A 52,800-nucleotide genomic window follows, 5' to 3' on the forward strand; every position below is an offset into this window, starting at 1 on the left:
CGATTTTATTATAGGGCATCAGATGCTTTTTGTGTATAAAAAAATAAATGATGCCATTGAAGAATTTCTTCAACAACATCATTTATTGTAGAACCGCTTTTGTTAGTCCTAACCCTTCTATTGCTTGATGATAATCATCCAAGCATTGGCCAAAACATAGATACTGAACCAGCAAATACTGAATTCCCCTACCATCTTCATGCTCTATCCATTCTATTTCAAAAGGTTTTTGGCATCTATCTGCCAATTTGCTAATAATCTGAAAAAGTTTGGATACTGTTCTTTTATACTTTGACAATAATTCTGACATGGATTACAGTCACATGGCAGCGACTGTTGGCTTTGGTAATATTCTTTATTAGCTGATTGATCGACGTTCATCATCTGCCATCCTTTTATAGGACAACTTCTCTTCATGGGTGAATTGCTTACTTTCACAGATTTTTCGTAAAGTTGCTTGATAGAGTCTATTACCCATTTTATTTAGCGTGAACTGACTTTGAAAAGCACTAGGATTTTTACGAGCCGCTATTGATAGATACCATGCAGCCATCATATAGACATAATACTCATCTGTTTGACCGACTGTAATAACGTCACAAATGTCTTTTTGCAAAAATTCTTGGCGAGCCAATTTCAGACGCATGGCATAACGCTTGGTGAATTCTTCCGTTGACTGCAACCACTCCTTAATTTTTAGCGGTAGTTGGCTTTGATTATTTTTAAATAATGGTGGTAAAAATGAGTCACATGTTTGCCAATTATCAAGATAAGGTAAAAAATTATCAGTTCGTTCTAGTAACCGCTCTAAGTCTTTTTCTTCTTGTAATAAAAATACATGCAAATGATTTTCTTCTAAATACTGATGTGGCAATTCTTGTAAAAATTGATTCACAACATCAGGCTCTTCTCTGACTAAGCGTTTTGCTAATGAACGAATAATTGGAATGCGAACACCGATTAACTGCTGATTGGGAACTAACTTTTGATTGAATGCTAAATATCCTAAATCTTGTTCTTTTAACAACATTTCTTGAATTATTTCCATCTAAAAACCTCCTTTATAAGGTACGATTATATTCGTACTATACAGATTATCATTGCTGCTACGCTGTTTTGATCATTAACTTCATCAAAATGTACTTGATAATCACCATAAAAATTAGTCAACACAATTCTTAAGTAATCCTTTTCCTGTGCATATAGATAGACTGTTTTCTTAGGAGATGTTTGGTGCAAATGAGCAAGTGAATTATGATCACAATCGAATAATGCCATCTGGCAATCGCCTTTTTCGGTTGTTGTAACTAGAGTGATTTGATGGTCGCCTTCTACTTTAAAATGTTTAACTTTCTTTATAGTAAAGTTAGCTTTCTTACAACTAGCCGCTTCACCATTTGGGATACGGTGGCGCTATATTAAGAGTACCGAGCCCATTCTAAGCCATATCAATCCCTTTGTATATAATATATAGATTAGTATCACAATAATAATTGGTAAAATAAAAAAACATCTTTACACTTTCCTCTTTCTACTTAATCCTTGCTGGTTCAAACAGGCCAAAAATGCATGATTTAGTGCTTGCCACGATGGAGTCTGACTTTTTAATTGGTCTGCTTCAGCTTTAACGCGTACTAATTCTACAGCGATAAAGTCGTCGATTACTTGGTTTCTTGGGACTAGATAATCATTCGTGGTCTGATGTTGATTCTTGATTAACATTCCCAGAAACTCTAGAAATACCTCATGCGGCATAAATTTAAGTAAGTCATCAAATGGGACTGCTACTGGACATTCAATTTCTAAGATGTATCGGCAGCTTAATAAGGACTTTAAGATATGGAAATACTTTTTTATTGAGATTTCTGACGATTCTAAGCTTGATTGATAATTAGTTTGTGCGATATTCCAATAGTGATAGACGGATTTTTTACCATCAAAATAAGCGTTAGTGACCTTTTGCAGGATTCCGACTTCCGCTGGTCTAGCCTGATAGACAATTGGTGAATTAATCCATTCAAAGCAAGTCGCATTTGATTTATAGGCTAATTGTAGAAATTTTTTAAGATCCCAACCATTAATATCGAGCGTCTCGTCTAATTGCCATTCAATTACGTCACGCATCTTATCAAGTCTTAGATAATCACTTGGGCGACGCAAATAGATAAACCTAACGTCATAATCGCTATTATCTGCGGCAAATCCCCAAGTCCGACTGCCGGCTTCCACGGCTAAAAGAATAGTCACCTGTTCTTTTATTTCAATTTCTTTTAGTTGTTGTTTAATAATTTCTTGCATATTCCCACCTACCTGATGATTATTTTCGTCCTTATTATAGCAAATTTTCACCAACATTAAAAAGCCTCCGAACACACTTACTGATGAGTGTTCTTTGGCTCATACTATAAAGCCAAGGCAAGTTACGTTACTTATGTGGATTCCTTAGCTTAGACTTATTGAACTTCTTTATAACGTCCTTGATATTTGGCACGAAATTCTTTTGGCGATAGTCCATTTAATTTTTTGAACATTTTAATGAAATAATGATTCGTATTATACCCTGTTGCGAAAGCAATTTCATTAATATTTTTTTCAGTATCTAATAACATTTTTTGTGCTTTTTTAATTCTGACTTGATTAAGGTATTGTGAAAAGCTTTGTTCAGTATCCTTTTTGAATACTTGTCCTAAATATACCGAGTTAACGTGTAAATCATCGGCAATATTTTTTAGTGCTAAATCTTCATTAAAGCGTTCATTTAATACCGCAATTACTTGCATCGTTAATGCTGAATAGCGAATCGGTTGTTTATCACTTACAACTGAAATTAATAAATAACTTAACCAATCATAAATCTGATCAATTGTTTTACTTTGTCGAATAACATCCATTGATTTTTGATAGATGCCCTCACTTAAATAAGAATAATGACGATACATGTCTGAAAATAATAAAAAAGCAATATGACGGGCATCTTCTGGTGAAACTTGTTCAATTTGTAGTGCAGTAAAGATATTTTGAAGAGTAGCTAAAATAGTTTCCTTATCACCTATCATTAGCGCCTTATTAAAGCCCAAAAATTGAGTTGCTGATTTAGGAACTTCAATAATCGCTTTTTCTTTATTACCTAAATTCTGCGGCGATTCATTATAAAAAATAACTTTTTTAACTTGATGGTAACTCTCATATAAGTTCTCCCAATCTCCAACCACCTCACCAGCGAATATCCTGATTTTATCACTACCAAAAAATTCGCGACAACCATCAATGAATCGCAATTCTTCTAATGGCTCAAAATAACTAACAATGGTAATTTCAAAACTATTTTCTACTCTTGAATCAATCACAAAAAATACTTTACGCCACTCTTTTAGCATCAAACGAATACTATCAATTGTAATCTCTTTATCAGCTTTATATACTTTTAAAATCATGGCTCGATAGCCATTTTGAGGTTGGTAATGATTAACTACTTGACAAAAGCGCATAAATTCATGTTCATTTAATTCATCATTTAACCATGTTTTAATAATGCTTTCATAATATAAGGTATCACGAACTTCATCTATTTCTTCTTGATCTAATAAGTCTTTAATTTCAGCTAATTTTTGCTTTAATTCTTCTTTATCAATTGGTTTTACTAAATAGGACTGAATTCCTAGTTCCATTCCTTGGTGAATATAATCAAATTCTTGGTATCCGGAAATAATTAAGCTTTTTATTTTAGGAAATAGTTGATTGACTTCTTTTAATAAATCTAAGCCACTCTTCCCTGGCATGGTCACATCCGTTATCACAACATCAATAGGGATGCTTTTTAGAATTTCCAAGGCTTTTTCTGCACTATTAGCGGTAGCTGCAACTTCAAATCCTAGCTCCTGCCAATTAACAATTCGTTTCAAGCCTTGTAATATCATATATTCGTCATCTACTAATAATACCTGGTACATCATCTCTTTATCACCTCTTTTGGAATTTTTATTTCAATCCCTGTGCCGCATTTTTCTTTTGAAGTAATGTCAAAGCTAACTTGATTATTGAAATAATTTTGTAGTCGTAAGTAAATATTTTTTAAACCAATTGATTCTTGACGCATTTCTTGATCACATTGTAAATTTTGCTGGATTTCTGTTAATTTTTCAGGTGGAATACCACTACCATTATCCCTAATTAGGATAATTACTTGATTGTCTTTAGAAAAAGATTTAATACTAATTACATTATTAATTCTTGTATAGTCAATTCCATGAACAAAATAATTCTCCACTAATGGTTGAATAATAAACTTTGGAATCACAATATCTTGGCAATCTTTTTCAATCGTTACATGATAGGCAATTCGGTCTGGATATCGAATTTGATATAAAAAGGCATATTTCTCACAAAAATCCAATTCTTTTTTTAAAGTAGTTGTCTTTTCTTGGTTGATATTATTGCGCAATAATGCAGCAAAAGCATAGACAACATCTGCCAGTTCATCTTGTTCACAACTAACAGCATACATTCTAATATATTCTAATGTATTGTATAAAAAATGCGGATTAATTTGTGATTGTAAGGCTCTCATATGAGCATCTCTTTGCTTAATTTCAAGTGTATAGATTTCATCGAAGGATTGATTAATATATTCAAGCATTTGATTAATCGCTTCTGAAATCTCTAATAATTCCAATTCCATTCCCTTTGTATCAATTCTAGCTTGCCAATCACCAGCAATTACAGCATGGATCTCTTGGTTAATATTATTGACATTTTTACTATAACGAATAAACACTTTCTTCAATAATATCAATAGTGCCAGACTAATACTAAGATTCATTAAGATAAAGCTTCCAATCTTTTTAGCCATGCTTAGATAGAAATTATGTTTGGCTAATAAAACAACTGAATACATATTACTATCTTCAATATAACGATAAAAATAGCGTTCTTTAATCACTTGTTCAGCCAAGCCGTTCGCATCATCTTGTTTGACAATATTAGACAATAAAGGATTCCCTTTGGCGATATTTTGCGATAATATGCGACCTGACTTTTCTGCCACTATTGTTGAATAGACTTCATCATGCTCCAAATTGTTCTCTTTACGGTTCGGCTTAAAGTTAACATATAATGTCCCGATAACCTGTCCTGAATCAGGATTTTTAATGGAACGTACCAGATAAGCTTTATTACGAAAGACGGGATTCCCCTCAATTCTTTGACCATATGGCTGCCTTTCATCTGCTCGCAAAAAATAATTCAAATCATTTACCACAATATCAATGGAAGATACATCCGGATAAGTATAAAGCATACTTTTTAATTGTTCTGAAGCAAAATCAATTCGCTGGCCTTGATGCCAAGTATCTAATATATCAGAAAAATATTCCGTCTTAGTTTGCGTCATATAATTCATCATATTTTGATAATTTTCACCTTCAAAAAATAACATTTCCATTATGCGACTCGTTTCAATATTTTTATTAGTAACATCTTCTGCCATTTCACTAACTCGAATATCTAATTCGTTCATCGCAATTTGTGTATCATTAATATAAATAAAAATCGCTAAAATAACCGATAACATACCAAAAAACAAAATAATGAGTAAGCTATAAATCTTCATTAAGCGATTAATTAATAAGCCCTTCTTAAACTTTTCAATATAATGGCTAATCTTCTTCATCATAAGCAAACTTTCTTTCTATATTTTCGCGTGAGAATTTGGTAATATAATCAATCAGTAAAATAAAAATTCCCATTGTAAAGAATAAATAAGTTGCCTTATATTGCCAAGTAACAACCGCCAATATCATTGTTGCAGCTAATAAGAATAAAAAGCTTTTACCTGATAAAAACATACTAAAAAATGCTAGCTTTAAATTATCTTTTACACCAATCTCATAATAACTATGAAAGACTAATACATATTCAAAAAAGATTACACTTGCGACTAAACAAACAATTAGTAAAGCTGTTATCACAAACCATAATAATCCCACCATCTGTAAACTCAAATATAAATTATAGCCAAAAATTACCACTAATGCGATAAAGATATAAAAATATTGATTACCACGAATAAATTCTTCCTTCCACCACTGCATCATTTGTTTGAATTGTGGTTCTTGATGCTCATTTCTTGTTGATAAAACAATTTTATAGAGTACCATAATAGCTGGACCAATTCCTAAGACAAATCCACCACATAATGATAAAAAATGAAATACAACCGTTAAGCGGATAACATTCCAACTCAAATTAAAAAACTTATCAATTCCGTTCATAATATACCCCCATCTAATAATAACGCTTTCTTTACTATCATACACCAATTTTAGGCTAATTACCACGCCATCAAGTTAGCTTCACAGTGAATTTTCTACTAAATCACTAGACTCAAAAAATAGCTAAGCAAACAAATGCCTAGCTATTTTAAAAGATCAAATTTTATTTCTTATTGTTTTAAGAATTCATCGTATTGTTTTTGAATTTCATCACGTACTTTATCCCATCCTGCTGCTTTTAAGTCTTCAGTCATTTTTGGAATAGTAACTTCAGGGTCAACTGTACCAGTATTCACACTAGCTTTGTAACGGTTCATAACATTGGCGATATTTGTTAATTCTGTTTTCACATTGCTTGTATCGAAGTTGAATCCTAAGATTGGAGATTCTTTTGCTTCGGCAATTGATTTATCACGTTTTTCAATCATTTCATCAGTAATAGTATCTTGTGTATATAAGATATAGTTATTACCAGTATTCCAAGCTGACATGTGATAGTTTGGTTTATAGCCGTCTAATAATTTAATGCGATCTTCACCATCTTTTTCCCATGCTTCGCCTTCAACACCCCATACTAAACCATTTAATAATTCTTTGTCAGTATTTAATAATGCTAAGAATTCGGCAGCTTTTTCTTTATTTTTAGAAACATTTGCTACGACAAAGTTTGCCATTTGTGCTTGTGCAGTTGTTTTTAAAGCTGGTGTAATAGCACGAGAGACAATTTCTTTACCTGCTGCATTTGTTAAGATTGTGTCGCCGTAATCCATTGGTCCTTGTGTTTCTTCACGCATGAACCATGTATTACTATCTAATGAATAGCTATCAGAATCAGTTGCTGCGCCTGCTGGAATTAAACCATCAGTATACCATTGGTGCATTAATTTTAAGTCTGCCATCATTGCATCATCAGTATATTGGTTAATAATTTCTGAGCTATCACCATCAACACGAACTGCAAATGGCATATCTTTTGTAATTGGATAGTCATATTTTCCTGATAAATTAAATGTTTGTCCAATACCAAACGCTGCTGTATCTGGATCTTTTTCATGGAATTCTCTTAATACTTTATCTGCATCTGCATATGAGTTAATTCCTGAAATATCTAAATCATATTTATCAACTAATTCTTTGTTGAATGATAACATTTGTTGTGCAAAGACATTACCATTTACTGGATATGCATATAATTTACCATCGACTAAGTTTCCTTTAATGTAAGCTGGATCTAAATCATCATAAGCTTCTTTAGCGTATTTTGGAATTAATTCAGTCAAATCTGCAAATGCGCCTTTTTGTGAGTTTTGAACATATTTATTTGCAAATGCGATATCATAATTTTCCCCTGTTGCAATGATTGTGTTCATTTTATCGTCCCAATCACCCCAGCCAATATATTGCAAGTCAATCTTAGCATTGATTTTTTCTTCAATACGTTTATTGGCAATTTCCATTAATTGATCAAAATTTTCTGGCTTTGTACCGATTTGATACATTAATAATGTAGTTGGTTCATTACTCTCTGGTGCTTCTGTGCCACTTTCTGTATTTTGATTTGAACAAGCTGCTAAACTCGCCACTAGCATAGCTGAACCTGTTAACTTACAAATTGTTTTCCATTTTACCATAATATCTCCTCCTAAATTATATATGATTTATTTATTATTCCTTTACTCCACCAATTGTTAATCCTCCAACAAAGTATTTTTGGAAGAATGGATAGGTTAACGCTATTGGTAAAGTTGAAATAACCACGATTGCCATACGGACAGATTCACTTGGTAAGGATGCCATACCGCCCGCATATTGTGCACTCATTCCCGCATTTTGGGTTAAGTACTGTAGATTTTTTTGAATTTGCATTAATAAATACTGCAAAGGTACTAAATTATCATTTTGAATATAAAGTAAAGCGTTAAACCAGTCATTCCAATATCCAAGAGCTGCAAATAGACTAATTGTTGCAATCCCTGGAACAGCTAATGGTAGAACAATCTTTAAGAAAATCGTTAATTCTCCAGCACCATCAATTCGAGCTGATTCAATAATACTATCGGGAACGGTCTTTCTAAAGAAGGTACGCATTACTAAAATATTGAAAGGTCCTAAGGCTAATGGTAAGATCAATGCCCATAATGTATCTTTTAAATGAAGCATATTCGTAACCACTAAATAGTTAGCTACCATCCCTGGTGAAAATAGCATTGTAATTAATGCAAAAATTGTAAAGAACTTTCTAAAAGGAAAATACTTTCTTGAAATAACATAAGCATATAGAGAAGTCATCGAAGCATTCACGATTGTCCCTACTACCGTTACTAATACTGAAATGCCAAATGCATGAATAATCTTTTCTGACATCGTGCCACTAAAGATATACTTATAAGCTTCCGTTGAGAAGACTTCTGGGAAGAAAGTATAACCATGATTAGTTAAATAATCTTCTTGTGTCAATGAAATAATAATGACAAATATAAATGGCAAAATACAAGATATGGCAAATAGTGCAATGATAATATTAAAAATCAAGTTTGCTTTTGGACTAAATGACCGTACTTGAACTTTTTTTATTTTTTTCTTTTTCATCTATTTACCTCCTCGTTAGAATAATGCTGAATCAGGTTCAAGTCGTCTAACAATAGCATTTGTTCCAAGAAGTAAGATTGTACCTACTAATGATTGATACAAGCTTGCTGCTGACGCCATACCGATATCTCCAGTTGCTGTTAAGCCATTATAAATATAAGTATCTAATACACTAGTTACTTCATATAGTGCACCAGAATTTTTTGGAATTTGATAGAACAGACCAAAGTCCGCTCTAAAAATTCCACCAATATTTAAGATAATTAAGACTGTCATCATTGGAATAATTTGCGGAATCGTCACATGGATAATTTGTTGCCATTTATTCGCACCATCTACCATTGCCGCTTCATAATAGGTTTCGCTAATTCCCATTACACTAGCATAATAGATGATACTATTATAACCTAAGCCCTTCCAAACATTTAAGATTAAAAAGATTAATGGCCACCATGTTGGATCTGAATACCACATGATTGCTTCACCACCATGCGCAGTAATTAAATTATTTAACATACCATGTGTTGGACTTAAGAATGCATAGACGAAATATTCAATTACAACCCAAGATAAGAAGTATGGCAATAATGACATTGTGTGATAGACTTTAACGGCTTTTTTGCTACGTAATTCACTCATCACAATCGCAAAAGCTATCGCAAAGAATAAGTTAAAAGCTAAAAATACCAAATTATATGCTAAAGTATTTTTAGTAATTAACCAAGCGTCATTCGAAGCAAATAAATATTTAAAATTCTCAAAACCAACCCATTCACTATTCCTTAAACTATCAAGGAACCCTCCAGCTGAATAATGAAAATCTTTAAATGCAACCACATTGGCTAATACAGGAATATAAAAGAAATAAATAAACCAAATAAATCCTGGTAAAACCATCAATAATAAGACTTTATATTTCTTGACATCTTCCCAAAAAGACCGTTTTTTCTTCTTCATACGCTTCACCTACTCTCTTAATATTTTATCTACATTTATTATAGCAAGCGTTTCCACCGATTTTAACCAACAAACTTTAGATATAATAAAACAAATTTTAGGTATTATACTAAAAATCTTTCACTCTGCACCAGTTTAGCGCATACTATACTTATAAAAATGGAGGTGTATATAATGAAGTTATTAACTTTTGACGTAGGTGGTACGTCTGTTAAGTATGGTATTTGCGATAATGGACAAATTGATCATCATGGTATTTTCCCTACTCCAATAACTATTGAAGAATTTTATGAACAATTAGTTGCGGTTTTTGAATCAATTATTTGTCAACATATCATTAAAGGAGTCGCATTTAGTTGCCCGGGTGCAGTGAACCAGAAGACTGGCATAATTGAAGGTTGTTCTGCTGTTCCTTATATCCATGATTTTCCTATTAAAGACAAATTTGAAGAATTATTCCAGTTACCAGTTACAATTGAAAACGATGCGAATTGTGCAGCCTTAGCAGAAGTAAATTTTGGCAATGCTAAAGGCTGTGAGAATGCTATTTTATTAGTTCTTGGAACAGGGGTTGGTGGTAGTATCATCATTAATGGCAAGGTTTATCATGGCTCTCATTTATTTGGCGGAGAATTTGGTTTTATGGCTATGAATGATGAGCTTGATACATTTAGCGCTTTAGGTACAGTGGTTAATATGGCTAAACGTTATAATGACCGCATTCCTGGTGTAGCCGAACTTTCAGGTAAGGATATTTTAGCATTAGCAGATCAAGGAGCAGAAATGGCTTTAGAAGAACGCAAAATCTTCATTAAATCTGTTGCACGTAGTATTTTTAATTTGCAACACGCAATTGATCCTGAAGTCATCTTAATTGGTGGTGGCGTCTCAAATTACCCACTACTATTACCACTTATTCAAGAAGAATTGGATACCATCTACCAAAAATTAACGCACACTACCCTATACCCTACTGTTAAATTATGTCAATTTAAAAATGATGCAAATTTAATTGGGGCTTATGTTAACTTTTTACAGCAAAAATAATAGATATACATTAATGGAGGTTTTAATATGATTGATTTAATTGATACGCGCTTTGGCACCAATAATAGCTATACTTTTTCACACGGGAACTGTCTGCCATATACTGGTGTGCCATTTGGGATGAATTATTTTGCGCCACAAACAACGAATTCGAATGGTAGTTGGTGGTTTCACCCAGATGATAGAACGTTTCAAGGGATTCGTCTAACCCATCAACCTAGTCCTTGGATTGGTGACTTTTCTCAATTATTATTTACACCAATTAGTGGTGAGATTCGTTATGCAGATTTATTCCATAATCAATCAAGTTACCGTCCAGAAGATGCGATTTTTTCTCCGCATTATTTAAAAATTAATTCATTACGCTATGGAATTGAAAGTAAATTCACCCCAACAGAATATGGTGGCCATTTTAAATTTGATTTTTCGAATGGATATGGCGGCTTATTATTAACCAATCCCGGGAAAGCTAGCTGGAGTTATGATGCAGAAAGTGGCTTAGTAACAGGTTATGTTGAGACTTATAGCGATTGCCAAGATAAAGAGATGAAGATGTATCTAGCACTAAAAGCTGATGTTTCAGAACTTAATGTATTACAAAAAGACGAGCTAATTTGCGACCCTAACTTTACGGACCAATTTTATTATGTAGGCTTTCCTAATGATATTAAAGAAGTCAATCTACAAATCGCCAGTTCGTTCATCTCGCCAGAACAAGCCCGTTTGAACTTAAGTCGCATTCAAGATACTAGCTTTGACGACAAAAAAGAAGCTGCTAAAAAATTATGGGAACACTACTTAAAACGTATTGAAATAGAAGATAACCGCAAAGATGAAATTCAAAAATTCTACACTATCTTCTACCGTGTCTTCCTATTCCCACAAAAGTTTTATGAACTAGATGAAGACTTAGAACCAATTCATTACAATACTTCTTCTAAAAATATTGAAAAAGGGAAATACTATACTAATAACGGCTTCTGGGACACCTATAAAACGGTCTACCCACTCTTTTCACTCATTGCGCCAGAAGTATACGTTGCAACCATTGAAGGCTGGCTCAATCACTATAAAGAGACTGGCTTTTTACCAAAATGGTTGTCCCCTGATGAGCGTGGTATGATGCCAGGAACAATGATTGATGCCGTATTAGCAGATGCCATTACTAAAGGGATTGCTCTTGATAAAGCTGATGAAATCTTAGACGCTATGATTGATAGCGCTAAAAAAGAAGATCCATCTGGTCGTTATGGACGCACTGCAACAAATGAATACCAACAATTAGGCTATGTACCAAATCATTATTCAGAATCAGTTAACCAGACGCAAGACTATGCTTATAGTGATTTTTGTATTAGTCGAGTCGCTGAAGTCATTGGACAAAAAGACATTGCCAAAACTTTCAGTGAACGTTCATTATCTTACCGCAACTTAATTCATCCAGACCACAAATTATTAGTCTCAAAATCAACTAATAACCTATGGAAAGAAGAATTCTCACCCTATCATTGGGGCGGTGACTATACTGAAGGTTGCGCTTATCAAAATAGCTTTGCAATGTATCATGACTTCCTTGGATTTATCAATCAAATTGGTGGCCCACAAGAGATGCATCAATTATTAAATACTCTTTGTAATAATGGCACAACATTTGACGTTAACCACTACCAATTTGAAATCCATGAAATGAGTGAACTAGCTGCGCTTGATTTTGGCCAAATCGCCATCTCAAATCAGCCTAGCTTCCACTTACCATATCTTTACCACTATATTAAACAACCAAATACGGCACGTTTATTACTAAAAGAATTACAACAACATGCCTTCAATAATGGATATCCAGGTGATGAGGATAATGGTAGTATGAGTGCTTGGTATGTCTTTAATACATTAGGATTTTATCCAGTTACGCCTGGTAGTGGCGAATATCTAATTGGAATTCCCTACTTTGATGAAGTGACTCTCCACTTAGCAAATGGTAAGTCATTACGAATCACAGCAAAAAATAATAGTAGCCATTACTACTTTGTTAACAGAATCGAGCGCGATGATATAGCTCATGATTCACTTGTATTTACGCATTCAGATCTCATTAAAGGTGGTACGATTAATTTCGAACTTTGCTTAGTACCACCGATTCTAACGATTTCTGATGAAGATTTACCATTTTCATTAACAAGATAAATTAAAAAAGGTAGGCCGCTAAAATAAATGAGCAGCCTACCTTTTATTACTTATACGATTATTTCAAAATGAATTTAGAGCTAGTTGTAAAGCTATTTTCTAAATGCGTTTATACTATTTTTATACTGTGTATGTTTATTTTGCTTTTTCAAAAGCTTTTTGTGCCAATACAAAACAGCCAATTGTTGCGGCATTATTTCCTAGTTTTGGTGTCTTAATATACTCATCAACTGTTGGGTGAGTCACATAACCATTTAAGACTTTTTCGAAAGCTTTTTTAACTTTTGGCAATAAATGTTCTTGTTGCATTACACCGCCACCTAGCACAATTACTTCCGGTGCTAGCATTAAGGTTGTATTATGGACACATTGGGCAATATATTCTGCTTCAATATCCCATAAATAATCATCTTCTTCTAATAATTGAGCAGCTTTACCAGCACGAATACCAATTGCTGGACCACTTGCGACTCCTTCTAAACAATTATGATGGAATGGGCATGAACTAGCGGCAGTATCTTCAGGATGGCGGGTCACTAACATATGTCCCATTTCGGTAAAATTAACTCCACCAATAAATTGATCATCTTGAATCGCACCCGCCCCAATACCAGTTCCGATTGTATAATAGACCAAACTATTAGAATCCTTACCATGGCCATAATGATATTCACCAAAAGCTGCAGCATTAACATCGGTTGTCCATTCAATTGGGCAATTAAAGAATTCTACTAAAGCCCCAATCAAATCAAAGCCTTGCCATTTAACTTTTGGTGAAGCTAAGATATGACCATATGTTTTTGAAGATTTTTGTCCATCAATTGGACCAAATGAGCCCACACCAACTCCATCAAGCTGATGATTATATGGAGCAAAAAACTCACAAACATCTTTAATAGTTGCTTCTGGTTCACGTGTTTCAATTGAGACACGTTCTAAAATTTCCATCTTTTCATTACCAATTGCACAAACAAATTTTGTTCCACCTGCTTCAATACTTCCAAATAACATTCAAACCACTCCTTAAATTAAATTATTGTTGACTACTTTTGCGTAATTTTAACTCCACTGGAATTGCAATATGTTGCTCTTTTAAGTCTTCTTGTTTCATTTCCTTTAAGATTAATTCTCCCGCAACTTTTCCCATTTGATAGAAATTTTGAGCTGCTGTTGTTAAATGAGGTTCAATCAAACGAGATGCTTCGATATCATCAAAACCAACAACGGCAAAATCATCCGGAACGCTTAGCTGTAGTGCTTGTAATTGCTGAACAATTTGAATCGCAAGCCAATCACTTTCAACAACTAAACCACAATATATACTAACATCATCTGTTACTTCTACCATTATCTCTTCAATTAATTGATCTAATGAGCGTTCATGTGATGATTCTAAATGATAGCTTTTTAAGTTAAGTTCACTACAAGCTTTTAAATAACCAAAATATCGATCCCTTACAGAAGATACTTCAGCTAAAGATTCCATACCTACAAATAAAATCTTCTGACATCCCCTATTCGCTAAATGTTTAGTTAATTGATAAGCTCCTCCTTGATTATCAGACGTGACTGCTGGATATGAAAACATTTCTAAATCTTTATCTAATAATACAACAGGTAATTGATTTAGTTGGGCTTGATATACCAACTCTAAGCTATTTTTCACATTTTCAGGATAATAAATTAAGCCTTGATACTGCTCTAATTGCTCAATTGTAAATTTATCTGATATACGAATAGCTAATTCATAGGGTGAATAATCTAAGACATCACTAATTCCTCTTGCGTATTGACCAAATTCATGATCAGCATTAAAAGGCATCACTAACACAATTTCTTGACGTTTAACAAAGGGATTAGTTGTTCGTTCTTTAACAAAGCTACCTTTTCCTCGGATACGTGTAATATAGCCATCTTGTTCTAATTCTTGTAATGCTCTTTTTGATGTAATGCGACTAACACCAAATTCACGTGATAATTCTAATTCTGTTGGTACCATATCACCAATCGTTAATTCATTCCGATTAATTTTATCTTTTACTATTTGATATATCTTTTCATATAAATATTCAGTCATGACTCTCACCTCTACTATACTTTAACACAGTATTTTGTAAACGGCTACATTTTTTATAGACTTTTTTATTTTTCTAAACTATAATATAGTCAACGAAATGATATATCATTAAGGAGGAACTATAATGTTAAAAGATATACCTGCTTCAGTAAGAAGATTTATGGATGAGATTGAAGAATTATGTGGTGAAAACCATGCGGATTGGGCAATTAACTTCAAGAAGAGTTTTGCGAACACATTAGAAACAACTTTAAAAGTCAAAGAAGATGGTACGACTTTCTTATTAACGGGTGATATTCCTGCAATGTGGCTAAGAGATTCAACTGCTCAAATGAAGCCCTATTTATTAATTGCTAAAGAGGATCCGATTATTCGTGATTTGATTACCGGATTAGTAAAAAGACAATTTGACTATATTACGATTGATCCTTATGCAAATGCTTTTAATGAAGAAGCTAATAATCACGGACATCAAACTGATCACACGGCAATGAATCCTTGGATCTGGGAACGCAAATACGAAATCGATTCCCTATGCTACCCAATTCAATTGGCCTATCTTTTATACAAAGAGACTGGTGAGACAAAACAATTCAACAGCAACTTCCATCAAGGTGTCAAAGAAATCTTACATCTTTGGACAGTCGAACAAAATCATGAAAACTCACCATATACTTTTGTGCGTGATACTACTCGTAAAGAAGATACTTTAGTGAGGGATGGTTTGGGTTCTCCTGTTGCAATGACTGGTATGACTTGGTCTGGTTTCCGCCCGAGTGATGATTCATGTATTTATCACTATTTAATCCCTTCTAATATGTTTGCTGTTGTTGTACTGGATTATTTGAAGGAATTGTATAGTACTTTATTTACAGATGAAGCAATCTTAAGTTGTGTGACTCGTTTACGTGATGACATCGAAAAAGGCATTAAAGAACACGCCTTAGTCCAAAATCAAGCCGGTAAAACAATTTACGCTTATGAAGTTGATGGGTTGGGACATTATTCAATAATGGATGACTCAAATATTCCTAGCTTACTAGCAGCACCGTATTTAGGTTATTGCGATAGTCAAGACCCTACTTACCTTGCGACTCGCAAAACTTTATTAAGTAAAGAAAATCCATATTACTATGAAGGGAAATTTGCTCGTGGTATTGGTAGTTCACATACTTATCCGAACTATATTTGGCCAATCTCACTAGCAATCGAAGGCTTAACGACTCAAGATAAAAAAGAAAAAGAACGCATTTTAGATTTATTGGTTGCAACTGATGCTGGTACCCACCTAATGCATGAAGGTTTTGATGTTGATAATCCAGAAAACTTTACCCGTGAATGGTTCTCTTGGGCTAATATGATGTTTTGTGAATTAGTAATGGATTATTTTGGTTATAAAATTAAAGGCAGAAAATAAATAAATGATAATAAACCCTACGAAAGGAAGTTAAAAATGAAGAAAAAAATTGTACATATCATTTCACATAGTCACTGGGATCGTGAATGGTACTTACCTTATGAACAACACCATATGCGCCTTGTTCAATTAATTGATGATTTATTAGAATTATTTGAGACTGATCCTGATTTTGATAGTTTCCACTTAGATGGCCAAACAATTACCATTGAGGATTACTTACAAGTTCGACCAGAAAATGAAGGCAAAATTCGTCAAGCTATTGCAGATGGCAAGCTAAAAATCGGACCATTTTATATTTTGCAGGATGATTTCTTAATTTCAAGTGAAGCAAATGTCCGTAATATGATTATTGGTGAGGAAGATTGCCAAAAATGGGGTAAAAAAGTTGCATTAGGTTACTTCCCTGATACATTTGGTAATATGGGTCAAACAGCACAAATTCTTAAAAAAGCCAATCTTGAAACAGCAGCATTCGGTCGTGGTATTCGCCCTACTGGATTCAATAATATGGTAGCTGAAGATGAAGAGTTTTCTTCACAGTTCTCTGAATTACTTTGGGAAAGTCCTGATAAGAGTCAAGTTTTAGGTATTTTATTCGCTAATTGGTATAGTAATGGTAATGAAATCCCAAGCGTTCGTGACGAAGCTTTGACTTATTGGACAAAAAAACTTGCTGATGTTGAAAAATTCGCTTCAACTAAACATTTATTAATGATGAATGGTGTTGACCACCAACCTGTTCAAAAAGACTTATCAAAAGCCATTAAACTAGCAAATGAATTATTCCCAAATTATCACTTTATTCATAGTTCATTTGACCGTTATATTGAAGCAGTTCACCAAGAAGTACCTGATACATTAGCGACTATCGAAGGTGAATTAACCAGTCAAGAAACAGATGGCTGGTACACATTAGCTAATACCGCTTCAAGTCGCATTTACTTAAAACAAATGCATACAAAAGTCAGCCGCCAACTAGAAAATATCGCAGAACCTCTTGCAACAATGGCTTCTGAATTAACTGATTACGAGTATCCACACGATCAATTGCGTTATGCTTGGAAGTTATTACTTCAAAATGCGCCACATGACAGTATTTGTGGCTGTAGCGTTGATGAAGTTCATGCTGAGATGATAACACGTTACCAAAAAGCTTTAGAAGTCGCTAAATTCATTAGTGAAAAAGCCCAAACTGCTCTAGTCAATGCAATTGATAGCAGTTATTTTGAAGATGGTGCTGTACCATTTACCGTCTTCAATACTAGTGGTTTAGAACGAAAAAACGTTTTAGAAGCAAAAGTTGAGTTGAAACGTTTTGAATTTAATGGCAATATTCCAAAAACAGTCTATCAAAAAGCCAAAGACTATATTGCTGGGCTAAAAGACTTGGTTGTCGTTGATAAGGATGGTAAGGTTTATGATGCAATGATTAGTAAACCTAGCATTAAATTTAATTACGAATTGCCAGAACGCGCTTTTAGAATCCCTTACTTCGGTGTATATGTAACGGTTGAATTACCAATCAAACAAGCAGCTATGTCATGGGATACTTTCGCCGTAACTACTCGTGAGGATGCCGAAAAATCAGCTAAACCAGCCTTATTTAACGAAGCTACAACCACTTTAGAAAATGACTTCCTAACAGTTGTTATAGAAGCTAATGGTTTATTGAACGTCACTGACAAATTAAGCGGCCGCAAATACCATAATCTATTACAATTTGAAGATACTGGTGATATCGGTAATGAATATATCTACCGCCAAGCACATAACGACACTGCTCGATTTGCACATGATGGCAAGACAACATTAACCGTCTTAGAAAATAATCACCTACAAGCTAAAATCGAATTACAACAAACCTTTGAAGTGCCGGTAAGTGCTGATAGCTTACTAACAACTGAACAAAATATGGTGATAGATATTACAGAGCGTCTTGCAGAACGTTCAACAACCACTACACCATGGACACTAACAACTGTCATTACAATGGCTCATAATAGCCCACAATTACACTTTACAACAAGCTTTGACAATCAAATGACTGATCATCGCTTACGTGTCTTATTCCCAACTAAGATCGAAACAGACGTCAATTACGCTGATAGTATCTATGAAGTTGTCGAAAGACCAAACAAACCAAATATGAAATTCTGGAAAAACCCAACAAACCCACAACACCAACGCGCCTTCGTTAGCTTACTAAAAGACGATTATGGCGTAACAATTGGAAATTACGGCTTAAACGAATACGAAATCGTTGAACAAGATAAGACAATTGCCGTAACCCTACTTCGCTGTGTGGGAGAATTAGGTGACTGGGGCTACTTTGAAACAAAAGAAGCACAATGTATTGGTAAGCATACCGTGGAATTTACCTTTGAAAGCTTTACACCAGAGACTAAATTTGCTAGTTATATACGTGCAAAACAACAACAAGTACCACTACAATACCAAACTAACCCACGCCATCAAGCAAAACTAGCTTCACAACACGCCTTCTGCACTATTAACTCAGATGGTTGCTACTTAACTGCTTTAAAACGCAACACCAAAACAAACCAAATCGTCACACGTGGCTTTAATCTATCAAACACTCTAGCTCATTACTTATCTATCGACATGCCAAATTACGAAGGATTCGTTTGTAATTTACTAGAAGAAGACTTAAACCGTAAAGCCACTGAAACCTTTAACCCAGGAGAAATCAAGAGTCATATTTGGCGTAAAAAATAAGGGACCAATAAACAGCCAACTAGTACTCTTACTGGTACTGGCTAAAAATACATAAAAATGGTGGCCTCCCATCAATTTGGAGAAGCCACCATTTTTTTATTTAATTTGCTTACTATAGACAAATAAACCTAACATCGCCCAAACAATTAAAAAGATTATTGATGGACATGATAAAAAAGCAGGTGATATAGGAACTAATAATAACAAAATAAAACTCAAGGATACCCCTACCGAAATAATCGACAAAATCTTACCAACTGTATTTTTAGCAAAGCGAATACTTACATAACTCACATAGAGATACGCAATCGCAGCCAATACACTCGCCATATCAACAATATAAATAATCACCTCACGCCCCACTAAAGTTGCTAACAAACTAATTGCCGTTACAAACATAATAGCATAAGGATTTGCATTATTTTTATTTTTGTAAGCATAGCGCTTAGACATCATATCACGATCTCCTAAAGCAGCAATTAACTTACTACTAGCAATCATAAAGCCATTAATCCCACCTGTAATCGCTGCTAATAAAGCCACTAACATAAAGCCAAAGCCAATATAACCTAATTGACTAATAATCGAACTAGCCACCGCCCACTCTAATTCCATAGCTTCTTTTGGTCCATAGCTAAGACCTGCAATAAAGTTCAAAGTCGCATAGATTAAGACACCTATCATCAGAGAAACAATCGATAATTTAGCCGTCTTACTAGGTTTAAAATTCAAATCTGTTGCCACCTGGGGAATCACATCAAAGCCCACAAATAGAAACGGTACAATCGCAATTACGGTCGCAATTTCACTAAAGGAAAATTGATACCCAGTCACATAATATCCCTCTAAAGTCGACAAACCACTCTTATGAACCATTAAAGCTGCCATTGTAAAGACAATCACCACCAATAATGTAATCAAAGTATTTTGAATTTTAGAACTAATCCGTAACCCCTTAATATTAATCCAAGCAAATAATAAAATCACACTACTCATAATAATAATATCTGATAAATATACCTGATAGCCTGCAAAACTATATAATAAAAAGAAACTATACTGATCGCCTAATAATAATTTGTATAGTAACACATATGCACTAGCATTCAATGGAATCATACTTAAATAACACAAACTCAATGACCAAGCCACAATAAAACCATGAGCTCGCCCTAAATTATCCAATGCATAAGTAAATTCACCACCATCTTTTTCATGAACACTCAGCATTGTATGATAGGAATACTGAATAAACATAATCAACAAGCCACCCACTACTAAACCAATTGTCGTATTCACAACACCTGATTGCTGTAAAAACTGCTTACCCGGCAGTGTAAATGAGCCTAATCCAATAATCGAACCTATCACCAAACCTAACACATCAAACTTACCCAATTCATTCTTCTTCATTCAATTCTCCCATCTTTAAATATCATCTTCCACATTCCAAATAAAAACACCTAGGAAGATTACTCCCCCTAGGCATTCCCATTTTATAGTAAATCAAATCTGTAGTTAGTTACAATTGGCTCGCGACCAGTTGTAATATCTGTAAAGTATTCATAACAAGAAATTGCTAGGAATGAACCTTGAATATTGTAAACTTGTGAGTAGCCACGATTTGTTAGTTCTCTTACCATATAATAGCTGCGTTGAGAAGATAAGCAGTGAACATAGACTGGTTTATCTGTTGGAATTTCATCCAAACGTTGACGGAATTCACTTAATGGAATATTAATGGCACCTTTAATGTGACCTTCTTCATATTCACGAGCTTCACGTGCATCAATAATCATTGCGCCGCTTTCTACTAATGAGCGAACCTCACTTAAACGAACTTGTTTGTATTCTCCATTTAAAAGGTTTGTTGCAACTAATGCAGCCATATTCACTGGGTCTTTTGCAGTGCCAAACCATGGTGAGTAACATAATTCTAATTCTTTTAAGTCTTCGATATTTGCACGATTCATAATCATTGCTGCAATCACATCAACACGTTTATCAACATTACCTTTACCAACTGATTGACCACCTAAAATTTGACCTGTTGGAACTTGGTAGATTAATTTGAAATGAATTGGATTTGCTTCTGGCATTAATCCAACACGATCTTTTGGAATAACATAAGCTACATCATACTCAATTCCAGCTTCTTGACAAGCTTTTTCATTTAAACCTGTACATGCTGCATTGTAATCGAAAATCTTAATAACTGAAGAACCAATAACACCTGTATTACGGTAAGTTCTACCAAACATATGGTCAGCCGCAGCTCTTGCTTGACGTTGTGCAGGTCCAGCTAATGTTAGACGAGTCTTTTTATTTGTAATAAAATCAGTTACTTCAATTGCATCTCCCACTGCATAAATACTTGGGTCAGTTGTTTGATAGTGGTGATTTACTAAGATACCACCTGTTGAACCGATTTCTAAGCCTGCTTCAACTGCTAATGATGTCTCAGGTGTAACACCAACGGCTAATACAACGGCACCAGCTTTGACTTCTTTACCTGAAGCTAAAGTAATTTCATTATCAGTAATTTCTGTTACAGTATCATTTAAGATTAACTCAACACCTTTATCATGAATTTCTTTATGTAGAATTTGAACAATATCGTGATCCATTGGTGTTAAGATTTGGTCTAAGCCTTCTACCAATGTGACATTTTTACCTGCTTCACGTAATGATACCATACATTCTAGTCCGATAAAGCCACCACCGATAACCGCAACATCATCAATCTTATTATCATCAATGTAACGTTTTAGCGAGTCAACATCGCCAACATTTTTAACGACAAAGACATTTTTATTATCCACACCTTTAATAGATTTTGGACGAATAGCTTTTGCACCTGGAGATAAGACTAATACATCATAGCTTTCATCGTAGGTTTCACCAGTTTTTACATTTTTAATCGTAACAGATTTTTCATCACGATTAATTTTTACCACTTCACTTAAAACTTTAACATCTAAATTATATTGTTTTTTTAATTTTTCTGGAGTCATTAATACTAAATCACATGATGACACAATCAATTCATTCAAATGGAACGGCAAACAACAATTTGAGAATGAAACATTTTCATCACGTTCAAATACCAACACCTCTGCATATGGATCGATACGTTTAATTCTAGCAGCAGTTGACATTCCACCTGCTACACCACCAACTACAACATATTTTTTAGACATAATTTTTTCCTCCTACCTTTTTTAATAATTATTTAAAATCACGTTTATCTCGATGTCGAGGTGGAACTAGACAAGACTTGCCACCTGCAAAAATCTTCAATCCAGCCACTGCCCCTAACGAAATAAAGAACATGAAAATCCAACCTGATAATGAAAAGTTTGGTATTGATGAATATAAAGCACCAATATTACAACCCTTCGCAAAACGAGAACCAAATCCCATGAATAGACCACCTAATGAGAATAGGAAAGCATTTTTACTATCGAACTTATAATTAGCTTTAAAGCGACTTGCTAACAAGAATGCAATAAATGAACCACATACAATCCCAATATCCAAGATAACGCCACCATCAGATAAAAGGCCTGCTTCAACTGTTTTGTTAATTGAATTAAATGCTGGATCTGTAAAATGAATACCAAATAACCCAACAAACCATACTGCAATTTTGGTAAAAGCTGAAGTAACACCCCAAGCTTTTCCTTTAAAGATAATAATAGCACCAGATACTGCACTTAATAATATAGCACCAGTATTAAAGCTCCATCGCTCAACAAACATCTTATGATACAAACTTATACCAAATGGATTACCTGACAATGGATCTTCTAATGGCTTTTCAAAATCTTCATAATCACCTAACGGATCCATATAGGTACCTTCTTCTTTACGCATCTTTTCATAACGTTGAGTAAACCCATACAAAATCATCAAAGCCACAATTGTCACAATAATCGCACCAAAATACCCAAAATAATCTGGCAAGTAAGCTCGAACACCGATATTGCCTATTGGATTACGATCAACAACTTCTCGTAAATAATGTCCTGGAATGGTAGCTAATACAAAGAATGGAAATGCAAACGCCGCATGACCTTCCCCTTCACCAAAGTCAGCTAAAGTACCCGAAGCGCAACCTCCAGCAATAATCATCCCAATACCGAAGATGAACGCCCCAACAACCGTCCCAATATTTGTCATATAAACATTTTGTGTACCATGAATAATCTTATCTCCTTCCTGAGCTAGATAAGCTGGTACACCACCATGGACTGCATCATGCCATTGTACAGCTCCATATAAAATGGCTGCTACCCCAAAAGCCAATAACAAAGCTTTAGTCAAACTACCTTCACCGCGAACATAAATTCGTTTAATTCCTCCAGCAAAACCAAACCTTGTACGTGTTAAAATATACCCAATTGCCACTCCTGCTGCTAATGAAAATGCTAATTTAGCAGAAGTTTGATTTAACTGCATTCCCCAAAAAAATAACGCCAAAATAATAGCAAAGCCAATAATTGGTTGAGTTTTAGAAAATTTTTTTGAAAACTCCTCCACCTTCATCCGTATATTCCTCCTTAAATAAATTCAATAAACACTCAAAATTAGGGTTACCTAAAGAATAGTCGAAAAATAAAATCTTCGCAAAAACCAGCGACCCTCCCTTCACTACTAAAAAACCTTATTATTCTTTACGTATTCACCTCATAATTTCGCCATTATGATAACTTTTTTTATAAACAAATACAAGAGACCAAAAATCTGTTGGCAAAAGCGATAAAAATTAAATGAGGACAAAATAACGACTAATAAAAGAAGTATTTTAGACATAAATAAATCCCCAAAGTTAAAAAGTTCGCTCCTCACAAGGAAATCAAACGCAATAAACAGTCCATAAAATCTTTTTTGCTCAGTCTTCACAATGTATACACCAGACAAAACGGTAATTATATCCAAAATAAATATTTAATATGTCATATTTATTGATATTCATTTTTAAACCAAGCCCTGCCATTTGTTTTTTTATCACATTCAACCTGATAAATGGCATTATTCTCTATTTTTCTATCTAAAAATGATAAAAACAGACCTTTATAAAGATAAAAGTAAAAAAAATAGTAAAAATAAAAAAAAGATTAAGCAACTTTTACCACTTAATCTCCTTGTTTGTTTCTTCATTTACTTTTGTATTAGTTGATGATTTAGTTCCCTTTTGATTGGATGATGATTCAATTACATTTTTTGTTGGTGATGTATGCATTAATTTTAGTAATAAGAAGAATGCTGATACAATTCCTAGAATACTAATGATTAATATCCCCAATCCTGCTTTTGACTCAATTCGTACAAATGATATAGCCATTAAATCCCAAACCCAATGAAGCATCATAATAGGTACGATATTTTTAATTTGTATGGCAAAACACGCTAGCAATATTCCTAAAACAAATGCTTCTAAAAATTGCATAATCATCTCTTTAAACGATACACCACCTAATATATTCACAATATCTGTACACGCATATACTAAAGATGATAAAAACACAGCAGATAGAATAGAATATTTTTTCAGAAAAACTTCTAATATAATTCCCCTAAAAATCAACTCTTCTGTCATACTAATAAATAAGGCGAATAAAACCATACTAATGAATAATTCATAATTCCCTGCAAAATCTCCCGTACTTAAAAATACAATAAAAGTTGCCACTATACCTAAAGAAAAGATAATAAAAGTAGGTGTTAATCTAGGAATTTCCAATTTAAGAACGCCATGATTTTTAAAATACATACGATAAGCTAAGATCGCATATACAAACATCAACACCTCAAAACTTATGATGGCCTTCAGCATTCGATAATCTCCATAAGGATACCCAAAACAAAAATTTAAAACAAACATTACTAATCCCGAAATAGCAATATAAAAAAATGCAATTCTTAATGCTAACCTGTCTTCTTTCACCAACATGCCTCCCAAAATGATGCCATTATTTGTACGTCTCTTCTTAATGTGTCTTAATGTTGTATATTTGTGACACGATTAAGTCCCCTGTATGTATTTTCTCACAACAATTAATAAATAGCAAGCTAAGTATTTTATTTTTTCATAAAAAAATCCAATTTTATACTATTACAGTAAGAATCTAACAAATTTATCCCGATAAACCTTTTATTTCAAAAAAAGACAACCAACATGACTGCTGATTGTCTCTTTAATTGCATAATATTACACGATATGTCCTAATTCGTCTATTTTGTAGCCATTAACAACTTCATTACGAGCCATTTTACCATTTTCTTTTAAGTAATACCAATGATGGTTAGTGTAAATCCATTCATTTTTAGCCATTTCTCCATTTGTTTTTAGGTAGTAATCTCCTACCCAAGTATCGTGTAAATAATATCCATTTTCATCGGCTTTAAACCAATTTGCATAGTTCTTATCATAAATCCATTCGTTTTTAGCCATGTAACCCCAATCTTTTAAGTAGTACGCGCCTACCCATTGATTTTGAGCGTAAGTACCGTCTGAATTAATAAAGTGCCAGCCTGTTGTTGGATGATAGATCCATTCGTTTTTAGCCATTTGTCCATATTGTTTTAAGTAGAAGGATCCGACCCACTCGTCATGGGCATAGGTTCCATCTGAATGGATATAAAACCAATCTTCACCAACTGGCATCCATTCGCCTTGAGCCATACCGCCCCAGTCTTTGAATAGATAGTATGTGCCATTGATTACTTCCCAACCCCGTGCCATTTGACCATTTTCTTTTAGATAGTACCAATTGCTACCATCTTTTAGCCAACCAGTTTGCATTTCGGCTTTTTCATTAAAGAAATACCAATTCTTGCCTTCTGGTAGCCAGCCAATTGCTTTTTTGCCATCTTCTTGGTAGTAAGTCCAAATATCATTTTCTTTGACCCAACCTCTTTGTTTGCTTGGTTTTTCGGGTTTTGGATTTACTGGTTTGTTATCTATATCTGGTGTTGTTGGTTTTTCTGGTTGAACCACTTCGCTATCTGTATCTGGTGTTACTGCATCATCTCTGCTATCAGGTTCTGGTATTACGTCAACATCACCTGTTTGTTTGCTATTAGCTAAGTCTTTTGCTTTTTGTACAATCGCTGTTAAGTCATCTCCGTTTTGAGTTTTTTCTAGTTCGTCGATGAATGATTGTTGTTCATCGGCTGTTAGAGTTGTTATAGCTTTAACTTCTTTAACGGCTTCAGCCACTTTTTTGTCGTGTTCAGCTAGTGTTTGTTCGGCTATATGCTTATTTGATAATTCTTGTGCTTCGTAAATAAACTGATTAGTGTCACAGCCGATTGCGCAATTAACTAATTGATTAATATAGTTTGTGCGCTCTTCATCAGTTAAGCCAGGCATTTTTTCAATTTGTGCTTGGGCTTGTTTGATATTTGCTTCATGAGCGGCTTGTTCATGAATATGTTGTGCTGAGACTGTTTGAGCTTCTTCTATAATTGAAGTTACATCTGTTCCAACTATTGTACCGCTCAAGCGTTGGTTGAAGTTAGCTTTTTCTGCGTCTGTTAAACCTGCCATAGCGTCGATTTGTTTCTTAGCATCAGTCACTTTTTTATTATGTTCAGCTTTTGCAGTTTCTTTTTCTATTGCTTCTGTGTCGGGATTTGTGGTGTTTGTTTCTTTATCTGCCACTTTGGTACCGACATGAATGACTTTATTAATAGCTGGTGTTGTCGTTGTTACTGGTTCGTTAGCTCTAATTGTTCCTGTAGCTTGATCTAAGGTATAGCTAATAGTGGTTGTAGTTGTACCATTTTGACCTTCACGAATAACATTTTCAACGCCTTTTACTAGTGTTTCATCATTAATGCGTTCCACTACAAATGGGATTTTGGTTGTTGTGATAGTTGGTTTTGTACCGACTTTAACAATTCTATTAATTGGTGCTGTTGTAACTTTACCATCTGTTTTTTTGCCAGTAACTCCTTCTTGAATCACTTGTTGTTTGCCATGAGTTAGGCTACTGTCTGCTTGGTATTCTGTTTTAAAAGCAATTGTTTCAATGACTGGTTCAAGTGTTTTGGCTTTAGATACTTGTACACTAACTGGAATTTCATCAAAAGAGCCATCATCATAAGTGACTTTAACTTTTACATCATGATTGCCTGTCAATTTTGGCACTGTGCCAATTATTTCTTTTGTGGTTGTTCCAGCAGCTTCTGTGATAGTAACTTTTTCCAGAATTTTTTCTTTTGCTGCTTCTACAGTTGTGTCTTCAGTGTATTCAGCCATGCCACCTGTTAAGTTTGGTTGATAGATAGCTGATTTTTGACTTGGGTCTTTTGCGATTGTTAAGTGATAGTAATCAGATGCAAATGTATTCGCTCTTCCCTTAACTCTAAATTCATATTCGCCTTTTGGTAAGTTGGTTAATACATCATTTTCAGCATCTTTCCAAGAATCTTCTCCCACTTTATGATATTGTGTATTAGAAACAAAATTCACTTGATTACCACCGGCTGCTGTTTCGCTTAATGTAACCCATTGTGGCGTTCTAATTGGTTTATTAATTCTAATTTCTTGTGAGGTAGAATACGTATTAATAGGAGATTTCTTTCTAACTAAAATAATCGCATGTGTCTTATCATGTACACTATCGACTGTTCTTTCAGGTGTGACAAGCACTTCATTAGTTGTAGCCCTTCTCCATACACCATCTCCTAAATTATATTCCATAGTCTCATCCAAATTCGCTAAAATCCCACTATCATTCGCTACACCTACAAAGGTTGCTTTAGGTTCTTCTAAATCATTCATCCGATCAATCGTTAAATCCTTCTTACCCTCAATAAAATTATAATCAGATTTCGCTGTTTCGATGGTAATAGTATCAGAAGTCATTGATTTAATCGGAAATTCGTATGTTTTCTCATCTATTTTAGTAAGCGTGTCACTTGCTTTATTAGCATTTTTTAACTTAATATTGAATAATGCTAAATCAACTGGCTTATCTAAAGTGAGGCGAATTTTCACCATATGTTCTTCATTAACAACTTGATACTGAACGCTAATATCTTTACTTCTTTTTTGAATAAGGTCAATCTTATTATCTAATGTATATTTGAATAATACTCCCTTACCTTTTAAAACGCCTAATTGCTCATGCTTTTGATATTCAACTCGTGTACCTGGAACGATAAATGAGCGTTGCACTTCATATTGCTTATAGCTTGGATGAGCAGTATACGGAATATAAATCAACACCTCATTAATCCCTGGCTTCATGGTTTGATTAGCTCTTTTTACTTGCTCTTCAACTGATAGATCCATTAATGCATCAATATCTGATCTTGTACCACGATAACCGACTAATTCTTTTCCTAAGTCCTGACCATTATCATGAACAAATCTTGTCTTTTCAAAAAATTCCTTCGTAGCAAATAAATAATCATAATCAGTATAACCTCTTTGATCGCCCCATGTAGCATCAACATAATACCATTTGCCATCAATTTTAACGCGATTCCATGCATGAAGAGAATTTGTCGCTTCATTTTGACCACCAGGTTGTTTAATTAAGCCTGTTTGATATTCAGCAACGATTCCTGATTTATCCATTAAGTATTTAAATGCTCTAGCATACCCTTCACAAACCGCTCTACCTTCTACTAATGAATTATATTTACTTGGACGTCCTAAATAACGAGAATCATAAGTAATATTATCTACCAAATAATCAAACGCAAAAGCTACCTTATCACGATCAGATAAATTCTTCATTTGATTTAGAATTTCTTCAACCTTATAATCAACTGCTTTTGTATTCGCAACAGCATTTTCACGAACAACTTTAATCGGTAAAACATGTGCATATTCATTTTTATAAACAGCAACTACCCAACCATATAAATATTCATCTTTTTGGGCAATTGGTCGTGCTGTAATGCTTTTTCCATCTTCATTTATTTTAACTAAGCTGGCCGTTTGATACTTATCTCCATGCCAGTCTATTGGAGCAGTCTCTTCACGGGATTCATTAGCATCAAAAAATTTATCATAAGGAACAGTCGTTAAAATATAATAATCTACTCCTTCAGTTACTTCCTTACCAGTTGAATCTAGCAAGCGTAAATCAGCTGACTCATTTTCACCTAAAACAATCTCATCTTCTTCAAAATAAAATCCTCTATAAGGTTTAATGGCGCTATGATCATCATGTAAATATTTCACTAAATTTTGGCGGAATTGTTCTTTATCAAACTGTACCGTCTCTTGATGTGTATCCCCTGCCTCATCTTGTACTTGTGCATTCACAGTAGATGGATTCTCTTCAGCCAATATGACTTGAGAATTCATAGTGATGGTTAACATACCCGCACCCATTACTGTTAAAGTCTTTTTTTTCATCGTCTTCCCTCCATTTACCAATACCTAAAAATTCATCCCCCTGCAATACAATTTTCTTTCGTCATCATCTGCTAACTAATTAGTAAGAGATTACCTTATCATTGGCCCAATCATCAAAAAACTTAAGCCTCCCAGTAAAATCTTCTCCCAAATCGCTAGTATATCTTGCATTTATTTTGACATATTTATGGCCAAAACACCAGTAAAAACCTCTAGATAAGTGAATATTTTAACTGATAGGAAACTTGGAAATTACTTGACACTAACTTTAAAAATCATTCAAACTTTCACTGAATGTTGGATGTGTGTAAATAAAGTTTTTAATAGTATCAAATTTAATACCTTCTTTAATCGCAATGGCTAAAGTATTAATCATTTCATGTGCTTCTTGGTGATATAAAGTTGCTCCAATAATATATCCTTCATCATCAACTAAAATTTTTGAAAATCCGGCTGGTTCACCAATGACATGTGCTTTTGGAATTGCCATTGTTTCTACTTGGTGTTTTGTATAGTGGATTCCTTTTGCTTGAGCTTGTTTTTCATTTAACCCAACACGTGCATAAGCTGGATCAATAAACGTTGCTGTCGCAAAGCCTTCACGATAAGCTGTTGTACGAGTATTTTTCTCACCCATAATTTGTGGTAAGACAATCCGGCTGTCATCTAATGAAATATAGGTAAAGAATGCCCCACCTTTAACATCTCCTACTGCATAAATATGATCAACGCTTGTATGTAAGTTTTCATCAACGACAATCTCACCACGTTCGCCTAATACAATATCTGTATTTTCTAAGCCTAAATTTTTTGTATTCGGTACACGACCGATTGATACTAAGACTTCATCAAAACCTTCATCATTAATTTCTGTTTGATTAAATTTAAAGGTAATGCCACGATTTTGTAAGACTTCTAAGACACGTTTACTATCTTCTTCATCTTCCATTGGCAAAAATTGATCATCAATTTGTGACACGGTTACCGCTGTTCCAAAATTGTTAAAAATGCTAGCAAATTCTAAACCAATAAATCCTGCGCCAACGATTAATAGTTTTTCTGGACGTTTTGTTAAGTTTAAAATTTCTTCACTAGTTTTATAATTTCCAATGCGACGTGGTGTTGAGCCTGTATTAATAATCATATTTTTTGCTGTTAATACTTCACCATTGACCCAAACTTCTTGATTATTTAAAAATTTAGCTTCACCAATATAGATATCAGCTGTTTCTTCAACATCTAGTAATGAATAGCTTTTTTGATTTAATTTATGAACCATTGCATCTTTTTTAGCCATAGCTTCTAAAAACGCTTGATCTTCATCAACTGTAATTCCCATTTTTTTAGCTTGTGCCACAATTTTAGCACTTTTTTCTAAAGATTTAGTTGGAAGACACGCACGATTGATACAAGTTCCCCCAAACATACTTGGATCTTTTTCAATAATCGCAACCTTTTTATGTTGTTTAGCTGCTTTTAGTGCAATGGTTTTCCCTGCTTTACCCCAACCAATAACTAATACATCATACATATTAACTCCCTCTTTCTGTCTAAAATTATTAATTTGAGGCTATTATATTCTTAAAAAATATCAACAATCAATTGATTTGCTTGCAATAATCATAACTTTACAAACTTTTTACATTCCTTTTACAAATCTTAAAAAGCCCCTACTAACGCAAAAACGACCACACAAATCAGTATGATCGTTCCTTGCACGTTAGTTAAAAAATTTAATCTGTCTACTATTTATGATTTTTTCAATTTACCGGTTGCATCTATGCGATAGCCATTGATTACTTCATTTTGAGCCATTTGACCATTCGCTTTGAGGTAATACCATTCGCCTTTATAAGATTGCCATTCATTTCGACTTATTTCACCAGTATTTTTAAAGAAATACCAATGATTATTAGTGTAAATCCATTCCTGTTTAGCCATGTAGCCCCATTGTTTAAGGTAGTATGCCCCAATCCATTGATTTTGAGCGTAGGTACCATCTGGATTACTATAGAACCAACTTTGGTAATGATTGTCATAGATCCATTCATTATATGCCATTTGTCCATATTGTTTTAAGTAGAAGGATCCGACCCACTCGTCATGGGCATAGGTTCCATCTGAATGGATATAAAACCAATCTTCACCAACTGGCATCCATTCGCCTTGAGCCATACCGCCCCAGTCTTTGAATAGATAGTATGTGCCATTGATTACTTCCCAACCCCGTGCCATTTGACCATTTTCTTTTAGATAGTACCAATTGCTACCATCTTTTAGCCAACCTATTTGCATCATACCATTTGAATTCATGTAATACCACTTACCCTCAATCTCTTGCCAACCAACTTGCATTATACCGTCATGACTAAAGTAGTACCAGTAATGAGCTATTTTCTGCCATCCTGTTACTTTTTCACCCGATGCATCATAATACATCCATTTATCAGCAACTTGTTGCCAGCCTTCTTTATGAGGGAGAGTTGGTCTTGCTTCATCTTTGAATGAGGTTAATTGACAAGTGTGCCCTTTAATCAGTTCGCCTTGTACATTACGAGTAATAACACCTGACTGACCGGTGAATTCTTTTGTGTCAAAGACTCCTGCTGCTAAATCTTTTTGGAATTGACTAGGATCCGCCATAAAGCGTGTACGGATTACTTCAACTGGTGCAATCTTTTGCCCTTGCGTTGTATGACTACTATTCGCAACGGTTAATAAAGTTCCTCCTAGTAATTTGGCTGCTACAACACCATTCGCATATGGTGTAGCTGGGTCATAACTTGATGAAATAACTAAGACATTTGGTAGATTATTCAGATAGTTGCCAGTTGGTAGCGTACTTTTTGATTCTGGTAAGTATGGTTCAATTGTTTCAGCTAACCAGATATAACGTTGATTGCCTTGTTCATCTTTACCAGGATTATTAAATGGCGCTGCTTGATAATAGGCATCGTAAAACTTAAGTCGTTCTTGTTCATTCATTGCTTGTCTTTTTTGAAGTGGCTTATCCATAGCAGAAATCACTTGGAATGCATGCTCCATATAGCTATCGTGTCGACCTTTTTTCTTATCAAAATATTTCATCGCTGATTGATAGACACCTGTTGCATCTTTATTCTTTTGTAAATTGATTAAATTCGTGTTTAAAGTCGGCCATTTGTCCATTGAATATAATGGATCAACTGCTAAGCCATATACCATGTGCTTGAAGCTAATTGGGACTTCGACATTTCCTTCGCCTAAGTTAGCTTTTGCTTGATAGTAGCCTGTTTCCCATGCTTTGCGCATTAAACGCATAAATTCTACATAAGCTTTGTTGATTTGTTCTTCGGTTGGTTCGCCATCTACCTTTCCAACAACCTCATCCGCAAAACTGGTTGGCATGTAGTAATCGTGTTTGATGGATGTTTTAAGGAATTCTTTTAAGGTATCATTAAACCCACGAATTTGTGAGATAACAGGATCTTCTAAAGAATTTTGACATGGATAGTATTCTTTAAAGTCACTATTAAATAATGTTTCGTTATTGTCTAAGGGATTCATTAAACCATCAAGGGTCATGGCACCGATATTTTGGCCGAATTCTTGTGCATAGGCATAACCAATACGAGTCCCATAACTAAATCCTAGATAATTAAGCTTTTCATTCCCCAATACAGCACGCATTAAATCTAAGTCACGAGCAGTATTAACGGTACCAACATACGGGATGAATTCTTCTCCCTTAACGCCAAATAATTTACCTGTATTTAGTAAACATTGCTCAGCATTATATTTCATAATGTCGCTATTTTCTTGGTAGCTTAAACCATCTGAACCAGCTAGTTGTTGTAAGAAGGCATCACTTGATTCGCAGCGGATTTGTGGAAGAGATGAACCTACTCCACGTGCGTCAAACCCAATAATGTCGTATTCTTTATTCAATTCGGCTAATTCACGATCTTCTACCGCACGCAAGCCATCATAACCTGGTCCACCATAGTTCACAAATAGACTTCCTTTTGAATGGCCACTAGTTGCAGGCTTTTTCGCTATTGCAATGGCTGCTGTTTTGCCGGATGGGTTTTCGTAGTCAATCGGTACAATAATATAAGCCGTTTGTACACCGCCAGTATTATGAACTGGGAACTTTTCAGGCGATTGCCAGTTAACTTTTTGGGTATAAAATTCACTTAAGTTGGCTGGTACTTCCCCTTTTGCTTCCCCTCCTCTTTGTGGACGACCAATCTTGTATGAGCCGTCTGCTAATTTGAATTGATCGGCTGCTTCTGGTAATAAGAAGTCATCTGGATCTTGTTTGTAATTTTTGAAGGCTTCTTTTGTTGCTTTAGGTGCTTTTATAGCATGTTTAGCAGGTGTTGTATCCGTATCTTTGGCAATGGCTGCTTCAACTAGCGCTGCAATATCAGTTGCGTCTTGAGCGATGTCACATGTTTCTTCTGGTATCGCAACTGCTGAAGCATCTTGGTCATGGTCTTCGCCTTCATGATGGTCTTGATCTTCATCGTCGTGACCGTCATGGTGATGTTCATCTAGGAAGACACCTACTGGATATGTGCTATCAGCTGCTTGTTCTTGTATAATGAGGTATTCCCCTGCTTCTAAGACTGGATCTTCTGGTGTATCTTGGTCAGTAGCAGGTGTATAAAGAGTTGTTTCACCCGTTGTGAGGTTTTTTACAGTATAGCTCCGTCCGCCTAGATTTAATTGGAAATCTTTTATATTATTAATCTGCATTTCACGTAGATTAGGATTCTTATGTAATATAAATAATGTATTCACCTTTTCTGGTAGTGTCGGTAGCGTAATAGTTTCAATAGCGGCAAATTTGAACATCCCTTGCATATCATTCACGCTAGTTAACGTCCATTGGCTAATATCAATTTGTTTAATATTTGTTTGGTTAAACATAAATGACGTATTCTCCACTTTTTCAGTATTCCATTGACTAACATCAATCTCTGTAATCGCTGCATGGTCAAACATATTACTCATATCCGTTACTTGTGAGGTATCCCATTTACTAATGTCTAATCTTGTAGCTTGACTATTAGCAAACATTGAAGACATACTTGTCACGTTTTCGGTATTCCATTTTGAAACATCAGGATTAGCTTTTGCAGCACTACCAAACATTCCCTGCATATCCGTTACATTTTCAGTCTGCCAGTTTGAAACGTCGGGATTGGCACTTTTTGTATCAGCAAACATCGTAGACATTGTTGTTACTTGTGAGACATCCCAACGTGATACATCAGGATCAGCACTAATAGCTCCCGCAAACATCGCACCCATAGTTGTCACTTTTCCTGTATTCCAATTCGTTACATCCGGATTGGCTCTTTCTGAAGCAGCAAACATCGCGCGCATTGAACTTACATTTGAGACATCCCAATTACTTGTATCAGGATTCGCAACAGTTGTACCTTGGAACATCCCTGTCATATCGGTTACTTTAGCAGTGTCCCAATTTGATACATCGGGATTGGCATATTTCGTAAAGCCAAAGACATAGGACATATCGGTGACTTTTTCAGTATTCCATAAAGAAACATCCGGATTAGCGGCTTTTGCTTGTGAGAAGATGGAATTCATTGTCGTTACGTGTGAGGTATCCCAATCTAAGACATTCGGATTAGCCATAACTGATTCTTGGAACATTGAACTTAAATCAGTTGCTTTACTTATATCCCAATTTGTTACATCAGGATTGGCTAATTGCGCTTTATGAAACATTTGCTTAAAGCTTGTGACATTAGCAGTTTGCCATTTTGTTGTATTAGGTTGGGCTTTTTGTGATGAATCAAACATCCCCTCCATTGTCGTTACCTGTGAAGTGTCCCAATTTGTTACATCGGGGTCTGCCGTATTCGTATCTGAAAACATATAAGACATATCCGTTACCTTTGAGGTATCCCAATTTGCTACTTTGGGATCGGCATTCACCATACTACTAAACATATAAGACATATTGGTAACTTGGCTAACGTCCACTTTATCTAGTCCAGTAATAACCCCACCAAATGCTTTAAACCACTGACTGGCATCTTGCGGGAATTGAATCACTTTATCTGTTGTTGGATTAAAGATAATTTTTTCGGTGCGTGAATATAATTTTTCAATAGCGGCATTATATTTAATGGTATTTTCCCAAATCTCTTTATCGAGTTGGCCATCTCCTGTAATCGTAATGGTATAGAGTGGTGTTTTTACAGTTTCATAAGTAAACCAGTCAAACGTTTCTTCTTCGCCAGTAATGCTAATTGTTGCTTTTAGTGTTTTTTCTTTATTCAAATCAACGATAACGGGTTCTTTTTCGCTAAGCTCTTCCGCATGTACTACTGGTATCGTTACTGGTGCAACGACTGGTGTAGCGACCGATGATAATAAGACAGCTACTGACATTGCTTGATATAATGTATTTTTCTTCATATATAAACCTCCCAAATTCTTCTATATTTATGGTTAGTGCTGTTGATTATGATGCACCACCTCATTCTTCCTAACTTTTTTATGAAGACCCCAATCCTCATAAACCCTATATTCTTTTCTACTAATGCTAAACTCCTCCCCAAATCCCGCATTAAACTCTATCACCCCCATTAGAACTATATTTCTTTGCTCGTCTTTCCACATCTTATACGATAGACGATTCGATAGCCACATTATACAAATATCTAAGTCTTATATCAATCGTAATCGTTCCGAATTATGAAAAAATATTCAAAATGCCTTCATAAATAAATTAAAAAATAAAAAATCCAAACCAATTTTTTCGTATCATTAAATGAGCAGGTAATTTTTCTACCTCATCACTATTTTACAAAAGAAAGGATGTACAAGAAATTATGAAAACAAATAAAAATGAACAAGCACTTGATACGAACTATTCAGAAAATGGCGAAGTAACTATCATTATCAATGGTCATAGCTATAGCTTATTAGATTTATTGCAAATGGAATCTGTACCAGTAAATGATCCTATCTATGGCGATGTTGAGGAAATTATTTTGCCAACTGAAAGTGAATAAGTTTTGTTATACTCACAATACAAAGCCCCGCAAAGCAGTCCCTAACTACTAGGAATTTTTCTTTGCGGGGTATTCTTATCTATAAAAACACCTTTAAAAAGCGAATAATCACTTTTTAAAGGTGTCAAACTCATGTTATTGGTGAAGAGATTCTTTTCTATATAATATGTGCGCAGTCATTATTAACAACACACCCATTACAAAATAGATAAATTGCCCAATCCCACCTGTTGCAGGATATTCAGGCTCTTCGCCAATATTTTGAATAATGTTAGAATTTTGGTTATCTGCATCTTGCGTTGTATTTTTCGTAATGGTAATTGTCCGCAAGTCATCTGGATTCACTTGAAATTCAATAATTGGCAACGGATTACCATCATGATCTTCTTGATTTGGCAGATGATATCCTGGATTTGTTTTTGTTTCAAAAATACGATACCGCACTATTTCTGTTGTATCAATATTTAAGTTTTCAAATTCAAAACCGCCATCAACTGTCACAATTTTTCCATTTTCATCACATGGAGAACCTGTAAATGGTTGCCAAGTCTCGCCATTTTGCACTTCCACTCTGAATTCAACATCATCTAAATCCTCGAAAAATGCACCTCTTTGACCTACTTTTAAGAATTGTACATTGTTTTTTGGTGTAGGCGGATTTAGTTCTTTATGATTGACTACCGTGATTTCTAAATCACCAGCTGCTTCACTCGTTACTTGGAAAGTCTTCAAATAGTTACTATATGATAACCAGCCACCGTACTTTTTATACCAATAACCATTAGCGTTTTGTGCATAGGTTGCAAACTTACCTTTATGTATGGTTTCTACCCCAGCATCAAAATTTTCTACTGGTGAACCGTAATGATATGTAGCTTTAATGACATAGCCACAGCTTTCTGTCATTTTACCCACCATATCAAAAGTAATTTGCCCTTGACTGGTATTATCAGCACGTGACTTATCAATCGCAAACGAACTCGTAACATCTTGGTAAATAGCTGTATTAGTAGTATCCACCCCAAAACTATCCGGGAAGCTATCTTTATTTGGTGTTTGGACTTTATAAATCTTGAATTCTGCATCTTTGTTAATTAATCCTTCACCTGTTTGGCTAATACTTAATTCATATAAGCCATGAATATTTTCATTATTAGCACCTTGCGGATTAATATAGATTGTTTCTTGTACATTTTTATTGATTTCATCTAATACCATAATCTTACTACCAATTGTAACACCATCTTGACTAACCGTTCCTGACGAATAATTGACCTGAATCTTGTCTTTACCATTAGGATTAATTGGTTTTTCATTAATTCTCACTTGTTGATTGAAGTTATTTTGCTTAATGTTTGCATCGAATTCTTTCGTTATTTCTAATTCTTTAACAACCAAAGGATTAGTCGACTCTTCTGGTTGACGCTTATCGGTATCTTCTGCTATAGTAGTTCGTTCTTCTAAGTTATCAACTTCTGGTGCGAGCTCTTCGTTATTAGCATGATCACTTAGTTCAGCCTCTTCTTCTACTACTTCTTCCTCTGTTACTACTTCTGCTACTGCTTCTTCTTCTAAATGACTACCCTTTGTACCAGCGACAGCTTTTGTTAGATTAACTTTAGTATTTTGTAATAAACGTTGAGTGACTACTTTTTCTTTGAATTGTCGCATCTCTTCTGATTCATTCACCCCACGAACCAAATGTTGAGTATTACGTATATGCAAATCTTTATTAGACTCACCTAATCTTGCTGAAATATCAATTTTTCCTGGTTTAGTTTGTTGATATAAATCAATATACAATTGTGAATCAATATCTAATGTCTTTCTTAAGGTAAAATATTTGGCATATTCTGTAAAAGTAATTTTGTAGCCTTTTCCTTTTTCATCTTTAAAATACTGCCCCTTTGCAACACAACCAGCGGCATCCATAATATTAAAGAACTGATACTTGGAACCTTCAGGAATAATCCCACCTAAAGATATTGGACCATCATAATACAATTTGAAGTAATCTCCAGGTCTAATCTTACTGTCACCCATACGCCCATCACGCTGAATGGCAATCGTTATGGTTGAATCAATAATCTCTGCTTTAATCGGATCAACCACCGTATCTTCTGTATCAAATGTTTCTATAGACATAAAATTTGACACATCACGTGGATTAGTAGGATTATCTGGAATCTTATAATCAGCCCCGACTGGAATATGATACATATTTTCTTCTTTCACATAACCTTCTGGAGCCTTAGTTTCTTGAATTTGTAGGTTACCTTTTGGAATATTTTCAAAAGTGTATTCCCCTTTATCATTGGTAATCCCTGTAAAAATAGATGGATCATCTTCATCCCCAACTTCTAGCTTAAATTCAGCACCTTTTAACGGTTGACCTTTTTCATCAATTTTTTTAATTTTGAATTTTGTTGTTGGTAATCGTTTATAGTAAATATTTAATAGAGATTCCTCATTTGGAGTTGGTGTTGGTCCAATATTTGGCCAATTATTTTCTCCTTTTAATATTTCATAAGAACCATCATCTCTTAGGAAAACCCATCTTAAATAATCATCTCCCATTTTATCTTCTTCACTGTCATGCAGTTGCAAGCCATATGGTGCTTCATTTTCTCTAATCTTATAGCCTCCAGGTTCTAAATCTTCTAAGGTAACATAGCCATTAGAGTCAGTCGACACAGTATCAAATAAAACAAACTTCCCTTGTTGACTATCCCACTTCATTATATCTAAATCTACTTTTGGTAAAATAGTTGCATGATTATCCTGTTCCCAAATTAACGTTCTAAAAGTAATTGAATTATGTTTTTTATAATAGATACCAATATCCCCATTGGTTAATTGAACCAAATGATTATCTTTTGATTCAATAATACGATAATCTCCAGTTGTAGTAATCTCAATGCGACCTAACGGATCACCTGGACTTTTATAATTATTCGGAACATTACTATCATAAATGGTGTAGTTACCTGGTGGTAGGCTTTCAAACTTCACCTTACCATTAATTGTCTGAGAGTAATCTTGCCATGTTGATTCTTTATCATTCCATATATTTATTTGAATATTTTTATCCAGTAATAAACCATCACTTGTCAATGTTTCAAACCAAACCCGACTATATTCATGTTCGATGGTTGTATCTCCTATTGAAATCTGTCCCCACTGATTAACATTAAAGCTTAGTAAAGAAGTATCTAGATTAAATTTTGGATGTAAAAATGGTTTAGGCGTACTTGTTTCATATAATTGATAGTCTCCTGGAGCTAGTCTATTAAAATTAACTAAACCATCACCATTAGACCAAGCATCTTGATTAGAACGATACTGCGCTCCATCCCATTTTCTTAATTCAAGATGAACATTTTTAATATAAGTATTATATCCGCGCTCTTTCATATAAAAATTAATACTATTTGGCTCATTATATACATTCACTTTAATCCAATGATTGTTATTGATATCAGTAGTTTCATTGTAATTATCTGGAGCAATTTGAGCAGTTACTGTTGATTCAGTATCTGGATTAGGATTCCATGTATCCCTATGATAATTTTGGATTTTTGAATTTAATATTAAAGGGGATGAACTGTTTTGATTATAACGTCCCTTAATCCTGATAATATAACCATATGCTTCATTATATGCTTTATTAGAAAAAGCACCATAACGCCCGTTCAAGAAATGGCATCTAAAATAAATATCATTGATGTATCGAGGCCAATTATCATTAGTAAGTTTAGGGTTAGTTTGTCTACCATAACAAACGGCAGGATTTTTCCCCCAATTTCCTGCAGGTGTTTTATAAGGGTTGGTATTTTTATAGTTTAGATTATCATAATGAATACCATAACTAGGTGGCATTGAAATTTGGCTTGGGAATGCGTTAATATCAGATAAGTTATTATGCGCACCATTATTCATATACGCAAAATCAATTTGAAATCCTTGATACCCACTTCCGGCTACTTCAAATCTAAATCCTGGATTACCATAATAACTTTGACCTGTTCTAGCCAATGGATTCAAATAAATTAACGCTTCATACTCGCCATTTTGGTATTTTGTAATATGAATACCTTGGTTCGTATAGTTATTTTCACTAGCATAATGATTATAATTAACATAAACATTATTAGATGTATAAATATTCCCACCAAAATAATCTTGAATTTGCACTCGTTGAGAGTTCTTAACCTCAAAGCGATCAATATAGCGACGGGTTTTAATTTTTATATTAGAAATATCACTTAATTTTACAAAATCATTAAAAGTAAAGCGAATCCAATTATTATTTAACTCACGCCCCTCAGCTACTACGGCTCCATTCGCAAATGCTCGATATGCACGTTCTTGATTACGTGAAATCTCTGAGCCGCTATTAGTTCGATAGTCCATTCTTATTTCAAAATAATCACCCGGTTTAATATCTACATTTTGATAATCATCAATCTTTGCTTCTGTTATCACTTCGATAGATTGATACTGCAATGGATAGACTTCATTTTGAGAAATCCAGCTACTTTTATTGTAAAAATAATTAGATAAATCTCGATTAGAAATTGGATTTGTAGGAAAAGCTCCATCAAAATATACTTCACCAATATATTCTCCATAATTTCGTTGCGGATTTATTTTATATCCTGCTGCAGGACGTGTTTGCCATAAGTACTGTCTATTAGAATAGTTCTGCCAATACGCTTCCCCTTTATTATTTGTAGTTCGATAATCACCATTAATTTCAAATTGTGCACCACCTTGCGTGATTTTGTTTCTTGTTTGGCTATCATAATTATAGACTTCTAGATTCTTATTATATGGCGCTGCAAAGACCATTATCCTATCTAAGCCACTTGTTTTTAATTGGCCATCTGCTACTTCAATGTCTTTTAATGGAATTTCCTCTGCATCTTTGAATCTTTTCTTACTATATAATATGTACTTGCCATTAGGGATATTTTTGAATATTACTTTCCCGGATTTAGTCGTTGCGTTAATAGCAACTGTCTTTTCCGTATTCTGTACTTCTTTTTTTAATAATAGATTGGTATCTGGTAAAGGTATCACCTCTTCCTCGATTGTTACCCCTTGAACAGTGACAGGAATGTCTACTTTAGTTGTATCGGTATCCTTCGCTTCTTCATCAACATATAAAGTGTAGTTATCTTCTTCAACATATTCCTTAACAACTTCAGACACTGGTTCCTCTTGAAGAGAATTAGATTGATTGCCTTCAGAAGTTGTGTCATCTAAATTAGAAGGAGTAGCCGTATCTTCTACTTCACTATCCTCTGTTAATACTTCTTCTCCTACCATTATCTCTTCTACTTGTTCAGTCTTGCCATCCACTTCAAAAACTGTTGCTTCTTGTCCTAATACTATTCTTCCAAATATTGTACTAAATATCATTATCATTACAAATATAATCAAAATTTTATTTTTGTACGAAACTTTCATTTTTAGCCTCCTAACTAATTTATTGACTGTTACATCATGTATATACATCTATACTTTTACCATAACATATATTAGACACAATTTCAAAAGTTGATATAAACTTAGTAATATTTGTAATTTAACGGAAAAAGGATATCTTAATTCCTCCAAAAACACATTAATATTTACACCCTATCCATCATGGGTAGTTCCACACAAAAAAACAGCTAAGACTATTCCTAGCTGCTAATACATACTCTATTATAATAATCCTAACGCTTATTTAATCGGCGAATAATTTCTGAAGCAAATAATACCGCAAATAACTTATCGGCATAATCCGTCAAAAATTGAACAATAAATACAGCACTAATATCAGACATCCCTGCCACTCTTAATAATTGTACAATATAAGATGAGCCTGAAGACGTAATTGTACCAAAGACTTTTGCAGCAATTATCGCACTAACAATCGATACCGGAATGGACACTGCAAAAGTTGATACACCTTTCTTCCAAACTCTACCAGATTGGACTCCTTTCACACTACCAGCTAATATCCCTAACAGGACTTGTGCTGGTAAGAAGAAAAAGGAAAAATAATCAAACAAAATACCGTTCACAATTGACGACATGGCACCAACTCCAGCCGCCCAAAACGGTCCAAACACAAACGCCACTAATATAGTCCCTAAACTATCCATATAGATTGGTAATCTTAAAGCAAAAGCAATTAATCCCCCAATTAAATTAATAGCAACAGCCATTGCTGCAATACTGATTTTTTTATTCTTAGTCATTTTTTGAAACCCCATTATAGATCTCCTCTTTGAAAGATTTCCTCACGATACCCCTTAAATAATCCCGCTAAGAATTCTTTCATTGCTAACTTTTCATCAATATCGACATATAAAACAGCATTTGCTTCTTTCTTATAAAAATCATACTCATCAACAATTAATTGCCCCATCGCATAACCATCTAACTGCACTTCACAGAAATATTCTTCCATTGTAAACAGACTTGGATTCATATCTGCTAAAAATGTCAATGGATCATTAATTACGCTTCCAATAAGATTTTCATATTCAAAATGGAAATCCATATAAAAATTAGTAATACTACGGATAAATTCAGCACGCTCACGATCTAAATGCGTTACATACGAAATTGTGTTCGGCGTTAAGACAAATTTTCTCGTCGCATCAAGTGGCATGATTTTCAATTTTGTTGGTAAATTCTTCAACACATAATCAGCGGCATGCGGATCAACCCAATAGTTAAATTCAGCAACCGGTGAACAATTGCCATGCGAACGAAAAGCACCACCCATTGAAATAACTTCCACACCCTCAAAAGCTTCACGGTCTTTTTTAAGTGCCTTAGCAATATTTGTCAATGGTCCTAAAGCAAAAATCTTAATCTCTTTATCTTCTTTTATACTGTCTAAAATAAAATCTACTGCATCTTTGGCTTCAGGATCACGATAAGTAAATGGTAAATCTGACTCACCTAAACCATCCATACCATGCGTCTCTTTAGCTGTCACTAATTCACGCTCTAAAGGCACTTCTGCCCCCATATAGACTGGAATACGAACTTTCTCAAAATCAAGTACCTTCAACACATTATTATATGCCAAAGATGCCTCAACATTCCCTGAAACAGTTGTAATTCCTAAAATATCATAATATCCACTATTAATTGCAAAAGAAATCGCTAAAACATCATCAATTCCTGGATCGCAATCAATTATAATTTTCTTTTTATTCATTTTATTACCCCCTTTAATTTTTAAGGAGAACTGTTTGTATCATCAACCATAGTTTTTTATACTTGGAGTTTACGAACAAGTCCTAAATTATAGTATTAAGATTAATGCTTCTATAGTTTACCATTCTAGCGAGTTGACTGTCAATTTGACTTTTAGCTTTATTTCCTGAAAACTTCGCTGAATAATGATAAAAATAGTCCCTCTGACAAAGATATCAAAAGGACTAATTCTTTTTCGTATTATTGTGATAGCTAGACTTTATTCTAATAATATTTTTTGCTTCCAAAACATGGGATTCTAATCAGGCTATCCCCTCGCAAATACTTATGTAATGCTACCACAACTTCAAATCGAGTTGGATTTCCTTAGCTTTTTTATTATATTCTTGAATTGATTTTAGGCTGATGCCATCTTTACGTCGCCAACCTAATCGACCATTTGTGACACTTGCCGTAATGAATGAACTCGCTGCTGATGGACTCTGAAACAATAAATCTTCTTTCAAAACAAAATCATCACCAATAATATGCTGATACTGCTGACGCAACTGCTCATTAGCAACACTACATGATGCTTTAATAATCGGCGAAATCTTACTTCCTGCATAAACAATAAAACTTTCATCCTCACGTTCACGCCCCGTCGCCTCAGTACCCGACACATTAAAATACAATTCATCACTAGCTAATTCATTATCACTACGCCACTCCCTTAGAATCTCATTCAAGACCAGACCAGTACGCAATTTATGCTTATAATCACTATTACGCACCGCATTCCCTGTAGCTAAATAACTAAATTCACTATTTTCACGAATCATCGTATAGATACTCTGACCCACAAAGGCAATATATTCTTCAAATGCCTGCTTTTCTTCTAAAGATTGATAGACTAAAATAACTTTTCTCAGCTCATTAAAAGCGTGAACTTGCGCTTTATCCTCCTTATCAAACATGAATTCTAATAATTGGTAACGTGGCGAATCCTTTAGGTAATACTGATAGGCCAACTTCTTAGACGAACGAACCACATCCACAAATCCCCACTCAGGAAGCGGCACCGATAAATGCCCACCCGCTAAATGAACTAATGGATAGCTTTTTAAGACGGTATTTTCATCAGTTATATCCATCGTAGAATAATAAGTCGCCTGATTACTTTGCGCATAACAATAATACTCCCGATTAGAACTATCAAAAATCATCTCACTCTCACACAAACGATATTCCGGATGATAGACATGATAATAGCTTGTCCCACTAACTCGCCAATCATCCTTATCCGCCAAACACTCTATAATACACTCTAAAGCCGGCTTCGTTAAGCCAAAATGTTTTTTCCATAACTCCTCAATCTCTTGATAACTCGCATTCAGACTAGCACTACTTGAACTAGGCGTATAAATCACCCCCGCCAACAATCCCATAACATCTTCTGCTAAAAAGATTGGCGTATGATACGTATTATGCACCGTTAGAATGGCTAATTCACACTCCTGAAAGACCACCTTCTCCAAACTAATTTGCGGCACAAAACCTCCCGCAAAAGGCATCTCCTTCAATAAAGACTGAATCATCACTCCCGTCACATTAAAACTTTTAAGACCAACAACCTCACCATCCTTTGATACCCCAAAAATCATATAACAATCCTCATCATGAGAAGTATTCGCAAAAGCAATTATCTCTCTTATAAGATGCGTATTAACCTCTTTCAACTCTTGATAGAATGCCCAATACCAATGATGTTCCCCCTCAGAAAGCACCATCTCAAGAAATTCTTTACTTGTATATTCACTTAGTCTCATCATACCCCTCCACTCATTTACGTTCTCATTTTTAGATTACACTAAAAACACAAGAAATAATAGGGAAAATACAGGAAATTAAACATAAACTTTTCAAAAAATCTTTATAAAAAAATCCTCAAAAAGTTCGGCAACCACCCAAACTCATGAGGAAATACATCTCTATATAAATCTTACTATTAACGCTCAACATTTTTTGCTTGCTTAACTTGATACATCCTCTTATCGGCTTCTTCCAAATAATAAAGCATTGGCTCCTCCATTGGTTTATGAATCATCACTGAACCAACCGATACTTCAATCCGATACGGTAACTCTTCCTTATTCACCTCATTATCAATCGATTGTTGAATCTCTAAGGCAAAGTTATTCGCAAAAGACTCTCCCCACTGCTCAAACACCAATAAAATAAATTCATCTCCACCCATCCGAATTGCAAATAATTTTCTTTTATGAGTTAATTGGAGTAATGCTTGCCCTACAATCGCTAGAGCACGATCCCCCTCTTTATGTCCGTACTGATCATTTAATAACTTAAACTTATCAATATCTAAACAGTAAATCCCTAATGAACCACCACGACTTAAATGCTTCTCAATCTTCTTTTCAAGCTGAATCAAACTCCGACGATTATATAATTTCGTTAAAATATCTATATCATAAGTCAAATTCACAAAAGTCAATAAATACATAATCAAAGAAAAATTCAAAGCAATTGGAAAATAAATTGAAATATGATTTTGATAAAAAGCCAATAAAGCAATCAAAATCGGCATAACAAATATAATTACCATCGATGCCAAGCGCTTACCAATCACGGTAGTCGACCTCACTAACTTAAAGCCACCCTCAATCAAAGTGATTAGCCAAAAAAAAGCCGACATGCCCATCACTAAATGATTCCCCATATCCTTTAAAGTATAACCCAAATTCTCATTCAAGGTAAAAATCAATCCCGTATCCCAATTCGTCAAAATCAATATAATCATAATAAATAATAGCACTTTACAAAAAAATTTAAACCAATGACTTGAAAATGGTCGCACATCCAGTAACTCACTCACAAATGATAACCAAAAATACGGCATAACTACTATACAAATAAATAAAGCAGCTAATAATACTTGCATCAAAATCCAAGAATCAAAAAAATCAACGTAGGTTAACGCCAACCAACCAATATCCAATAAAATATAGACTGCAGCTGACACAATAAAAGTCTCTAAAATATTCAAATGATCCGTGAATTCTGGTAATACTACTGCTTTATTTAACAGACGATTCGAAAAACATAGCATAATGAATTCTAATACTAAAAACAAAATAATATATATTCGCCAGTCATACAAATGAATTCCCTCCAATAAACGAAAAATATTTTTTATCCTCAATTTAATTATAGCTAATCAAACTAATGAACTCAAATAATTCATAAAAATTCCAAAATCCAAACCATCTCCATTAAAATAAAAAATAGCTAAGACACCAAGTTGATGTTCTTAACTATTTATTTTCATTAACCTGCTAAATATTTACTATCCTTTTTGATCATGGACTTGTCATTATACATCGCATTATCAGCATTTGCCAAACAAATTTCAAATGAGTTTTCGGCATCACCATATAAAATAGCTGAACCAATCGACGTTGCAATATAATAATCACAACCATCTTCCTTAGCAGTTTCTTGAATCTCACGACGAATAAGCTCCTTAAAATCAACCCCCAGTAAATTATCTGCACAAGCTAAAATCACAAACTCATCGCCCCCAACACGAATTGAGACTGTATGATATACTTCATCAATCTTCTTGAAAGCTTTAGCCATAATTCTTAATACCTTATCACCTTCCAAATGACCGTATGTATCATTAATCTCCTTAAAATCATTAGCATCGATATAATATACCGTATTCAAACGATCCTTTCTATATGAAATCTTTCTTTCATTATATAAAGTAACCATCTTCTTACGATTATATAGACCTGTTAACTCATCCACAAAGCTCATTGGATCTTCTAATGTTAAAAAACTAAAAAAAATCGCAATAAAAATTGATAATGGAATACAATCAGGAATATCATATTTTAAATAAATATACCAAGTAAATACAATTGGAATTACAAAACCAATTACTCGTACCGATTTCTTCATTAATTCTTGACTTTTTGATGTAGCTAAATTAATAATCCCAAAAATAGTAGTAGTACCTAAAAATAAAGCCATTAAACATCGAATAATCATAACTGAATAGTGTCCAAAAATAATATTTTTATCCACATCCAAACTATAAATACTTCCCGTTATAAAACTTGTTACTACTAAACCGCAATATACAAGCAATAGTGCTGTATATAGTTTTGGAATAAGACCATTTTTAAACTTCCTAGTATCAAGAATTTCCTCAGCATATAAAAACCATAAATACGGTATCAAACCATATGAGATAAATTCACCAATTAAAATAATATGTAAACTAACCACACTCGTCTCAATAAACTCAAATAACATACAGCCTAAACAAATATCAAATACTAAATACATCGCAAACGCCCTAATAAGATTAATAAAGCGAATCGTTGCCATTTGATAAGAAAAAGAATATCGTAATTTCCCTAGTATTCCAAGCGTTCCACTTAAAATAAACATTTCCATTAGAATAAATGACCTAACAAACTGTTCCATACTAATCACCCTACAACTACATTATCAATACGAATAGACCTATAGCTAAGTACTCAATTGCCAACCAACTATTCATAAAGCTAATCTAGTGTATCTTCCTTTCCTATAATTTATCTAAAATTATAAAATACTGAATTATCTTGAAAAGTATTTTTTCCTAATTTATAAAGACATAATTCCATTCTAACACAATTTACTTACTGTTATAATGCTATTTCTGTTGATTTTTATGACTTTTATTAGTTAAAAAGTTGCGATTTACTACACATAACTACATAATTTACTAACAAAAAAACAGTCCCCTCTTCCTGACACATGAAAAGTAAGACTGTAAACTAACTATCTTTTTCGATTTTTCTTCTTGGGCTTATCTTTGTACATCGCCATATCCGCTTCTTTTAAACAATCATCCAATGAATCAAATGTATTACCATGAATCTTAGCCGAACCAATAGATGTCTTAATCGTATGAGGGAACGCTTCTTTTTCCGCAATATAAGAAATCTCATCACGAATCGTCTGCTTAAAATCAATATCATTTATTCCTTTATCACTAATCGCCACAATAAATTCATCTCCACCTAAACGAATTGAAACTGACTTAAAAAATTCATCCAAACGTATTAAAGCTTGACCAATAATCTGCAATACCTTATCACCTTCCAAATGGCCGTATGTATCATTAATCGACTTAAAATCATTCACATCTACATAAAAAATCTCATTCAAATCCCTATTAGAATCTGAAATCTTCCCTTCTAAAGCTAAAGCATTTAACTTCTTACGATTAAATAAACCCGTTAATTCATCAATATAACTCATCTGATCTTCTAGAGAGAAAAAATACAAAATAATCGCTGTAAACATCGCTTGTGGAACACAAATCGCTAATTGATATCTCGAATATAAAAATAATATCAATACAATCGGTACCACAAAACCAATCACCATTAAAGACTTCTTAACGACAATCTTATTTCTAGACATTATCAGATTAATAATCCCATAAACGGTTGCCGTACCAAAGAATAAAAACAATAAGAAGACAATAATTCCATTCGTATACTCACCCCAAATCATCATACTATCACTAGTAATCGCATAAATAAATCCCGTCTTAAAGCTCGTTACCACCAGCGCACAATAACAAATCATAACCATCTTATACGCATAAGTAATCACATCATACTTCAAAAAGTGCACATCCAAAATTTCCTTCACATATAAGAACCAATAATAAGGAATTAACCCCATTAAAATAAATTCACCCATTGATAAAAAATGCAATAAAATCGTCGAACTATAAAAATCTCCATAAACTAATAAAGCCCAACTAATATCAATTATTAAATATATACAAAATGATTTCACTAAACTTTTAAATCTTATCGTAGCAGTTTGACCAACAAAATAAGAGCGTAACTTATATAATAAAGCTGATGAAGCCACTAAAATAAAAATCTCTGTCATAATAAACGACATAATAAATGTATCCATAAAAACTAAATCATCCTTCCTTGTAATCTTCCTATATTATCCAAAAAGCCTTGCCAGAAAAGAAGATATCTCCCCATACCCCAGCAAAGCAAATTAGATAACTATTTTTTCTCTCTGAATAAAACACTTATAACTAATATTTAGAATGTTCAGATGTATTTCATCAATAAATTTTGTTTTAACACAAATAATTATTCATTTTTTTCATTACAGAAAGTCTAAAAATAGTTCATTTACCCATCATCCCGTTTCTAATTGTGATTATATTGATTTACTAAACGATCGAAGTCTTCAGCTGGAATTGGTTTTGAAAAGTAGAATCCTTGCAAATACTCACAACCAAATTCACTTAAATCCTTCACCATCGATTGATCTTCCACACCCTCAGCCACAATCGCCAAGTTTTGTTCTTTAAAAATCTCAATCACATGCTTCATAATATGATTTTCACCCTTAAAATAACTCCACACCAAGCTCATATCTAACTTCGCAGTTGAAAATGGATAAGTAATTAAGCGTTGCATATTCGAACTCCCCATACCAAAATCATCCAACACTAAATGAGCATTATACTTTTTAAATTCCTTCATCTGATAATCAAATAAAGCCGTATTTAACATAGCTGATTCTGTAATCTCGAATTCAATCATCGATAAATCAACTCCATAATCCCTCGCAATCTGTCTAAACTTATGAACCAATTGCGTATCTTCAAACTGCAATGGCGATACATTAACCGTAATAAAATTAATCCCCATCTCCTTCAAATCGTGCTCTTGAATATATTGACACACCTTTTCAAACACTACTAAACCTAAATCTAAAATCTCACCAGTTGATTCAGCTAAAGGTATAAACTTATACGGTAAAATAATTCCCAATTTCTCATCATACATCCGCACTAAAGCTTCTGCCCCCGTAATTCTCTTAGATTTTGTTGAAAATAATGGTTGATAATAAACCAATAAATCTTTTTCTTTAATTTTCTTCGTTAAAATGCGTTTTAGTTGATTAGTTTGCTTCATCTCATTAATAATCTCACCATCAATTACAAATAATTGTTGACGATCCAACTCACATTTTTCTAGAATATGATCAGCATAAATAATAAACTGCTTCATCGATTCATGGCATAAGTCATATGACACAAAAAATGGTTCAGCTTGCAGAATAATCTCATGATCATCAATTATAAATGACCGTTCGAAACGCTCCTTAATCACACGTAAAAATTTCTCTTGATTTATAGGCTCTTCTGATATTAAAAAAATCTGCTTTGTATCAATATAAAACACATAGATATCCGGACAAATACTATGAATCCATTCCGTTACCATATCAATACTACTATCAAAACGAAAAATTCCGATACGTTCTAATACATTATGATAATTAGCTAACTTAATACCACCTAAGTATAATTGTTTCCCTTTTTGCTGATACTCATCAATCATATATAACATCGCTTCACGGTTAAACGTATTGGTCGAATGCGATCTAAATAATCGAGGATCACACATTTTTAAATAAATTAAATACTCCGCTACTGTAAAATAAAAATTAATTACAATAATTGAATAGGTAAAATAATTCACCACAATCCCAAAAGTAGCACATATCACTACCAACCAAACAGCCCAATTCTGCTTTAACTTAACTCTATCAAAATGAGTAACAATGAAACCAATTAAGATAACCACAAATACAGCGGGAACCATATAGATTGTCCAATACGCACTTCCCCTAACAAAAGCTCCATCCGTATAAGACACAATTAACCCCGTCCAAGGTGTCGTTATACAAATTACTAATAATATATATAATGGAATCCGAAATACATAACGATACTTCCAAAATTCCTTCCAAAAACCTAAATAATATATTATGTATAAAATAATTACAGAATAAATATACTCTACCATCACAGTAAATATACTAAATTTAATTAAATTACTATAATATTTCCAAGATACAAGTGGCCCATAAAAAATCTTATCCACCACCAAATACAAACTCATCACAATAACTAATACCGCAATTCGCCCAAATAATTTATTTTTAATTAGCGGTAACTTTCTCGTCTTTTTATACACATAAAACAATGCAACTTCTGCAAATAATAAAAATAAGAGTAATGATAAACTCCAACTCACAAAAAAACACCTTCCTTAACCCTTTTATTATTCTTTTTTAATGAACCAATAAGAAAAAATAACGATAAAAATAGTAATAATAACTAATCACATCAATGACTAGCTATCCTTGAAATAAAAAAAACAGTTATGCTCAAAACAGTAACTGCTTTAAAAAAACAATTTTTATCAATAAATCCGAATAATATACTTAATATTTCATCCTTTTTTATCATTTTATCATATACAATTCTTTAACGTCAATTATATGGCTGTCTATCGAACAACTTTCTTCCTATAAATACCGGACACATTTCGATAACTTAATAATATTTTCGATAATTAAATTTTAATACTTATAAATGGAAGCGTTATATCGATATATAAAAGAAAATATATACAAAAAACGAGTTTCCCTACTATATATTAGTAAGAAAACTCGTATGATGATTGGCATGGTGGTTCTATATTATCAAAAGATTATTTTTTCCATTTACCTAATGCGTCCACTTTATAGCTATTGATTACTTCATTACGTGCCATTTGGCCGTTGTCTTTTAAGTAATACCAATGTCCTTTGTCATAAATCCATTTGTTTTTAGCCATGTATCCCCATTGTTTTAAGTAATAGTCACCTACCCATTGATTTTGAGCATAGGTTCCATCTTCATTAATAAAGAACCAGCTTTGGTAATGATTATCATAAATCCATTCATTATGAGCCATGTATCCCCAATCTTTTAAGTAGTATGCACC

33 protein-coding genes and 1 pseudogene are annotated in these 52,800 nt (G+C 33.9%); 5 read left to right on the forward strand and 29 right to left on the reverse strand.

The window, feature by feature from the left end; all coding sequences use genetic code 11:
* Window positions 1–213: 213 nt before the first annotated feature.
* The 10 genes from BMX09_RS10070 to BMX09_RS04270 all read right to left on the reverse strand — a co-directional run bounded on the left by BMX09_RS10070 (window position 214) and on the right by BMX09_RS04270 (window position 9,815).
* Window positions 214–381: a hypothetical protein gene (locus BMX09_RS10070; protein ID WP_177159527.1), complete on the reverse strand. Its 168-nt coding sequence runs from the start codon at window positions 379–381 to the stop codon at window positions 214–216.
* Window positions 359–1,048 (reverse strand): DNA alkylation repair protein, encoded by a 690-nt coding sequence (locus tag BMX09_RS04230; protein ID WP_089746458.1) that lies wholly within the window; start codon window positions 1,046–1,048, stop codon window positions 359–361. Before BMX09_RS04230 ends, BMX09_RS10070 begins: the two co-directional genes overlap by 23 nt.
* A gap of 26 nt (window positions 1,049–1,074) precedes the next feature.
* Entirely contained in the window at window positions 1,075–1,278 is a 204-nt protein-coding gene (locus tag BMX09_RS04235; protein WP_089746459.1) for a hypothetical protein, read from the reverse strand.
* Between the two features lie 237 nt (window positions 1,279–1,515).
* Entirely contained in the window at window positions 1,516–2,355 is an 840-nt protein-coding gene (locus BMX09_RS04240; protein WP_089746460.1) for a nucleotidyltransferase domain-containing protein, read from the reverse strand.
* A gap of 98 nt (window positions 2,356–2,453) precedes the next feature.
* A complete protein-coding gene (locus BMX09_RS04245) occupies window positions 2,454–3,953 on the reverse strand; it encodes a response regulator transcription factor (RefSeq protein ID WP_089746461.1) in 1,500 nt (499 codons plus the stop codon).
* On the reverse strand, window positions 3,950–5,671 hold the full coding sequence (locus BMX09_RS04250) for a sensor histidine kinase (RefSeq protein ID WP_089746462.1): 1,722 nt from the start codon (window positions 5,669–5,671) through the stop codon (window positions 3,950–3,952). Before BMX09_RS04250 ends, BMX09_RS04245 begins: the two co-directional genes overlap by 4 nt.
* Window positions 5,655–6,269 (reverse strand): YesL family protein, encoded by a 615-nt coding sequence (locus BMX09_RS04255; protein WP_089746463.1) that lies wholly within the window; start codon window positions 6,267–6,269, stop codon window positions 5,655–5,657. Before BMX09_RS04255 ends, BMX09_RS04250 begins: the two co-directional genes overlap by 17 nt.
* 170 nt (window positions 6,270–6,439) lie before the next feature.
* A complete protein-coding gene (locus BMX09_RS04260; protein ID WP_089746464.1) occupies window positions 6,440–7,900 on the reverse strand; it encodes an ABC transporter substrate-binding protein in 1,461 nt (486 codons plus the stop codon).
* A gap of 34 nt (window positions 7,901–7,934) precedes the next feature.
* Window positions 7,935–8,858, reverse strand: a complete 924-nt coding sequence (locus BMX09_RS04265) for a carbohydrate ABC transporter permease (protein WP_089746465.1) — start codon at window positions 8,856–8,858, stop codon at window positions 7,935–7,937.
* Window positions 8,859–8,873: 15 nt separating this feature from the next.
* Window positions 8,874–9,815: an ABC transporter permease gene (locus BMX09_RS04270; RefSeq protein WP_089746466.1), complete on the reverse strand. Its 942-nt coding sequence runs from the start codon at window positions 9,813–9,815 to the stop codon at window positions 8,874–8,876.
* 174 nt (window positions 9,816–9,989) lie between these two features.
* Between BMX09_RS04270 and BMX09_RS04275 the strand changes: the two genes are divergently transcribed.
* Window positions 9,990–10,862 (forward strand): ROK family protein, encoded by an 873-nt coding sequence (locus tag BMX09_RS04275; RefSeq protein WP_089746467.1) that lies wholly within the window; start codon window positions 9,990–9,992, stop codon window positions 10,860–10,862.
* Window positions 10,863–10,889: 27 nt separating this feature from the next.
* Window positions 10,890–13,046, forward strand: coding sequence for a GH92 family glycosyl hydrolase (locus tag BMX09_RS04280; protein ID WP_089746468.1), 2,157 nt, complete (start codon window positions 10,890–10,892; stop codon window positions 13,044–13,046).
* 135 nt (window positions 13,047–13,181) lie between these two features.
* Here the strand turns inward: BMX09_RS04280 and BMX09_RS04285 are convergent, their stop codons facing one another.
* On the reverse strand, window positions 13,182–14,057 hold the full coding sequence (locus tag BMX09_RS04285) for an ROK family protein (RefSeq protein ID WP_089746469.1): 876 nt from the start codon (window positions 14,055–14,057) through the stop codon (window positions 13,182–13,184).
* Window positions 14,058–14,079: 22 nt separating this feature from the next.
* Window positions 14,080–15,123: a GntR family transcriptional regulator gene (locus BMX09_RS04290; protein WP_089746470.1), complete on the reverse strand. Its 1,044-nt coding sequence runs from the start codon at window positions 15,121–15,123 to the stop codon at window positions 14,080–14,082.
* A gap of 124 nt (window positions 15,124–15,247) precedes the next feature.
* On the opposite strand from BMX09_RS04290, the gene BMX09_RS04295 reads away from it, so the two are divergent.
* Window positions 15,248–16,540, forward strand: a complete 1,293-nt coding sequence (locus BMX09_RS04295; protein ID WP_089746471.1) for a glycoside hydrolase family 125 protein — start codon at window positions 15,248–15,250, stop codon at window positions 16,538–16,540.
* A 36-nt stretch (window positions 16,541–16,576) separates the two neighbouring features.
* Entirely contained in the window at window positions 16,577–19,279 is a 2,703-nt protein-coding gene (locus tag BMX09_RS04300) for an alpha-mannosidase (RefSeq protein ID WP_089746472.1), read from the forward strand.
* 96 nt (window positions 19,280–19,375) lie between these two features.
* On the opposite strand, the gene BMX09_RS04305 is transcribed toward BMX09_RS04300, so the two are convergent.
* The 8 genes from BMX09_RS04305 to BMX09_RS10075 form a co-directional block, all read right to left on the reverse strand.
* Window positions 19,376–20,692, reverse strand: a complete 1,317-nt coding sequence (locus BMX09_RS04305) for an APC family permease (protein WP_089746473.1) — start codon at window positions 20,690–20,692, stop codon at window positions 19,376–19,378.
* Between the two features lie 83 nt (window positions 20,693–20,775).
* A complete protein-coding gene (locus BMX09_RS04310; protein ID WP_089746474.1) occupies window positions 20,776–22,479 on the reverse strand; it encodes an FAD-dependent oxidoreductase in 1,704 nt (567 codons plus the stop codon).
* Window positions 22,480–22,507: 28 nt separating this feature from the next.
* Window positions 22,508–23,827, reverse strand: coding sequence for a YeeE/YedE family protein (locus BMX09_RS04315; RefSeq protein WP_089746475.1), 1,320 nt, complete (start codon window positions 23,825–23,827; stop codon window positions 22,508–22,510).
* Window positions 23,828–24,410: 583 nt separating this feature from the next.
* Window positions 24,411–25,229, reverse strand: coding sequence for a CPBP family intramembrane glutamic endopeptidase (locus BMX09_RS04320; RefSeq protein WP_177159528.1), 819 nt, complete (start codon window positions 25,227–25,229; stop codon window positions 24,411–24,413).
* A 264-nt stretch (window positions 25,230–25,493) separates the two neighbouring features.
* Complete coding sequence (locus BMX09_RS04325) at window positions 25,494–29,663, reverse strand: G5 domain-containing protein (protein ID WP_089746477.1); 4,170 nt, start codon at window positions 29,661–29,663, stop codon at window positions 25,494–25,496.
* A 268-nt stretch (window positions 29,664–29,931) separates the two neighbouring features.
* A complete protein-coding gene (locus tag BMX09_RS04330) occupies window positions 29,932–31,194 on the reverse strand; it encodes a dihydrolipoyl dehydrogenase family protein (protein ID WP_089746478.1) in 1,263 nt (420 codons plus the stop codon).
* Between the two features lie 218 nt (window positions 31,195–31,412).
* Complete coding sequence (locus tag BMX09_RS04335; RefSeq protein ID WP_089746479.1) at window positions 31,413–36,098, reverse strand: alpha/beta fold hydrolase; 4,686 nt, start codon at window positions 36,096–36,098, stop codon at window positions 31,413–31,415.
* Between the two features lie 33 nt (window positions 36,099–36,131).
* Window positions 36,132–36,302 (reverse strand): hypothetical protein, encoded by a 171-nt coding sequence (locus BMX09_RS10075; protein ID WP_177159529.1) that lies wholly within the window; start codon window positions 36,300–36,302, stop codon window positions 36,132–36,134.
* A 212-nt stretch (window positions 36,303–36,514) separates the two neighbouring features.
* Between BMX09_RS10075 and BMX09_RS04345 the strand changes: the two genes are divergently transcribed.
* Window positions 36,515–36,697 carry a hypothetical protein gene (locus BMX09_RS04345; RefSeq protein WP_089746481.1) on the forward strand — a complete coding sequence of 61 codons (183 nt, stop codon included), beginning with the start codon at window positions 36,515–36,517 and terminating at the stop codon, window positions 36,695–36,697.
* Between the two features lie 135 nt (window positions 36,698–36,832).
* On the opposite strand, the gene BMX09_RS04350 is transcribed toward BMX09_RS04345, so the two are convergent.
* From BMX09_RS04350 to BMX09_RS04390, 9 genes and pseudogenes are all read right to left on the reverse strand, one after another.
* A complete protein-coding gene (locus BMX09_RS04350) occupies window positions 36,833–42,169 on the reverse strand; it encodes a SpaA isopeptide-forming pilin-related protein (RefSeq protein ID WP_177159530.1) in 5,337 nt (1,778 codons plus the stop codon).
* Window positions 42,170–42,420: 251 nt separating this feature from the next.
* Window positions 42,421–42,948 (reverse strand): ECF transporter S component, encoded by a 528-nt coding sequence (locus BMX09_RS04355; RefSeq protein ID WP_177159531.1) that lies wholly within the window; start codon window positions 42,946–42,948, stop codon window positions 42,421–42,423.
* Between the two features lie 14 nt (window positions 42,949–42,962).
* The gene (locus BMX09_RS04360) at window positions 42,963–43,922 is read right to left on the reverse strand and encodes a nucleoside hydrolase (RefSeq protein WP_089746484.1); all 960 of its coding nucleotides are present in this window, start codon (window positions 43,920–43,922) and stop codon (window positions 42,963–42,965) included.
* A gap of 334 nt (window positions 43,923–44,256) precedes the next feature.
* Complete coding sequence (locus BMX09_RS04365; RefSeq protein ID WP_177159532.1) at window positions 44,257–45,729, reverse strand: DUF4357 domain-containing protein; 1,473 nt, start codon at window positions 45,727–45,729, stop codon at window positions 44,257–44,259.
* 179 nt (window positions 45,730–45,908) lie between these two features.
* Window positions 45,909–47,078: a GGDEF domain-containing protein gene (locus tag BMX09_RS04370; protein WP_089746486.1), complete on the reverse strand. Its 1,170-nt coding sequence runs from the start codon at window positions 47,076–47,078 to the stop codon at window positions 45,909–45,911.
* Window positions 47,079–47,245: 167 nt separating this feature from the next.
* Window positions 47,246–48,385 carry a GGDEF domain-containing protein gene (locus BMX09_RS04375; protein ID WP_177159533.1) on the reverse strand — a complete coding sequence of 380 codons (1,140 nt, stop codon included), beginning with the start codon at window positions 48,383–48,385 and terminating at the stop codon, window positions 47,246–47,248.
* Between the two features lie 369 nt (window positions 48,386–48,754).
* Window positions 48,755–49,912, reverse strand: coding sequence for a GGDEF domain-containing protein (locus BMX09_RS04380; protein WP_089746488.1), 1,158 nt, complete (start codon window positions 49,910–49,912; stop codon window positions 48,755–48,757).
* 251 nt (window positions 49,913–50,163) lie between these two features.
* On the reverse strand, window positions 50,164–52,065 hold the full coding sequence (locus BMX09_RS04385; protein WP_089746489.1) for an EAL domain-containing protein: 1,902 nt from the start codon (window positions 52,063–52,065) through the stop codon (window positions 50,164–50,166).
* Window positions 52,066–52,524: 459 nt separating this feature from the next.
* A pseudogene (locus BMX09_RS04390) lies at window positions 52,525–52,800 on the reverse strand (glucosaminidase domain-containing protein); the annotation flags it as partial.

The organism is Granulicatella balaenopterae, assembly GCF_900111135.1.
GTDB lineage: Bacteria > Bacillota > Bacilli > Lactobacillales > Aerococcaceae > Granulicatella > Granulicatella balaenopterae.

Excerpts from the sequence above, each read along its gene's own strand:
- BMX09_RS10070 (WP_177159527.1), bottom strand. The coding sequence starts at position 381 with ATGAACGTCGATCAATCAGCTAATAAAGAATATTACCAAAGCCAACAG.
- BMX09_RS04230 (WP_089746458.1), bottom strand. The coding sequence starts at position 1,048 with ATGGAAATAATTCAAGAAATGTTGTTAAAAGAACAAGATTTAGGATAT.
- BMX09_RS04235 (WP_089746459.1), bottom strand. The coding sequence starts at position 1,278 with ATGGCATTATTCGATTGTGATCATAATTCACTTGCTCATTTGCACCAA.
- BMX09_RS04240 (WP_089746460.1), bottom strand. The coding sequence starts at position 2,355 with ATGTTGGTGAAAATTTGCTATAATAAGGACGAAAATAATCATCAGGTA.
- BMX09_RS04245 (WP_089746461.1), bottom strand. The coding sequence starts at position 3,953 with ATGATGTACCAGGTATTATTAGTAGATGACGAATATATGATATTACAA.
- BMX09_RS04250 (WP_089746462.1), bottom strand. The coding sequence starts at position 5,671 with ATGATGAAGAAGATTAGCCATTATATTGAAAAGTTTAAGAAGGGCTTA.
- BMX09_RS04255 (WP_089746463.1), bottom strand. The coding sequence starts at position 6,269 with ATGAACGGAATTGATAAGTTTTTTAATTTGAGTTGGAATGTTATCCGC.
- BMX09_RS04260 (WP_089746464.1), bottom strand. The coding sequence starts at position 7,900 with ATGGTAAAATGGAAAACAATTTGTAAGTTAACAGGTTCAGCTATGCTA.
- BMX09_RS04265 (WP_089746465.1), bottom strand. The coding sequence starts at position 8,858 with ATGAAAAAGAAAAAAATAAAAAAAGTTCAAGTACGGTCATTTAGTCCA.
- BMX09_RS04270 (WP_089746466.1), bottom strand. The coding sequence starts at position 9,815 with ATGAAGAAGAAAAAACGGTCTTTTTGGGAAGATGTCAAGAAATATAAA.
- BMX09_RS04275 (WP_089746467.1), top strand. The coding sequence starts at position 9,990 with ATGAAGTTATTAACTTTTGACGTAGGTGGTACGTCTGTTAAGTATGGT.
- BMX09_RS04280 (WP_089746468.1), top strand. The coding sequence starts at position 10,890 with ATGATTGATTTAATTGATACGCGCTTTGGCACCAATAATAGCTATACT.
- BMX09_RS04285 (WP_089746469.1), bottom strand. The coding sequence starts at position 14,057 with ATGTTATTTGGAAGTATTGAAGCAGGTGGAACAAAATTTGTTTGTGCA.
- BMX09_RS04290 (WP_089746470.1), bottom strand. The coding sequence starts at position 15,123 with ATGACTGAATATTTATATGAAAAGATATATCAAATAGTAAAAGATAAA.
- BMX09_RS04295 (WP_089746471.1), top strand. The coding sequence starts at position 15,248 with ATGTTAAAAGATATACCTGCTTCAGTAAGAAGATTTATGGATGAGATT.
- BMX09_RS04300 (WP_089746472.1), top strand. The coding sequence starts at position 16,577 with ATGAAGAAAAAAATTGTACATATCATTTCACATAGTCACTGGGATCGT.
- BMX09_RS04305 (WP_089746473.1), bottom strand. The coding sequence starts at position 20,692 with ATGAAGAAGAATGAATTGGGTAAGTTTGATGTGTTAGGTTTGGTGATA.
- BMX09_RS04310 (WP_089746474.1), bottom strand. The coding sequence starts at position 22,479 with ATGTCTAAAAAATATGTTGTAGTTGGTGGTGTAGCAGGTGGAATGTCA.
- BMX09_RS04315 (WP_089746475.1), bottom strand. The coding sequence starts at position 23,827 with ATGAAGGTGGAGGAGTTTTCAAAAAAATTTTCTAAAACTCAACCAATT.
- BMX09_RS04325 (WP_089746477.1), bottom strand. The coding sequence starts at position 29,663 with ATGAAAAAAAAGACTTTAACAGTAATGGGTGCGGGTATGTTAACCATC.
- BMX09_RS04330 (WP_089746478.1), bottom strand. The coding sequence starts at position 31,194 with ATGTATGATGTATTAGTTATTGGTTGGGGTAAAGCAGGGAAAACCATT.
- BMX09_RS04335 (WP_089746479.1), bottom strand. The coding sequence starts at position 36,098 with ATGAAGAAAAATACATTATATCAAGCAATGTCAGTAGCTGTCTTATTA.
- BMX09_RS10075 (WP_177159529.1), bottom strand. The coding sequence starts at position 36,302 with ATGTGGAAAGACGAGCAAAGAAATATAGTTCTAATGGGGGTGATAGAG.
- BMX09_RS04345 (WP_089746481.1), top strand. The coding sequence starts at position 36,515 with ATGAAAACAAATAAAAATGAACAAGCACTTGATACGAACTATTCAGAA.
- BMX09_RS04350 (WP_177159530.1), bottom strand. The coding sequence starts at position 42,169 with ATGAAAGTTTCGTACAAAAATAAAATTTTGATTATATTTGTAATGATA.
- BMX09_RS04355 (WP_177159531.1), bottom strand. The coding sequence starts at position 42,948 with ATGACTAAGAATAAAAAAATCAGTATTGCAGCAATGGCTGTTGCTATT.
- BMX09_RS04360 (WP_089746484.1), bottom strand. The coding sequence starts at position 43,922 with ATGAATAAAAAGAAAATTATAATTGATTGCGATCCAGGAATTGATGAT.
- BMX09_RS04365 (WP_177159532.1), bottom strand. The coding sequence starts at position 45,729 with ATGAGACTAAGTGAATATACAAGTAAAGAATTTCTTGAGATGGTGCTT.
- BMX09_RS04375 (WP_177159533.1), bottom strand. The coding sequence starts at position 48,385 with ATGGAAATGTTTATTTTAAGTGGAACGCTTGGAATACTAGGGAAATTA.
- BMX09_RS04380 (WP_089746488.1), bottom strand. The coding sequence starts at position 49,912 with ATGGATACATTTATTATGTCGTTTATTATGACAGAGATTTTTATTTTA.